Genomic DNA, 57,671 nt, shown 5'->3' with positions numbered 1-57,671 from the left:
GTCCGATGCCGTCTCCGGCTAAAAGGGCAATATTTAATTTCATTATAAATTATTTATTTAAAGATTGAATTATTTGAAGATGTAAAGATTGGCGTTTTAATTTTTCAATCTTTTCAATCATTTCATTTTTTAATTAGTAACTACATTCAACATTTTCTGCGTGGCAATGATAGCGGCAACAGTTTGGTCCGAATCTAATCCTCGTGTTTTAAATTCTTTTCCACTGATTGTCCAAGTGATGACTGTTTCGCACAAAGCATCTGAGCTACTGCCAGGAGGTATTCTTACGGCATAGTCGATGAGCTTAGGTAAAGTCATTTTTTTGCTTTTGTAAATCTTGTTGAGGGCATTCATAAAAGCATCAAATTGTCCGTCGCCTTGTGCATTTTCTTCTATAACTTCGCCATCAATTTTTAGGCAAAGTGTAGTAGAAGGACGCATTCCTTTGGCATGAACCAAAACATAAGATTGCACCACAACCCTTTCTTGATAGGACTGACTGTCTAAAACATCCGAAATGATATAAGGTAAATCTTCTTTGGTAACCGTTTCTTTTTTGTCACCCAACTCGATGATGCGTTGTGTGACGAGTTTTAGATCTTCGGGATTAAGTTGTAAACCTAATTCTTGAAGATTTTTTTCGATATTGGCTTTGCCTGATGTTTTTCCAAGCGCGTATTTTCGTTTTCTTCCAAATCGCTCAGGCAATAAATCGTTAAAATAAAGATTATTCTTGTTGTCTCCATCGGCATGAATACCAGCGGTTTGAGTAAAAACATTATCTCCAACTATGGGTTTGTTCGCCGGAATTCTATATCCAGTAAAAGTTTCTACAAGTTTGCTAACTGAGTATAGAGAAGTTTCTTTGATATTGATTTTTACTTGAGGTAAAAAATCATTGATAACGGCAACGGTACTCTCCAAAGGAGCATTTCCGGCGCGTTCTCCCATTCCATTTACAGTTACGTGTAAACCGCTGATTCCAGCTTTTATGGCTTCCATGACATTGGCAACACTAAGATCATAATCGTTATGTGCATGAAAATCAAAGTGAATGTCAGGGTATTTTTGTGTGATTTTAGAAACAAATTCAAAAGTATCCGAAGGAATTAATACGCCCAACGTATCAGGAAGTAAAATTCTCTTAACGGGCTGTTGTGTGATAAAGGCCAAGTATTGAAATACATACTCGGGAGAATTGCGCATACCGTTACTCCAATCTTCGAGGTAGACATTGGTAGCAATTCCGTTTTGATGTGCCAAAGCTATAGCTTGAGCAATTTCATCAAAATGCTGTTGGGGCGTTTTTTTTAACTGATGGGTCAGATGATTCAGGGAACCTTTGGTTAGCAAATTTTGAACTTTGGCGCCAGCTTTCTTCATCCATTCAATAGAAATTCCGCCATCAACAAATGATAAAACCTCTATTCGATTCGTATAGCCTTTCGTAGCGGCCCAATCCATAATGCCTTTTACGCCTTGAAACTCTCCTTCACTCACTCGAGCAGAAGCAATTTCGATGCGATCAATATGCAATTCTTCTAATAATAATTGAGCAATGGTTAGTTTTTCAGCAGCCGAAAACGATACGCCCGAAGTTTGTTCTCCATCGCGCAAGGTCGTGTCCATTATTTCAATTTTTCTTTTTTCCATATTGCTTTTTGTATTCCTTTTAAAAAGGGTATTATATGTTTTTACTATTCTACTTTAATTTCAAATAGACTTAATGTTATTCCTTCATAATGTTTGGGTAAACCCTCATAATCTGGAGTGATAATTCCAAGGAAATTAAACCCACATTTTTGATAATATTCAATTAAAGATTCATTATCGCCCCAAGTATCCATTCTCAAAAAATCCAAATTATTTTCTTTTGCAAATGGCAATCCCCAATCGATTATTTTTTCCACAAAATGTTGTCCTCTAAATTTAGGATGCGTTACTATTCGGTGAAAATAAACGGCTTTGTCACTATTTTTCTCTTTCCAAATGCTTTTGTCTTCAAATGTTATGGCAAAAACACAAGCAATTTCGTTGTCAATTCTAATTTTCCATTGGCGGTTTTCAGCTATTTCTTTTTCTACTAAGGTTCTGTCAAAACCTTGCCATTGTTTGTTGAATTTCGTTTTTTGATAGGCAATCGCCATATCGTAAAATTCAAAAATGCTATCTATGTCTTCAATCGTGCTGGGCTTGAAATTCATCTTGATAATTTTTATAGCTATTTAGCCCATTGCTGATTTTAAATTGCCTCCTGCTTTAGCTGGAGGTAAATGAATGAATGTCGTCGAATAGGCTTTAGCCAAAACAGCAAAACATTTTGGCTAAAGCCATTGAGCACTATTTCAATTTCATTCCTCCAGCTAAAGCTGGAGGCAATTCAATTTTTTGTGTAATTGTATCTAAGATTAGAATGCAGTAGTGCGACTTCTAAAATCATACTCCTTTATATATAATACACCTGACAGTTTTAGAAAAAGCCATCAGGTGTTATTTTAAATTGTACTGTATTTTTCAGTACTACTTTATTTATAAACAGATTTACTGAATACTAAATACTATAAATTGAGCACTCCCTAATAAGGCAGTTTATCTGCAAACCCTGTAATTTCTTCTTTAATGTTTTGCAAGTAGTCAATATCATCAAATCCGTTAATCATATTGTTCTTTTTGTACCCATTAATATCAAAAGACTCTTTTTGCCCCGTTACTTTAAGTGTAATGGTTTGCTCTGGCAAATTGATTTCCAATTCTGTCTTTGGATCGACTTCGATTGCTTTGAAAATAGTATCCGCAAATTCCGGGCTTACTTGAACTGGCAAAACACCAATATTCAAGCAATTTCCTTTGAAGATATCTGCAAAGAAACTAGAAACTACGGCACGGAATCCATAATCGTAAACTGCCCAAGCTGCGTGTTCTCTTGAAGAACCTGAACCAAAGTTTTTTCCGCCCACTAATATTTTTCCGCTGTATGTTGCGTCGTTTAAAACGAAATCTGCTTTTGGAGTATCGTCTCCATTGTATTTCCAGTCTCTGAAAAGGTTGTCTCCAAAAGCTTCACGTTTTGTGGCTTTCAAGAAACGAGCTGGAATGATTTGATCGGTATCCACGTTTTCTATCGGTAGTGGCACTGCACTACTGGTAAGGATGGTAAATTTATCGTATGCCATGGGAATTTTAGATTTTAGATTAACGATTTTAGATTGTTGATTTATGTGTAGAAATCAAATCTTGTCCGCTAATTTTGTATTAAATATATTGTAAAAAGTCATTGTGATGAAGAATTTAGTTTTCCAACGAAATCTGAAATTAAAAATCGTTAATCTACATTCTTAAATCATTAAATCTCTAGGATCTGTCAGTTTTCCAGTAACAGCAGCAGCAGCAGCCATAATTGGACTAGCCAATAACGTTCTTGAACCAGGACCTTGGCGACCTTCAAAGTTTCTGTTGGATGTACTTACTGCATATTTTCCGGCAGGAACTTTATCATCGTTCATTGCCAAACAAGCCGAACAACCCGGTTGACGCAATACAAAACCAGCTTCTGTAAGAATATCCAAAAGACCTTCTTCTTTAATCTGTGCTTCCACAACGTGAGAACCTGGAACTAGCCAAGCGGTAACATTATCTGCTTTTTGTCTTCCTTTAACAATTTCTGTAAAAGCTCTAAAATCTTCAATACGACCATTGGTACAGCTTCCTAAAAAAACGAAATCAATTGGTTTGCCAATCATCACGTCATTTTCTTGGAAACCCATATAGCCCAAAGATTTTTTATAAGTTTCGGCACCACCTTCCACTTGGTTGGCGTTTGGAATATTTTTGGTGATACCAATTCCCATTCCAGGATTGGTTCCGTAAGTAATCATTGGTTCAATATCCGCTGCGTCGATATTCAATTCAGCATCAAATATTGCATCAGCATCTGTTTTCAGAGTTTTCCAATACTCCACTGCTTTGGTCCAAGTTTCTCCTTTTGGAGCATACAAACGACCTTCCAAGAAATCGAATGTTTTTTGGTCAGGAGCAATCATACCACCACGAGCCCCCATTTCGATACTCAAATTACAAACCGTCATACGGCCTTCCATTGACATTTCTTCAAAAACATTTCCTGCATATTCAGCAAAATATCCTGTTCCGCCCGAAGTTGTCAATTTTGAAATAATATATAATGCTACGTCTTTTGGTCCCACACCTTTGCTCAAAGTTCCATTTACGTTGATACGCATTTTCTTTGGCTTAGGCTGCATAATACATTGCGTAGCCATAACCATTTCCACCTCCGAAGTTCCGATACCAAAAGCAATCGCTCCAAAAGCACCGTGAGTAGATGTATGAGAGTCACCACAAACGATAGTTGCGCCGGGTAAAGTAATTCCGTTTTCAGGACCTACAACGTGAACGATACCATTTTTTTGATGGCCCAATCCCCAGTGCGAAATGCCATATTCAGCGGCATTGTCTTCCAACGCTTTCAATTGATTAGCAGATAAAGCATCGGCAACCGGTAAGTGTTGGTTTATAGTTGGTGTATTGTGATCGGCAGTGGCAAAAGTGCGTTCAGGATACAATACCTTGATGCCTCTTTCTTTCAAACCTAAAAAAGCTACAGGACTAGTCACTTCGTGAATAAAATGACGGTCAATAAAAAACACATCTGGTCCATCTTCTATTTTACGCACCACGTGCGCATCCCATACTTTGTCGAATAATGTAGTACTCATTTTAACTATTTTTTTTAGTGTATTGGTCTTTTTTATTGGGTTACTACCCAAAAAGTATAACTTGGAAGACAAATGTAGCAAACGAATAAAAAGTGTCAATTTTGAAATTTCATTATATACGATACCCAAATTCTTTTTCTACGGCAGATTAGAATTAAAAACTTTCTTTTTTAAGGAAAAAGTTGGATTGGTTTTGCTATTGATTTGAAAAGAGGGAACATCTTTTTTTAAAATTAAAATCCTTTTTAGATATTGTATTTTTATTGTGTTATTTTTTAATTAAACCGTTTTTTCAATGATTTCACTGCGTTTTTTCTATCTAAATCTTGTTTTTTGATTAAAAATAGTCAACAAAGTGCTGTTTTTGTGCCTAGTGAAAGGGGTATTATTTAGAAGTAAAATTGATAAGATGAGTTCTTTAAAACACTTTTTTTTTAATTTAAAACTACGACATCCAAAAATGAGATTTTGTGTTTTTTTAATGAAAAGGATTAAAATTTCTTTGGCTTTGGTGCCGAAATTTTAAGCAAGATTTTGATTGGAATAAAAAAACAAATAGCCTCAAGTTTCTTTAAAAAAAAACTAAATTTGAACTTCCGCCATTTTGTATTTTGCTTTTTTTTATACTCTTTAAAATCAGTTTTTTAAGGAGTTTCAAAATTGGATTTTGGAATTTTTAATCTTTGTTATTTTAACCTATGTACTTAATATTCGATACCGAAACCACCGGATTACCCAAACGATGGGGAGCGCCCTTATCTGATACTGATAACTGGCCAAGATGTATACAAATCGCTTGGCAGTTGCACGATGATATGGGGAATTTGGTGGAGCATCAAGATTATTTGGTGCAGCCAGAAGGGTTCAATATTCCTTATGATGCCGAGCGAATCCACGGTATTTCTACCGAATTAGCGCAAGCAGAGGGAATTCCTTTGGCGGAAGTATTAGAGAAGTTCAATATAGCTTTAGGTAAAGCTAAATTTATTGTAGGTCAAAATGTAGGTTTTGATGTCAATATTATGGGTTGCGAGTTTTATCGTTTGGGTGTGGCTTCGCCTATGGGTGAAATGCTAATTCTTGACACGTGTACTGAGGTAACTGCTTCCTTATTGAAATTGCCTGGTGGTAGAGGAGGTAAGTTCAAATTGCCAACGCTTACTGAGTTGCATCAGTATTTATTTGACCAACCTTTTGCTGAAGCACACAACGCCACTGCCGACGTTGAGGCCACCACAAGATGTTTTCTGGAATTAATTAGAAAAGAAGTTTTTACCAAACAGGAGTTGGAAGTAGAACCTATTTACTTCAAGGAATTCCAAAGTAAAAATCCAGATCCTTTTCCGTTAATTGGATTAAAGCACATCAATCTTAAGAAGGCTTCTGATGCTATTCGGGAACAACTTAAAGCCTCAGGCGTTGTTACCGATGCACCAATTTTGACCGAAACAGAAAAGAAAGATTTTTCGGCAGCAGCTTTTGCTCATTTGCACAATCACACACAGTTTTCTGTTTTGCAATCCACCATTGCGATTGGTGGTTTGGTAGCGGCTACGGCCAAAAATAATTTTCCTGCAGTAGCCATGACGGATACTGGAAACATGATGGGGGCTTTTCATTTTGTGAGTGCCGTTATGAATCACAACAAATCGGCATCGGCTAAAAACAAAGCATTGGTAGAAAGTGGAGAAGAACCCACTGAAACCGAGATAAAACCTATTGTAGGTTGTGAGTTCAACATCTGTGATAATCATTTGGATAAAACCAAGAAAGACAATGGTTATCAAGTGGTTTTATTGGCAAAGAATAAAAAAGGCTATCACAATTTGGCCAAAATGGCTTCTATTGCTTACACAGCAGGCTTTTATTATGTGCCAAGAATTGATAGGACTATAGTCGAACAGTACAAAGAAGATATAATGGTTTTGTCTGGAAATTTATACGGAGAAATTCCGAGTAAAATTCTGAACGTAGGGGAAAATCAAGCTGAGGATGCTTTGCTTTGGTGGAAAGCACAATTTGGAGACGATTTGTATCTCGAAATTATGCGCCACAATCAAGAAGATGAAAATAGGGTGAATAAAACACTCATTGAATTTTCTCAGAAACATCAAGTCAAACTTATTGCCACCAACAATACCTATTACTTAAATAAAGAAGATGCCAATGCACACGATATCTTGTTGTGTGTAAAAGATGGCGAAAAACAAGCCACACCCATTGGTAGAGGTCGGGGCTATCGTTATGGATTGCCCAATCAGGAATATTATTATAAGTCGGGTGAGGAGATGAAAAAACTCTTTGCCGATTTGCCTGATGCGATTATTAACATTCAAGAAATTGTAGATAAAGTCGAAATTTACTCCTTGTACCGTGACGTACTGTTGCCTAAATACGACATTCCACAAGAATTTGTAGTACCAGAAGATGAAGCTGATGGTGGCGTTAGAGGAGAAAATGCCTATTTGCGACACCTTACAATGGAAGGAGCAAAGCGACGTTATGGTGAAATCACGGAGTCGATTCAAGAACGATTAGATTTTGAATTACTAACCATTTCCAATTCGGGTTATCCTGGTTATTTCTTGATTGTACAAGATTTTATCGCCGAAGCACGAAAAATGGACGTTTCTGTTGGGCCAGGTCGTGGCTCGGCAGCGGGTTCGGCGGTAGCGTATTGCTTGGGAATTACCAATATTGACCCTATTAAATACGATTTGCTTTTTGAGCGTTTCCTGAATCCGGATCGTGTGTCCATGCCCGATATTGATATCGATTTTGATGATGAGGGCCGAGGTCGAGTAATGGATTATGTAATCAATAAATATGGTGCCAATCAAGTAGCTCAAATTATTACCTATGGTAAAATGGCTACGAAATCGGCTATTCGAGATACGGCTCGTGTTTTGGATTTGCCTTTGTTTGAAGCGGATAGAATTGCGAAGTTAATTCCGGGTATGATGCCATCAAAATGGAATTTGGCGCGTTTTATTTCAGAAAAAGAAGACGACGTAAAAAAAGCGTTGCGTTCGGATGAGTTTGATAGTGTAAAAGAACTCATTGCTATTGCTAATGGTGGTGATTTGGCTGGAGAAACCATTCAGCAAGCCAAGATATTGGAGGGTTCGATGCGAAACACTGGGATCCATGCTTGTGGGGTGATTATTACGCCATCAGACATTACCAATTATGTTCCAGTAACTACGGCCAAAGATTCGGATTTGTATGTTACCCAGTTCGACAACTCGGTGGCTGAAAGTGCAGGATTGTTGAAAATGGACTTCTTGGGGTTGAAGACCCTTACGTTGATTAAAGACACTGTTAAATTAGTAAAATACCGAACGGGAATTCAGCTCGATCCCGATACGTTTCCTATTGATGATGTTAAAACCTATGAGCTGTTCCAAAGAGGAGAGACAGTAGGGATTTTCCAATACGAGTCACCTGGTATGCAAAAGTATATGAAGGACTTGAAGCCTACTGTTTTTGGGGATTTGATTGCGATGAATGCCTTGTATCGTCCAGGACCATTAGAGTATATTCCGTCTTTCGTTCGAAGAAAAAATGGCGAAGAAGAAATCAAATACGATTTAGATGCTTGTGCTGAATATTTGTCTGAAACCTACGGAATTACGGTATACCAAGAGCAGGTGATGCTTTTGTCTCAATCTTTGGCTGGTTTTACCAAAGGTGAGGCCGACGTTTTGCGTAAGGCAATGGGTAAAAAGCAAAAAGACGTTTTGGATAAAATGAAGCCGAAGTTTGTGGAGCAAGCAGCTGCCAAAGGTCATGATGCAACGGTTTTGGAGAAGATTTGGAAAGACTGGGAAGCATTTGCGAGTTATGCTTTTAATAAATCGCACTCTACTTGTTATGCTTGGATTGCCTATCAAACGGCTTATTTGAAAGCGCATCACCCTGCAGAGTACATGGCTGCGGTACTTTCGAATAACATGAATGATATCAAGCAAGTGTCGTTTTTTATGGAAGAATGTAAGCGTATGGGATTGCAAGTTTTGGGTCCTGACGTTAATGAGTCTTTCTATAAATTTACTGTAAATGAAGATTACGCCGTTCGTTTTGGAATGGGAGCCATCAAAGGTGTAGGTTCTGGAGCGGTGGCAACAATTGTTGAAAACAGAAAGGACAGCAAATACAAATCCATTTTTGATTTGGCCAAACGCATCGATTTGAGAGCTGCCAATAAAAAAGCTATCGAAAATTTAGCCTTGGCAGGAGGCTTCGATTCGTTTGAGGGAACCACTCGAGCACAATATTTTCATGATGATGGTGATGGGATTACGTTTTATGAAAAGGCTATTCGATATGGAGCAAAATTTCAAGAAAATGAAAACTCCTCCCAAGTAAGTTTGTTTGGAGAAAGTAGCGAGGTACAAATTGCTGAACCTGTGGTGCCGCCCTGCGAGGATTGGAGCACCATGGAAAAACTCGCCAAAGAAAAAGAAGTGGTGGGGATTTATATTTCGGGTCACCCTTTGGATGACTATAAATTCGAGATGAAGTATTTCTGTAATGCAAAGTTGGAAGCCCTAAAAAGCTTAGAACAACACGTTACCAAAACACTAACTTTTGCGGGCATCATTAATAATGTGCAACATCGTGTAGCCAAAAATGGTAAAGGATGGGGCATGTTTACGCTCGAAGGCTATGATGAAAATTTTGAGTTTCGAATTTTTGGAGAAGAGTACTTGAAATTTCGTCATTTCTTCATTCAAAATAATTTTACTTATATTAAGATATTGGTAAAAGAAGGTTGGGTCAATCAAGAAACAGGTAAACGAGCTGAGCCTAGAATACAATTTGTTGAGGTAAAGCAATTGCAAGATGTCTTAGAAGCCTATGCTAAAAAATTGATTTTGTTGTTGAATATTAAGGATATTGAAGCAGAATTTATTTATAAATTAAACGACTTGTTTCAGCAAAATAAAGGGGAACATACAGTCAATTTTGAGGTAATGGAGCTGGAACGCGTACGGCGAATGGTGGCTCACGAAGGAAATGACGATGAGGAGCAAGAATTTGAAACCAATGACGAAGTAGAAACCAATACCAATCCGATTGCGCCAAAAGTAGAAGAAATTGAAGAAATAAAAGTAGTCACCAAACTAGCCATGCCTAGTCGAAAACTAAAAGTTAAGATTTCGAATGAACTCCTTTTTGAGTTAGAAAAAATGCAAGTCAATTTTAAATTAAACTAAATTTTTAAGGTTAAAAAAATGAATAATTCTTGGTTAATTTTTATTTTGTTGGGAGAATTAAAAATTTGTTCTTAATTTTTTTGAATATAAAATAGTTGCGAATAGTATGCATGCATACTAAAATTTGTTCAATACTTTTTAATTCTATTTTTGTCGCAACAATTTAAAAAAATTATGAAAAAGAATTTAGCATTATTGAGTTTTGTGTTGATCTCAACTACATTATTCGCACAAACAAAAAACAAAGAAAGTTGGTATTTTAAACTTGGGGGTTCTTATTTTATGCAAACTGCGGCTACTGAATTTCCAGTGGTAAATGGACAAGCACCTAATAAGGATGTGTATGCCGCAAATGGAACTACTTTACTTTCGAGAGAAACTATTACGGGTTCTTTTGGAGAAGGTTTCCGTTTTGGAGGCAATGTAGGATATCGTTTTACTGCCCGTTTAGGAGTGGAAATGGGAATTAACTATTATAATAGTAAGGATAAAACAATGGTTGAAACTACAAACAGATTAGTGGCAGCGGGTCCTACTTTTGTTACCGGTACTGCTGTTGGTCAAATTAGTGCTTTAGACTTAGCGCCTGCATTAGTTTTGTTTTTAGGAGAAACAAAAGGTTTTGAGCCATATTCTAAAGTTGGAGTTATCGTTCCTGTTCACGGAGATTTGACTATTGAAACTAATCGTACTTATACAAACCCACTTGGAGTAACTAAAACCTATGCTAAAGATGTAGTGAAACCAAATCCAACAGTAGGTTTCATGGCAGCTATAGGAACTTCATACAAATTAGGAAAAAAATTATCAGCTTTTGCTGAAGTGGAGTACCGTAACTTTACAGTTCATGGTAAAACAAAAGAAACTACAGTATATAAAGAGAATGGTGTAGATAAATTGGATACACCAACAACCTTCAGAGCAGACGCTTCTTACGCTGCAAAACACTCAAATTATGTTGAAAAATTGACGTCAACTTCTAATAGTAAGGTGACTAATGCTGCCGGTTTTGATACTACAAAAGCAACAGAGGATATTAGTTCATACGTAGGAATTAGCGGGTTAGGTTTAACTTTAGGTTTGAAATATAGTTTATAGATAGATTTTAGATAAAGGTTAAAAAGAAGAGTTGTTATGTTTAGCAACTCTTCTTTTTTATTAATTCATTACGTGATCTTGATATGTAGACGCGTGAATGGGCATAAGGCATCCTAATAGGGATATAATCAAAACTAATTTGAAGATGTATTGGTTTTGGTTTTTAATTCCTAAATTTGGGCCTTATTAAAATAAATAGCAATCACTGCCTCGCTTTCAGGCTAGGTGGAATTAAACCAATAGAAAATGGCATTAGCAATTACAGATGCTACTTTTGAAGAAGTAGTTTTGAAATCAGACAAACCCGTAATGGTAGATTTTTGGGCAGCATGGTGTGGACCTTGTAGAATGGTAGGTCCAATCATTGATGAATTAAGCAATGAATACGAAGGAAAAGTAGTAGTAGGTAAAGTAGATGTTGATGCTAATCAAGAATTTGCTGCCAAATACGGAGTACGTAATATTCCAACGGTTTTGGTTTTCCATAACGGAGAAGTGGTTGGAAAACAAGTAGGTGTGGCTCCTAAGCAGACCTATGCTGATAGCTTAGACGCTTTATTGTAATCATTGTAGAAAATGAGTAAAAAAGAGGTTTGATGGATGTCAAGCCTCTTTTTTTTTGAAAAATATATTAGGATTTTTGATCCATTTGGTGGGAGTTTGTCCTTAGTTTAACCCAGAATCCGCATTAGACTTCGTAGCGAGACTGAATTATTCAATAAAAGCAAGAGCTCACGGACTATTTTTGAAGAAGGAAACAACGTTCAGTGAATACCTATAAAAAATATAAACCAATGAGCTAATACTTTTGTATTTTGAATTTAAAAATAGGAGTAAGTTCTTGGTTTTGAAGAAGAAATTCATTCACTGAACTCCGCTAAAAAATATAAAAATGGTGAAGTAATTTAGTCGTAGTAGATTTCTAATGCGTAATCTGGGTTTAAACGGAAGCGACAAGCTGTGGCGTTGAGGTAGCCGTAACAGCTTTAGTTGCTGGCTGGAGGATTGTTGTCTGAAAAGCATTTCTTTCTGCTTAAAAAAAAAGAATCTACTGTTGATTTTTGATATATTTGGAAGATGAAGGTAGCATCACAAATAGATAAAATAAGCCGGTTTCAGCAATTAGAATTAGTAGCAAATCAAATTGTTGAAGGTTTTATTTCGGGCATGCATAAGAGTCCGTTTCACGGTTTTTCGGCTGAGTTTTCAGAACATAAAGTGTACAACGCAGGAGAAAGTACTAGGCATATAGATTGGAAATTATATGCTAAAACGGATCGGTTGTATACCAAGAGATTTGAGGAAGAAACAAATCTACGCTGTCATCTTGTGATTGATAATTCCTCTTCTATGCAGTATCCAAAACTTACGGAAACGCAATTTTTTTATGAAAATAAAATAGGATTTTCGGTTTTAGCATCGGCTGTGTTGATGAATATTTTAAAAAAACAGCGCGATGCGGTAGGGCTAAGTGTTTTTTCGGATACTTATGAATATTATGCGCCGGAAAAAGGGAGTGATCGTCACCACAGAATGTTGTTGAATAAGCTTGAAAGTTTACTTGAAAATCAAGCTCCGAGGAAAACCACGAACACGGTGGATTATTTGCATCAAATTGCAGAGAAAATGCATCGCAGATCCATGATATTGTTGTTTTCCGATATGTTTCAGACAGATGGAGAAAATACCTCGGAAGAAAAGTTATTTGCGGCCTTGCAACATTTGAAGCATAATAAGCACAAAGTGGTGTTGTTTCATGTGATGGATTACAAAACAGAGTTTACTTTTGATTTTGATAACGCTCCTAAGCGTTTTGTAGACTTAGAATCCGGAGAAGAAATTGCTGTTTTTGCCGATAATGTAAAAGAGGCCTATGAAAGAGAAATGAAACAATACACCGAAAAAGTAGCAATGAGCTGCGCTCAGAATCGAATTGTATATGTTCCGGTGCGAGTAGATGAAAATTTCGAAAAAATTTTGACTACCTATTTGATTGAAAAACAAAACTTTGGATAAAAATGTGTATTTTTATTGTTTTTTTTTAAATAAAACGCTTGGAAATGTAGAAAGATGTTGTATCTTTGCACCGCAATAAGGCACAAGGTTTGGTAGTTCAGTTGGTTAGAATACATGCCTGTCACGCATGGGGTCGCGGGTTCGAGTCCCGTCCAGACCGCAATATTGGGAGAAGCACTTCAGAGATGAAGTGCTTTTTTGCCCACATACGGTATCTAAAATTAGTTGTGTTGTTTGCTACGAATTTGTAACTCGTAGCGCGGTTTAGTAGTTAGACCAATGAAAAGCTGTTCGCTTAGGCGAAGGGCTTTTTTGAATTTATAGCTCTACTATTTTGTGGCTACATTGGCAAAAATTTCACAACAAAAAATTAGTTTAAAACTTTTCTACTCAACAATTTCCGCCAAGAATAACGCCAATAGACAATTAATCTATAGCGTTTTTTATTCCACGAATTCTTAAAAATCTTTATAATTAGTGCCATTAAATTCTAAAATTTAGCACCAACTTTGTGCTATTAATGGCTAATTTTTTAAATGTGAATGCCTTGCTGAAATCTGAAAAACAAATATTGGTAATTTGGAATTCATTAGAAACAAAATAATCCCCAACTTTATACTCAAGATTACAGGCGAAATCCATCTCCAAAATACTTTGACAAGATGATTTACTGTGGCGAATGCGGAGGGGTGAGATTTTAAAAAAACTATTTGTTCAACCACCAAATACTTATATTTAGTACCGTAGCAAAACTCACCCAAGCCAAATAAGGCAACAATAAATAGCCAGCAATTTTATTGATTTTAGCAAACTGAAGATAGGTTTCATAAATCATCAACCAAAGTATAATAATTTCAATTCCTGCTAAAAAAGGATTATGCAATCCAAAAAACAAATACGACCACAAGGCATTTAAGGCCAATTGTATCGCAAAAAGTGTCAACGCTTTTTTGACAATCGGTCGATTCCATTCGATTTTATCCCAAACCAAACCCGCCGCAACACCCATCATGACAAACAACAAGCTCCAAACAGGCGCAAAAACCCAATTCGGTGGATTAAAAGAAGGTTTAACCAAAGTTGGATACCAATCTAAAATCGCTGTTTTGGTAACGGTACTTGAAAAATAACCTATAGCCAAGCAAGTGACTACTACGATGAGAATGCGAGAGAGTTTATTCATTTGAGAATTATAAAGATATTTTCTTCAAATGTATAAATTGTAAAATAAATAGCAGGCTATTACTTAAGAAAAAACCCTTAGCGAGTTCCCGTTTAATGTGGTTTTGTACTCAGTTAAGTTTCTGGTAGCCGGACCCGCTGTTACTGCACCGGTACTGCTAAATTGAGCACCATGATTAGGACAAACAAATTTATTCCCACTTGCGCTGTAGTTTACATTCGTCCCTTCGTGAGTACATGAAGCCGAAACAGCTAGAAAACTGCCTGTCAAAGTGCGGGCAATGACAATTCCTTGGGTAACCATAAATCCGCCATTAGTCGCTAAGGTGCCAGTACTCACATCAACCGAAAAATCAACTCCTGTTGGCGCAGGATTACCTCCACTCGAATTATCATTGGAGCAACTTGTAGCTACACCTGCTATACAAGCGGGTACTAATACAGCCGCAGCGCCAAAACCTACACGAGCAAAAAATTCTTTTCTATTCATACTGCTGATATTAAAAGTTAAAACTAAAAGAGACAAAGAGTAATAAATCAACAACGTAAATTACAAATAAATAGTATCTAATTAAATTTATAACCTACAAAATAAAAACAGCTTCAAAAAAGTTATAAAAAATAATTTTAAAGCACTATAAATCAAAAAAAGTATCTTTGCCAAAATTTTATCTTTCATGACTGATACGAATACTTTTATACCTACTCAAGCATACACCCAAAATATTGACAAAGGTTTTTTCGAGTGGAGTGCTCCAAGTAATATAGCCTTAGTAAAATACTGGGGAAAAAGAGACGATTTGGGTCATCAAATACCAGCCAATCCATCTATAAGTTTTACACTAAATAACTGTAAAACCATTACTGGTGTAGCTTTTGAAAAGAAAGACCTTTCGACTTCTATCAACGAAAACAATCCAAGCGATTGCTCTTTTGACTTGCTTTTTGAAGGTCAACCTAAAGAAGATTTTAAGCCAAAGATTCAGAAATTCTTGGAGCGAATGGCTCCGTTTATGCCTTTTTTGAAAGACTATCATTTTACTATCAATACCCAAAACACCTTTCCGCACAGTTCTGGAATTGCATCTTCGGCCTCGGGGATGGCGGCTTTGGCTATGAATTTTATGAGTATTGAAAAAACATTAAACCCTGAAATGACCGAAGATTATTTTTATCAAAAAGCTTCTTTTTTGGCTCGTTTAGGTTCCGGAAGTGCTTGCAGAAGTGTAAAAGGAAATCTGGTAGTTTGGGGAGACCAAGCCAATATTGAAGGAAGTTCAAACCTTTTTGGTGTACCTTTTTCAGGAAAAGTACATTCGGTTTTTGAGAATTATCAAGACACTATTTTATTGGTTGACAAAGGTGAAAAACAAGTGTCCAGTACGGTGGGGCATGATTTAATGCACGAGCATCCTTTTGCCGCACGTCGTTTTGAACAAGCGCATGAGAACATTGACCAGTTAATTCCAATATTCGAAACTGGTGATTTAGAAGCGTTCATCAAAATTGTAGAAAGCGAGGCGCTAACCTTGCACGCGATGATGATGACTTCTATGCCGTATTTCATTCTAATGAAACCAAACACGTTACAGATTATCAACGCCATTTGGAAGTACAGAAACGAAACCAAAACACCTGTTTGTTTTACCTTAGATGCAGGGGCGAATGTGCACGTTTTGTACCCTGAAAACGTAAAAGAAACTGTTTTACAATTTATTCAAAGTGAATTAGTTGGCTATTGTCAGAATGGTCAGTACCTTTGCGACCAAATTGGGTTTGGTGCTGCAACATTGTAAACTGTTTTTTGCTATCTTTGACACCTATCTCTAATGAAACGGTTATGGATATTGAATTAGAAAAACTGGAATTAATCAAATTATTGGAAGCAACCAACGATACGACTATTATTGCATCTATAAAAAAGATCTTCAATGCTTCGAAAAAAGATTTTTGGGAAGAATTGACACAGGAGCAAAGAGATCAAATTGAAGAATCGGAAAGAGAAATTGACCGAGGAGACTATTTTCTTTATGAAGAAGTAATGTCAAAATATCGAAAATGAGAAAAATAATTTTTTCTCGACGTTCTAAATTGCAATTGGAAGAATTAGTCGAATATCTAGAATATAGATTCTCTAAACCAACCAAAGAAAAATTCATTTCAAAACTTGATAGTTTTGTTGGTTTGATACAAAAAGACCCCAAAATTTTTCCAAAATCAGAGGCAAACAAAGATGTAAGAAAATGTGTGATTTCGAAACAAACCACACTTTATTATAACTTTAACAATCAAGAAATACGTCTTTTGTCCCTATTTGACACTAGGCAAGACCCAACAAAAATTAAGAAAATAATTTGATGACTAAATAAATTAGCAAATGGATATCGAATTAGAGAAACTGGAATTAATCAAATTATTGGAAGCAACACAAGATGTAACTATTGTTGCCGCCATTAAAAAGATTTTCAATGCTTCGAAAAAAGATTTTTGGGAAGAACTGACACAAGAGCAACAGTTTGAAATCAATGAGTCATTGAAACAATATGAAAATGGGGAATTCGTTTCGTTTGATGATTTTATCAAACCTTATTTGAAGTAATGAAAAGAACGGTTGTAATCACGCCAAAAGCGCAATCAGAAATGAAAACTATTTTTGATTACTTGCAATCAAAATGGAATGAAAACACGAAAATAAAATTTGCAAATAAAATAAATGATACCTTGCAGCTACTAGTTGATAATCCAGAATTATTTCCTATTTCGCATCTTAATAAAAAAATCCGAAAAGGAGTAATTACCAAACAAGCTAGTCTCTTTTATCATTTTAACCAAAAACATATCGTTGTCGTGGCTGTGTTTGACACTAGACAAGACCCAACAAAAATTAAAAAAATAAAATAATAGCACTATACACATGAAAGGACCTTTATTTTACTCAAAAATATTACTTTTCGGAGAGTACGGAATCATTCAAGACTCAAAAGGATTGTCAATTCCTTATAACTTTTACAATGGTGCCCTTAAAAAAGAGGACCATCCTTCGCAAGAGGCGATAGCTTCTAATGGTCATTTAAAACGATTTGTAACCTATTTGGAAACCCTACAAACAGAGCAACCAGATTTAGTGCAATTTGACATCACTACTTTACAAAAAGACGTGAACGAGGGTATGTTTTTTGACTCTAGCATTCCGCAAGGCTATGGCGTAGGAAGTAGTGGGGCTTTGGTAGCGGCTATTTATGACAAATACGCACAACATAAAATTACTGTTTTAGAAAACTTAACACGTGAGAAGTTATTAGCCTTAAAAACCATTTTCTCTCAAATGGAAAGTTTTTTCCATGGAAAAAGTTCTGGATTAGATCCATTGAATAGCTATTTAAGCATTCCGATTTTAATCAATTCTAAAGATAATATTGAAGCCACAGGCATTCCGACTCAAAGTTTTGACGGTAAAGGCGCTGTGTTTTTGCTAGATTCTGGGATTGTAGGAGAAACAGCACCTATGGTAAATATTTTTATGGAAAACCTAAAAGACCAAGGGTTCCGTAATATGTTGAAATCTCAATTTGTAAAACATACAGATGCTTGTGTAGAGAATTTCCTTGTTGGAGACATCAAAGCGTTGTTTAGCAATACAAAGAAATTGTCTAAGGTAGTTTTAAATCATTTCAAGCCAATGATTCCTGAACAATTTCACGGGGTATGGCAACAAGGAATTGACACGAACGACTACTACTTAAAACTTTGCGGTTCTGGAGGCGGCGGTTATATTCTAGGTTTCACACAAGACTTGGAACGTGCTAAAGCTGCTCTAAAAGACTACAAACTTGAAGTAGTATACCAATTCTAAAAAACTTTCAGAAGCCATTCATGATGCAACGAGAGCAAAAGCTATTGTTATCAAAAATCGTTAGTTTGTTCTCTGTTATTCGAGGGTACAACATTCCAATCATAATTATTGCACAATATTTGTCGGCTATTTTTATTATGGCTCCAGAACAACGTGCACTAAGTATTTTATTGGACTTTAATATTTTTATTTTAGTATTTGCTTCGGCGATTGCTATAGCCTCGGGTTACATTATCAATAACTTTTATGACAGTCAAAAGGATTTAATCAACCGTCCGAACAAATCGATGTTGGACCGACTGGTGAGTCAAAAAACGAAACTTCAGGTATATTTTACTTTGAATTTCATTGTTGCCTTGATGGCTTGGTTTATTTCTTGGCGAGCCTTACTGTTTTTTTCATTCTATATTTTTCTGATTTGGTTCTATTCACATAAATTGAAAAAAATCGTTTTTATTGGAAATTTATCAGCGGCATTGCTGGCCGTTTGGCCTTTTTTCGCCATTCTTTTGTATTACTATCAACCCACTTCGATTGAAGAATTGGAACGCCACAAAGACCATTTTGCTGTAATCATCGCCCACGCTTCTTTTTTGTTTTTATTGATTTTGATTCGGGAATTGATAAAAGATTTGGAAAATTTAAAAGGCGATTTGGCTAATAATTATCACACTATTCCTGTTTTTTATGGAGAAAATTGGTCCAAGAGAATCAGTACGGGATTAACAGTTCTAACGTTGGTTCCCGTATATATTTTGATTGAGTTGTATGATGTGGGTTATATGGATATTTACTTTTATAGTTCATTGATTGTACTGCTATTTTTTCTGCTTTTATTATGGCAATCCAACAACAAAACGCACTACATTAGATTGCACAACATCTTGAAATTTTTGATTGTAGCGGGAGTTTTTTGCATTGTTTTGATTAACCCAAGTGTCCTTTGGCACGGTAAAAATTGGTTATTCAAACAGTAATTTCTTTTAAGCAAAACGTTCTCTAGTGCAGGATTCCCTAGCCCTGATGGGAACGGCATCCTTTACTGCCGGGGTTCGGCAGTAAAGATATAGTGGACAGCAGGAAACAGCTCCTAAAGCAAATCGACTTACTAAAAAACCCTACTTAACTACTAATAAATTAGTTAGTTATCGTTTTCTAATTATCGAAAATCGTTTCACAAGGATATAAATAGTATCTTTGCACCAAATTAGAGATTATTATGAATAATAAGGAAGGCAACAACAAACGAGGCGGAGCAAGGCCAGCAGGTTCAAGACCCAATTCGAATAAGCCAAAACCTGCGATGCAAAAAAGGGCACAAGGGCCTAAAAAAGCAAAACCAACTGCTAAAATTGAAGAAGCAGACAAAGTGGTTAAAAAACCCAATCAAGTAGCCAAAAGACTTAAAGAGAAAGACGAAATTCGTTTGAATAAATACATTTCGAACTCGGGCGTTTGTTCGAGACGTGATGCAGATATTTACATTCAATCTGGTAATGTAAAGGTAAATGGTGTTCCCGTAACCGAAATGGGATACTTAGTAAAACCAACAGATGTAGTGAACTTTGATGGAAAAGTTTTGACTCCAGAGAAGAAAGTGTACATCTTGCTGAACAAACCTAAAAACTTTACCACAGCCCTTGATGAAGGTCAAGAATACCGCAATGTATTGGAATTGGTAAAAGGTTCTACTACCTCCAAAATCGCACCGATTGGTAGAATGGACAAAAACACTACAGGTTTGTTATTGTTTACCAATGACACCGATATGATTCGTAAATTCACTTTACCTAATCAGAAATCATCCAAAATATACCAAGTTTCTTTGGACAAAAACTTGAAATTTGAAGATTTAGAAAAAATCAGCAAAGGTGTCATAATTGATGGACATCGCGTTTTTGTTGAAGAGGTGAGTTATATTGAAAATGAACCCAAAAGCGAAGTGGGCTTAAAATTACGCTCGGCTAATGTAAAAGTGGTGCGTTCTATTTTTGAACAATTCAGTTATGATGTGTTACGCATCGATCGTGTTTCGTTTGCTGGCCTGACCAAGAAGAATTTACCAAGAGGCAATTGGCGATTACTTACGGATCAAGAAATTATCAATTTGAAAAACGTTTAAAACAGACAATCCCATTCCAATCTAATTGCAATGGGATTTTTTAATTATAAAAATTTATGACTCCAGAAAAACTAAACTCTATAGCCTACAAATGGTTCGACTGTTTTAACAATAAAGAGCTAGAAAAATTACTTTCACTTTATGACGATGAAGCGGTTCATTTTAGTCCAAAACTCAAAGTACGTCAACCCGAAACCCAAGGTCTAATCTCAGGAAAAGAAGCTTTAAGAACTTGGTGGCAGGACGCCTTTGAACGTTTACCAAGTTTGCAGTATAAAGTAACTTCCCTAACTGCTAATGGTGATCGAGTATTTATGGAGTATGTCCGAATGGTAACCAATGAAAACGACTTATTAGTAGCCGAAGTGCTAGAAGTTAAAAATGAAAAAATTATTGCCTCGAGAGTATATCACGGCTAGAATTTACCAAAAAATACAGTAGTTTTACGGAACAACTAAATTGAATCCCATGAGAAAAAAAATATTTGGACTAGCCATAGCGCTTTCCATATCATTGATAAGCTGCAAAAAAGAAGCGAACTCCACTGACTTTACCACACTAACCAAGAATTATTTTGACGACAAAAATGTCTTAAATCCTCTTGGCGCTACTCAAAACGGTCAAAACGAATACAACGACCAGTTGCAATTTGAAATGACCGATTCGTATAGAAAAGAGCAAGAAGTTTTTTATGAAAAATACGAAACGACATTAAGCACGATCGATACAGCAACTCTTTCCGAAGAAGAGCGCAACAGCTATGAAATCATGAAATGGGAAATAGCCATAGGCAAGGAAATGTTGCAATATCCTACTAATTTAATGCCCATTAGCCAGTTTGAAGGCACACATTTGACTATTGGACAAATGGCTGGCGGCACTGGAGCGCAACCTTTCAAAACCGAAAAAGATTACACCAATTTCCTAAAGAGAATGGAATTGTATAGCCAATGGATCGATTCGGCAATGGTTTACATGAAAAAAGGCATCAAAGAAGGGGTGGTTTTACCAAAAGCTTTGACCTTAAAAATGATTCCACAATTTGAAGAAATGCCCACTGCGAAAGTAGAGGATAATCTGTTTTATTCCGCCGTAAAACTTACCCCGTCTAGTTTTTCAGCTGCTACAAAACAAGATATTGCCAACAAATATAGCACGGTGATTACCACAAAACTGATTCCACAGTATCAAAAAATGGCTGCTTTTTTAAAAACCGAATACCTCCCCGCTTCAAGAAGCACAAGCGGCATAGGAAGTCTTGCCATTGGCAAGAAATTGTATAGCAGTTATGCCAAACAATGGACTACCACGATAACCACACCAGAAACCATTCATGAATTGGGACTGAAAGAAGTAGCCCGAATCCGAGGAGAAATGGAAAAAGTAAAAGCACAAGTAGGCTTTAAAGGAAGCTTATTAACTTTTTTTGATCATGTTAGGAATAAAAAAGAATTGATGCCTTTTACTAAGCCAGAGCAAGTAATTGCTAATTTCAATCGCATTCATACCGTCATCGAACCTAAAGTAAATCAATTGTTTTCATTACAACCCAAAACCAAATTTGAGGTAAGAAGAACTGAATTATTTAGAGAAAAAACCGCTAGTGCAGAGTACAATCAAGGTACGGTTGATGGGAGTCGCCCGGGTATTTTCTATGTTCCGATTCCGGATGTTAAAAGCTACAATGTGTATGGAGACGAAGATTTATTTTTGCATGAAGCCATTCCTGGACACCATTTTCAAATTTCTTTGCAGCAAGAAAATGCAAATTTGCCTGATTTTAGAAAGTACAATTGGTTTGGTGCTTATGGAGAAGGCTGGGCTTTGTATACCGAAAGTTTAGGTAAAGAATTGGGATTGTATCAAGACCCTTATCAATATTTTGGAATGTTGGGCAACGAAATGCATCGCGCCATCCGTTTGGTGGTAGATACTGGATTGCACAGCAAAGGCTGGACTAGAGAGCAAGCGATCCAATATTCCTCAGAAAACGAAGCGGAGAGCGAAGCTAGTATCATTGCTGAAATAGAACGCTATATGGCTATTCCAGGTCAGGCACTTTCCTATAAAATGGGCCAACTCAAGATTATGGAACTCCGAGAGAAAGCAAAAATCAAGTTGGGTAGTGGTTTTGATATTAAAAAATATCATGAAAAAGTATTAGAATCCGGTTGTTTGCCCTTGGCTTTATTAGAAACTAAAATCAATCATTGGATTGCTAAAAAGTAATTTCAAACAAAAAGGGATGTTGAGCACTTCAATATCCCTTTTGTTTTATTCATCTTACTGTTTCTTATTTTACTTTCTAAAACTAAAAAAAGAAAAAGTAGCTACTTCTTGTGTTTTGTTTTCCGAGTAATCATATGCCCTCTCAGCATTTGGAATTCCTAATAATAACCGAACACCTCTGGGCAAACTGCCATACAATAAAGACGCTTCTTTGTCTAGTATCGAAAATAAATTTTTAGGAACTTCCTTCTTTAGATTTGTCAACACTAAAAGTGTGATTAAATTGAAAACTAGTCTTGCAGATTCACTTTTAATGCAAATCTCATTTGAAATCATCTCAGACAAGCGCTCTTTTTTATTGGGAAATAAGCGATTAAGATACATAAATGCCTCAGAAAATAAGTTGTCACAAGTATGAAAGCTATCTAATTGTTTTTCAAAAGAAACTTCTATTTCATCAACAGCTTTTAATAAAACATCCAAGTCTTTGCAATTCTTAATTCCTACTAAGATGGTGCAAATACAAACTTCGTAGGTTTTTCTTAATTGATTTTCCCGTTCATTGCATAGAGAAGCTAATTTTACTGTAAGATCATTAGAAACTAAATCTTTGAAGGGATGTAGAAAGGTTGTCATTATGTTTTTGAAAAATTTTAAATTAGCAACAAAAAGTGATATCTAGCAATGAGGCTCTAAATGTACTATTTTATTTGTTATTTAAAGATTAAAAAAATAATATTGCTCCAAAAAAAAAGCTTCTCTAAATGAGAAGCTCTTTTGTGCGGATAATAGGACTCGAACCTACACGCCTTGCGGCACCAGATCCTAAGTCTGGCACGTCTACCAATTTCGCCATATCCGCGCGTTATTGTGGGTGCAAATATAAGCATAAGTTCTAATTTTCAAAGGAATTTTAAAAAAAAATAATAATCATTTTTTTGTACATTTGAAATGATAAAATTAAACCTCCAAAATGGAAAATAGAATACGTTACGTTCAGGAAAATAAAGAACGCTTTATCAACGAGTTAATAGAATTATTGAAAATTCCTTCCGTTAGTGCGGACACTGCTTTCTCTCAAGATGTACTAGATACTGCAGAAGCCGTTAAGATAAGTTTAGAAAAAGCAGGCTGCGATGAAGTAGAAATTTGTGAAACCGCAGGCTATCCGATTGTTTATGGTGAAAAAATCATCGATCCTAATTTACCAACCGTTTTAGTATACGGGCACTATGACGTACAACCCGCAGACCCAATAGAACTTTGGACGTCTCCGCCTTTTGAGCCCGTAATTAAGCCTACAGCGATTCATCCTGAAGGTGCTATTTTTGCTCGTGGTGCTTGCGATGACAAAGGTCAAATGTACATGCACGTAAAGGCTTTTGAGTACATGATTCAAAGCAATACGTTACCTTGTAATGTAAAATTCATGATTGAGGGTGAAGAAGAAGTTGGCAGTGTCAACTTGAAAACCTTTGTTGAAAATAATACCGAGAAATTAAAAAACGATGTGATTTTAATTTCGGATACGGGAATGATTTCTAATCAGCAACCCTCCATCACTACAGGATTACGGGGATTGAGTTATGTAGAAGTGGAAGTGACTGGCCCTAACCGTGATTTACATTCTGGTTTATACGGTGGAGCTGTAGCCAACCCAATCAACATCTTATCCAAAATGATTGCTTCGCTTCACGACGAGAACAATCACATTACCATTCCAGGTTTCTATGACAATGTAGAAGAATTATCTCTGGAAGAAAGAGCCGAAATGGGCAAAGCACCTTTTAGCTTGGAAAACTACAAAAAAGCATTAGACATCAATGATGTATATGGCGAAACAGGCTACACCACGAATGAGCGTAATTCTATCCGTCCAACACTCGATGTGAATGGAATCTGGGGAGGCTATACAGGAGAGGGAGCCAAAACGGTCATTGCTAGCAAAGCTTATGCAAAAATTTCGATGCGTTTAGTACCTAATCAAGATTGGGAAGTGATTACCGATTTGTTCACCAAACACTTTATAAGTATTGCTCCAGCTGGCGTGAGTGTTGTAGTAAAACCGCATCACGGTGGCCAAGGTTATGTTACTCCAATCGACAGCATTGGTTACCAAGCCGCTAACAAAGCCTATACAGAAACCTTTGGCGTTCCAGCCATTCCAGTTCGCTCCGGTGGAAGCATTCCTATCGTTGCATTATTCGAAAAAGAATTGAAAAGCAAAACCATCTTGATGGGATTTGGTTTAGACTCCGATGCGATTCATTCACCAAACGAACATTTCGGAATTTTCAATTACCTCAAAGGAATCGAAACCATTCCACTTTTCTATAAATATTTTGTAGAGTTAAGCAAATAAACACTTTTTTTACATAAACATCCGCTCGTTCTCCAGAATGAGCGGATTTTTTTTTTGGGCGTAACCCGCAGAAAAAGCGGATGACCCCTTACGCAAAACCGTTTCTAAACCACACATTTAAAAAAAGTTACTCATTTTGTTGCACGTATTATTTTTTACTCTACATTTGTAGAACAATGTATTATTCTGTAGAGCAATGACAAAACCAATCTTACTATTTGTACTGTTTCTTTTATGTAGTTGCCAAGTACAACACATCAATCAAAAGAAAGATAAAAAAATGCACGGCAAATGGATTGAAGAATATACTTTGGACACCATTCGATACAAATCTATTGGTAGCTACAAAGAAGGAGAGCCAGTCAAAAAATGGAAATATTATGCCAATGGCAAAATCATCAAAAAAGAAACCTATAAAAAAAAGTATTGCAAAGTACGTTTTTACCACCCCAATGGAGCGCTTCAAGCCAAAGGAATTACACAGTTAATTGAAAAAGGGAAAGACATTCATTGGTTTTATTCCGGCCAATGGGAATATTTTGACACCAATAAAGATTTAATCCTCACCCGATTGTACGACAAGGGAGAACTTATCTCAGAAAAAGAAATAAAAAACACAAAACAATAAACTATGCAACAACTCACCAACGCCGAAGAACAAGTGATGCAGCATTTGTGGCAACTCGAAAAAGCCTTTATGAAAGACCTACTCGAAGCCTACCCTAAACCAAAACCTGCTACAACAACCATTGCAACCTTATTAAAAAGGATGATTGACAAAAAATTCGTTGCTTACAATGAATTTGGAAACTCACGGGAATATTATCCATTGATCAAAAAAACGGATTACTTCTCTAAACACGTCAATGGACTAATTAGTAATTTCTTTAATAATTCTGCTTCTCAATTTGCTTCGTTTTTTACCAAAGAAACAAACCTAACCGCCAAAGAACTAGAGGAACTAAAAAAAATCATCGATAACGAAATCCAAAAAAAGAAATCATGATACAGTACTTGCTAACTTCGACTATTACTGCCACTATCTTATTGGTAGTATATCAGCTTTTTCTAGAAAAGGAAAAAATGCATCATTTCAATCGCTTTTACTTGTTGCTTAGCTTGATTTTTTCACTTCTAATTCCTTTTATTTCAATTGAAATAATAGAAGAAATTACTACTCCTGTGAACACTCCAATTCCAATGGGTTTTTCGGGAAGAACTATGGTAGTTGCAGAAGAAACCAATTATCTGGAACAAACACTATGGGGTATTTATGTTTTAGTAACTGCAATTTTACTATTTAGATTTACTCGAAATATCATCACTTTTTATCAATTAAAAAAGCATAACACAACACTTTCGTTTCAAAACGCAACTTTAGTTTTATTACAAGAATCCGTGTTACCGCATACTTTTATGAATTCTATTTTCATCAATGAAACGGAATACCAAGAACGCAAAATTGAAAAAGAATTGTTTGCACACGAATTGACCCATGTCAATCAAAAGCACACGCTAGATGTTCTATTTGTAGAATTGATAAAAACGATCTTTTGGTTCAATCCTTTGTTTTTGTTGTACAAAAAAGCCATACAACTCAATCATGAATTCCTAGCCGATGAAAAAGTAATAGCTACTTATAATAATGTTTCCTTTTATCAAAATTTACTTCTTACAAAAGCTAACAGCTATACTACATATCATTTAGCAAGTAATTTAAACTATTTTTTAACAAAAAAACGCCTCATTATGATGACAAAAACCACCTCACGAACCAAAGCAATTTTAAAAAAAATCGCTATCATTCCATTTATTTGTGGATTAGTATACTTTTTTTGCTTTGAAACTGTTGCCCAAGAAAATAACGTGTCAGATAAAGTTCAAACTGATAAAAAAGAAAACTCAACAAAAAATAGAAAAGATGAATATTATGCTGGAGTACGAATTATTTTCAAGGATTGCAGTAAAAAAACTATCATTGATAAACAATACGAAGAACTAACTTCAGAGGAAAAAGACAAATATGTTCCCGATTATGTTCCAACCCCATTTATAGAGAAATCCCCTACTGAAAAAGAGTTTACTGATTTTAAAAACAAGTCAAAATATGCGATATGGATTGATGGGAAACATTTTCCAAATATGCAATTAAATCAATATGTTGCTACTGACTTTGTATATTTTACAGGCAGTTCAGTTAAGAAAAACGCAAGAAACACTAAATTTCCACAGCCATTTCAATATAACTTCTATACAAAAGATTATTTTGAAAAAAATTTAAAAGATTCATGGAAAAAATTTGGGGGAAAAGAAATAATAGGTACTCGGAATTGTGAAGATAAATGGGATAAAACTAACAATTTCAAAGAGTCTGCAGCAGCTTTTGATGATGATAAAAAAGCCAAAACGCAAATTTCAGGTATTGAAAAGTATTTTGAAAAAACCATTTTTGTAATTAAAGATGAAAATGGAACTCTAATTGGAAAGAAAAAATTTAATGAACTTTCAAAAAAAGAGATGATACATCTCCCACCGCCTCCGCCACCTGCCTCTAAAAGAGACAATCAAACTGCTCAAAAATTTGAAGATGGACAAAATACAAAAGGACCAAAATCCGTTGAAATAATTTTGGTACAAGGAAAGTAAAATAATAGTTCAGATAAAAACGGATTTTCTTCATTGAAAATCCGTTTAATTCTTTTAAATCTGCAGTATATAAAATTTACTTATCAGGATTGTAGCCCATATAAGGCATGGCTTGTTCATGAAAAACAACGCCGTATGACTCTAATTCTTTCAGGATGGGTTCGTAAACTTCTTTTTGAATAGGAAGTTGTACACCACTAGTTTGTATTTTACCATTTAAAATTAACAATGCTGCCATTGCAACGGGAAGTCCAACTGTTTTTGCCATCGCTGTATACATTTGGTCATCGCCAATACATACCATTTTAGAATCGATTTGAGAAGTTACGCCATTCAATTCGTAACCAAATTTATGATACATGACAATCATATCTTTATCCTCAGGTTGTAAAGTCCAACTATCAGAAAGTATCTTTTCTAAAATTTGAGCGGGTGTCGCATCTTTCAAACCTACTTTCTTGATACGGCTGAACAAATCCAACTCGACTAATTTATCCCACATAATATCATCTTGGTCAATTTTGAGAATATGTCGCATTTTTAGCTCTACTGAATCCGTGGGGTGATATGGCAAAAAGGAATTCACAAACTGTCGATAGGTCATTGCTTCGGAGCCTTCCATGATATAACTATCATCGGTCATTCCTAATTGTACAAACATATTCCATGCCTTAGAGAATCCTACTCTGCGAATAGTACCTCTATATAAAGTAAGCACATCATCTAAGCCGTAAACCGATCTGTATTTTAAAGAATCACGATTAGAATAAGCTTCGAATCTACCGTAACCTTCCACTTCTAAAAATTCGGTTCTGCGAAACAAATTGCAATAGGGTATGTATTTGTAGGCGCCTTCTTGAATGAATTTGGCCGCACCACCTTGACCTGCTAACACCACATTTCTTGGTGCCCATGTAAATTTATAATTCCAAATATTGGTATCTGATTCTGGAGCGACTAATCCACCACAAAAGGATTCGAATAAAAGTATTTTTCCTCCTTTTTCTTTGATGTCATCAATAACTTTCATAGCACTCATGTGATCGATTCCAGGATCCAAACCAATTTCGTTCATAAAAATGAGTCCTTTGGCTTTGGCTTCTTCATCCAAAGATTGCATCGCTTCACTGATATAAGAAGCCGTAACCATATGTTTATTGAACAAAATACAATCTTTCGCCACCTCAATATGCAAATGGGCGGGCAACATTGAGATAACGACAGAAGCTTTTTGAATCGCATCTTGTCTTTGTTGCATATTAAATATATCTAAAACTATTGGAGTCGCATTAGGATGATTGTTGGTTTTTCTCTGAGCCAATTCAAGCGATAAATCCCCAATAATGAGATGCAATTCTTCTTTTTCTGATTTGGAAAGTAAGTATTGAATCAACGACGAAGCCGATCTTCCTGCACCAATAATGAGTATAGTTCTCATAAAATTATAGTTATTTAACACAAACATACAATTTTGTTGTATTTATAACAAGTAGATAGTGTTAAAACCTAAAATTTATAAAAATAAAACAGAAATAACTGTTTTTGTTTCAAATGTAATAAATACTTTTGCAGTAGATTCTAAATAGGAACTATGAGTAAAAAAGTAATTACGACTGCAGCCCTTTTAGGAATGATAGCCATCATTTTAGGAGCATTTGGCGCACACGCCTTAAAAAAAGTTCTTACAACTGAAGAACTTGTTACCTTCGAAACTGGTGTTCGTTATCAAATGTACCATGCTTTATTCCTTTTATTCATTGGTCTAAGTACTAGTTTGTCTGAAAAATCCCGAAAAATAATTTATTACCTTACTATAACTGGAGTACTTTTGTTTTCAGGTTCCATCTATTTTTTAGCCACAAACGCATTAACTTCGTTCGATTTCAAAAAAATTGGCTTCGTAACTCCTATTGGAGGACTACTTCTCATTTCAGCTTGGGTCGTTTTACTATTTGACTTTTTAAAAAACAATAAAAAGAAAATATAAAACAAAAAAGCTATTTAAATATTAATTTATACTTTTACATCGAAACAAATAAAAACTAACTACAATTTTATGGACACTAACACCCTTTTTACGAAATCGATTTCGTTAGAAAAATTAGGAATTGAGAATGCCAAAATTCAGTATCAATTAACTCCAGAGGAATTACATAATTTAACTCTTACTTCTGGTCAAGGAAAAGAAAACTCGACTGGAGCTCTAGCCATAAACACAGGAACATTTACAGGCCGTTCTCCTCAAGACCGATTTATAGTAAAAGATAGCATAACCGAAGACAAAGTATGGTGGGGAAAAGTGAACATTCCATTCACCCCAGCAGCATTTGATGCATTGTACAAAAAAGTTACTGCACATTTATCCAATAAAGAAGTTTTTGTCAGAGACGCTTATGTTTGTGCCGATGCTAATTACAAATTGAACATCCGTGTAGTAACCGAAACACCTTGGGCAAACTTATTTTGCTACAATATGTTTTTGCGTCCAACTGAACAAGAATTAGAAAACTATACTCCAGAATGGACTGTGGTTTGTGCACCAAGTTTTGAAGCAGATCCAGCAGTTGACGGAACACGTCAGAGCAATTTTGCTATTTTAGATTTTACCAAAAAAATTGCCCTTATCGGAGGCACTGGGTATACTGGAGAAATGAAAAAAGGTATTTTTTCGGCATTAAACTTCATTTTACCAGTTGACAAAAACACACTACCTATGCACTGTAGTGCCAATGTAGGAAAAGATGGAGATACCGCGATTTTCTTTGGGCTTTCAGGAACTGGAAAAACAACCTTATCTGCTGATCCAGAGAGAAAATTAATTGGCGATGATGAACACGGTTGGACAAATGAGAACACTGTTTTCAATTTTGAAGGAGGTTGTTATGCGAAAGTAATTAACCTTACCGAGGAAAACGAACCAGACATTTTTAGAGCCATTAAAAAAGGAGCAATATTAGAAAATGTAGTATTTAAAGCAGGAAGTAACGAAGTAGATTTTGAAGATGTTTCCATCACACAAAACACCCGTGTGAGTTATCCTATTACACATATTGACAACATTCAGCCGGATTCTATTGGTAAGAACCCAAAAAACATCTTCTTTTTAACAGCGGATTCTTTTGGTATTATTCCTCCTATTTCAAGATTAACTCCAGGGCAAGCGGCCTATCATTTTATCTCGGGGTATACCGCAAAAGTAGCAGGAACTGAAGCTGGGGTAACAGAACCTCAACCCAATTTCTCGGCATGTTTTGGCGCACCATTTATGCCCTTACACCCTACAAAATATGCTGAAATGTTAAGTCAAAAAATGAAAGACGCCGATGTAAAAGTATGGCTCATCAATACTGGCTGGACAGGTGGTCCTTATGGTATTGGAAGCCGAATGAAACTAAAATACACGCGCGCTATGATTACCGCTGCATTAAACGGGGAATTAGACCATGTAGAGTATGTGGATCATGTGGTGTTTGGTATTGCTAAACCTCAAACGTGTCCAAATGTACCGAGCGATTTCTTAAATCCAAGAAATACTTGGGAAGACAAAGCGCTTTACGATGTAAAAGCCTTAGAGTTGGCTCAAAAATTCAAAGCTAACTTTGCAAAATTTGAAGAATTTGCCAATGAAGAGATACTGGCTGGTGGACCAAGAATATAATTGAACATTACAACAAACCAAAATAAATCAACCAAAATCCCAAGAAGAGCTGTTCCGTATAGAACAGCTCTTTTTTTATTAAAAACAAAGCACGTTATTTTTTATTTTTATCAATAGCTTCTTGTATAATTTTCCAATCATAAAAATGAAACGTTTTACCGTTGCTCATCGCCATAAACATTCCTTTATCAAAAGGCATTCCTAGATTAATTGCCGTTGCATCAGCACCATCACACTCGATGGTAGATGTAGGAACTTCGGCCAATAATTTATGATCATTGGGATTTCCGTTATTGCCCTCTCTTGCATAAACCATAAACGAATTGGCCTGTTGGTTAGAGACCAAAATATATCCCGTAGTGGCTGAAGCTTTATAAATGGCAATTCCCTCATGATCTGCCTTAAAATCATGCTGGCCAAAAAGGGCTATTTCTTGGTTCTCATTTAAAGAAGGATCGGCTTTGTATTTTCGGATACCAAATTGTTCATCACTATAATAAACTGCTCCCATCTCATTATCTACTGCAATGGCTTCAATTTCTTTTTTGCCACTGTAGGCGCCAAATTTACGCACCAATGTAGCTTCAACTTTGGTATGGTCAGTCCCTTTCAATTCATATTGCCATAAATAAGAACCTGAAGGTCCAGATTTTCTACCTACAATAGCAAAAACAGCTTTATCTGATGGACGTGTATAGATCGCAATTCCCATCGGATCTCTTTCCAATTCCCCTTCAAAAACAGGAATACCACCGTTATCGAGAGGCTTCAAGTCAGGTAGGCTAAAAATTCGAATTTTATTCGTTTCGCGTTCAGTTGTAACCGCCACATCAGTTGCTACTCCATCAATTGTTAAACCATAGGCAATATCCACATTATTAGGCCTCTTGATGGCTTCTGATTTTTTTATGATTTTGCCTTGCAAATTAAACACATACAATCCGCCATCGGTGTCTTTATCTGTACCAATAACCAGACTTTTTTTTGGATCTGTTGGATGAATCCAAATGGCTGGATCATCGGTATCATGCAAAACGGTTTCAGTTACAACAGTTGGTTTTACTCCATCTTTGCGCAAAGGAGCTAACGAAGTGGAACAAGACGTTACAAACGCAGTAACGATTAGTAAACTACAATATTTATTCATTTTATTACATTTTTTTATCAATACTAGTTTTAAAAATCACATTACCTTCAGCATCTACCACTTGTGCTAGTAGTTGCTCTTTGGTTAATGAAAAAGTCATGAAACCTGCTTTTTCGGCCCAAAACAAGGTTCCTTCACGACTGCCAGAAGGTCGCACTTCACAGGCGGCACCGGACAAAAATTGAGTAGTATAACGATTTTTGGGCTTGATAATTTGCAGATCATGTTCATGTCCACAGAAATAAGCATCCACTTTGTAGGTTTCAAATATGTTCGCAAATTTACTCTCAAAATTTTTGGTTTCTGGGCTGTCTTTTCGTTTTCCACCACTATACAACGGATGATGCCCTACAACTATTTTCCATTTTACGGAAGGATCTTGAGTAGCTAGCTCTTTGATCAGCCATTCCTTTTGGGCTAAAGTATCTTGCGCCACAATATTATCGTACATTTCTGTTCCTTTTTCATGATACTTATCTATAAAAGGTGAGGTATCCATCACCAAAAGCAACACTTTGTTTCCATCTTCTAAATCAATCATCTTTTTGTAATAAGTTGAAGGCAAATGCCAACGTCTACTAATAGATGAATAATCCAGTTGAGCTTTTATGTTGCCTCTGTAATCATGATTTCCTAAGGTTACATACCAATCGTTTTGCAAACTATAATGGGTATAAACCGTTTCAAAGGAGGCCAACCATGAATAATCCTGCGTACTTCGAACACCGTTGGGATAAAAATTATCTCCTACAGTGATCACAAATTTAGCATCGAGCGTGGCAGCAGCTTTTCCCATTTGGGTGGCTACTTCTTTTTGATAAAACTGACCATAGCGTCCAAAGTCGCCCATTACTAAAAAATCCAAACTCTTACTGGTTTTTTGCAATTGCGGTAAATACCCTTCTGCATAACCTGAAAGATCTCTTTTGGCTGGGTTTTGTGCACTAAGCAGTTGTGCTACAAAAAAAAATATAAACAAATTCTTCATGGGATAAAATTAAAAAAAACAAACAGGAAATACATCCTGTTTGTTTCATTAACAAAACAGACAACAATTACAAGTCGAACTTCAAACCAAAATTATATCTAGCTTGATAGTATTCCATTTGCATTGTACGGGAAGCTATACCTTGGTAATAGCGTAAAGGTTGATTGGTTAAGTTATTTGCCTCGGCAAAAATTCTTAATTTATTAGTTATTTTATAAGAAGCATTAGCATCCAAAAACATTTGCTTGTCATAGTATCTGTCCTCAAATTCGTCAGCACCCAACTCGTCTAAATAATCTGCGGTATAATTCAATGAAATACGTGCAGAAAATCTTTTATTTTCCCATGATAAAGAACCGTTAAACATATGAGGAGCGGTTCCAGGCAAGCTTACATTTGTTCTTTCTTCACCACTGGCATTTGTAACACCTTTGGCATCAGATTCTGTAAAGGTGTAATTCAAATAAACTCCTAAACCTTTAAAGAATTTCCCTGGGATGAAGTCCAATTGTCTTTGTATTGCTACTTCAAATCCATAAATACTCACATTATCACCATTTCTTTGTTGCGTTAATCCCCAATTTCCAGCATTAGTTGCAGGAATTGGATTGGGTTGTCCTGGGAAATCAGCCGTAAAATCAGCATTAGTATATTGGCTATTTCTATAGGTATAAATAAAATTATTCAAGTTTTTATAAAAAGCCCCTCCTGACAATAAACCTACAGATTTATAATATTTTTCGGCCATCAAATCAAAATTATAAGCGTAAGTAGCTTTTAAGTTTGGATTTCCTGCTACGATTTCAGAATCGTCATCTGGAATAACGCTAATAAATGGAGATAAATCATAATAATTAGGTCTAGCTAAAGAAGTAGTAAATGCTGCACGATACACCCAATCCTTTTTACCATTGTATTTAAAAGCTAAGCTTGGCAATACATTTGTATAGGAATTGGTGTTATTGATTTCTTTAAGCTTTTTCTCTTCATCTTCTACATAATTTGCTGTATAGTCAATAGCTGTATTTTCAACACGTAATCCAGCAATCATATATAAATTGGAAGTAAAATCCTGATCCCAACGAATGTAACCAGCATAGATATTTTCTTTAGCTTTATAATTCAACGCCAAATATTCAGAAGGAATATCCTTTTTATTAAACAACAATGGATTATTCAAATCTAAAGCTCCTAAGAATGAATTACTGGCAAATGTTCCTGGAACATATTTTGAACCCGGTTGGAAATTTTCACCATCGTAAGAACTAGATGAAATTACATTTAGGTTCCCAAGTGCGGTAATTGGTGCATTTTCGAAAAACGTGTTTTCTCTTTTTTTGTCTTTAATTCTAGCTCTAGCACCAAATCGAAGTCTTCCTTTTTGATCTTCAATTACTGAGAATGGTACTCTGAAATTTAATTTTGCTCCAAATTCAGATTCTTCAGTATAATTATCGTTTTCAGAAAGCGTTCTGAATTTGAACTTATCTGTTGCATTAGCTCCAAGAGATGAAAGTAATGGAAATCTTGTATCCACTAAATCTTGATTAATATCTAATTTAGTATTTTGATATTCAACATAACGCTCTCCTGGTCTGTCCTCACTAGCTTGTGCATAATTAACAGCCCAATCCATGTCAAGTTTTGAACTTAAAAGATGCTCCCCTCCCATGGCGTAATTTTGTACAATTTGTCGTTCTAAACGTGCGTTTTTGTTATCTTCAATTCCACCTTTTGTTTGTCTTCTCACATCACCTTTATAACCAATTATGTTATCATTTGCGTCATAAGTTGGTTTAATTCCTCGGAATCTAGTACGGTAACGATTTTCAAAATCATCTCTGAAATTATACATCGCATTAACATAAATAGAATTATTTTCGTTAAACTTATAATCCGTTGCTAATGAAAATGAGTTTCGAATACGTTGAACATCATATTTTCTAACATCATATTCTTCCATATAAACTTGGTCTTTTTTCCCTTTCACCCAAACACCTTCAACATTGTCAGAACCAAAATTATTATTGTTATACGAGGCACTTAAAACTGCACCTAATTTTTTATCTAAAAAACGATTCCCTAGTACCAAACCTGCTGTATAATTACCGTTTTCTCTAATTGGGCTATAACCACCTGCAAGCGTAGCCGATACTCTAGGGCCATTTGGAGTCGCACGAGTGATTAAGTTAACCGAACCTCCAATGGCATCGGCATCCATATCAGAAGTAAGCGTTTTGTTCACTTCAATAGTGGATATCATATCAGAAGGAATCAAGTCCATTTGTACATTTCTATTATCGCCTTCCGCAGACGGAATTCTGTCTCCATTCAATGTTACCGAGTTTAAAGAAGGTGCTAAACCTCTAATAATAATATTTCTGGCTTCACCTTGATCATTTTGCATAGTAATACCTGGAACTCTTTTTAAAGCATCTCCCACGTTGGCATCTGGAAAACGACCCACTTGATCTGAAGAGATGATGTTGGTAATATTTTGATTGGTTTTTTGTTTGTTTAAAGCCTTAGATTGCCCTTTTAATCGATCGCCTACCACTACTTCATCTAACTCGGTACCCGTAGCTTTTAAGTTAAAAGTAACACTCACGTTTTTACCACTTTCTACCTCAACCTCCATAGTTTTCATGGCGTACCCCATGTACTTTATTTGTAAGATATACTTCCCTACATTAAGGTTCAAAAACTCATAATTTCCGGTATAATCTGTAACGGCATATTTATTGAATCCTTCTATTTGGATCAAGGCTCCAGGAAGCGGCAATTGATCATCAGCGTCTAATACTTTCCCCGAGACAACCCCTTTTTGAGCATGTCCAACTAGGGAAATTAAGAAAAACAGTACTACTAATTTTGCTTTCATTTTTTTAGTTAAATAGTTATTTGGCAAAAGTAGCACATCAAATTTCATAGTATTTTACCTTACTTTTAACAAAGGATTAACAAACTCAAAAAAAGAAGTATTGCCTAACCATATAACAACTCACGAGAAACAATAAATTAACCTAGTCATAAAAAACAAATCCTAAACAAAATAGAATCAATATTTTATAATGCAAATCAATTTTTGGCGTTAAATTTGTAATCATCAATCAAAAATCAATCAATCATGTTACAATCTTTCTTTATTTTATGTTCCGGAGCGGATAAAAACCTGCTAGAAGGTTGCTCCCAAGGCGAAAAAACCAAATTTGTAGGTATTGGAGCCACCGTATTTTTTACAGCTGTTATGGCTTTTTTGGCGAGTGCCTATGCCTTATTTACTGTTTTCGATAGTGTATATCCAGCCATCGCTTTTGGGTTAGTTTGGAGTTTACTTATTTTTAACTTGGATCGGTTTATTGTCTCAACCATTAGAAAGAGAGCTAATTTTAGTGCTGAATTCCTGCAAGCTACTCCTCGTATTGTATTAGCAATTATCATTGCAATCGTAATTTCAAAACCATTAGAAATTAAAATCTTCGAGAAAGAAATCAACACCGTTCTTTTGAAAGAGAAGAATGCAATGGCTTTGAAAAATAAAAAAGAAGTTACTGCCTATTTTAAAACCGATTTGGATAAAAACAAAGCCGAGATTACCAATTTGAAAACCGAAATCAGTAAAAAAGAGAAAGAAGTCAATACACTTTATGAAACCTATATTGCTGAAGCCGAGGGAACGGCGGGTACCAAAAAACTAGGTAAAGGCCCGGTGTTTAAAGAAAAAATTGCCAAACACGATTTGTCTAAAAAAGAATTGGATACCTTACAAAAAAACAATTTGGCTAAAGTTGCGATGCTGGAAAAAGAAAACAAAAAACTAGAAGCCGATTTGGATAAAAAGGTCACACAAACCCAACCAATTATTGATGGTTTTGATGGGCTAATGGCTAGAATCAATGCTTTGAATAGTTTGCCTTGGCTGCCTTCATTTTTTATTATGCTCCTGTTTTTAGCTATAGAAACTTCGCCTATTATTGCCAAATTATTATCTCCCAAAGGCGAATACGATTATAAGCTAGAAGACCTCGAAACAGCTTTAAAAGCAACCATAGAACAAGACAAATACCAACGAACACTTTTGGTACAAACCAGCGCCGGCATGCACGACAAAGTATATGCGGATATTGCAGAAGATAAAAAATTGTATGACTTACAACGAAAAAACGCAGTTGATTTACTGGAATTACAATCGAATACTTTTGTAGCAAAACAAAAAAGCACTTTATAATGTAATTAATTTTCATAAAAAAAACGTCCTATTTGGACGTTTTTTTATGAAAATAGCAAACCTTTAATTACATCTGACTCAAGATTTCTCTCTTAAAAGCATCGTATTCGCCTTGTAGAATCAAGCCGTTATCCAATAGCTTTTTATAGTTTTGTAATTTGGCAAATAATTCTTCTTGGTTTAGTCCTACATGGCTAGCTGCTGGTTCGGTCTCATTACTAAAACTCGCTTCGTGCGTAGTAATTGCAGGCATTATTTCAGCAAAATTGGTTACTTCTTCTGTTGCTACTTCTTCCACAATTTCAGCTTCTGGAACGGATTCCATCGCGATTGCAGCAGTTGCATTGCTGTTTTTCAGAAGATCCAATTGTTCTTTAGCATAGGTATAAATTTTGCGCGCTTGAATTTTTGGAATATAATCAATCGTTACTTGCAATTCTGTTTTGGTAGCAAAAGTAAACTCTGAACCTAAAATATTTTCTTTTACAAAAGCGCCATCTACCTCATCCCAAGTATAATCAATAAAATGCATCGAAAGTCCAAGATTTTTAGGTTGGCAAATGATAATTCTTTTATTGGTCAAAACGATACTATCAGGCAAAACAGTCAAAGCTGGTTTTTTTTGTACGGCTATATAGCCTACCTCTTCGTTTTTCATTAAAATATCGTTGAGCTTGGCTGTAATTTTCTCTATTGCCTTTGGGTCTTGCTCTTCGTTTAAAAACTTTTTGATTTGTTCTTTCATTGTGCGTTATAAAATAGTTAGGAGTTAGGTCAAAATAAAATTTAAATCTAGTAATTATTCTTTTAACAAAAGTGATGCCTAAATCAAAATCGCAAATAAATGGTGCCATACCAGCCTACTCTGGAGGAAACAGCAGTAAACTAATTGTGTTATTTTTCTTAAGTTGTTATGTTTGTGGAGAAATTAAACCCTTAAAAAAGAGTGTAATAGCTTAATTTTTATTAATTTAGATAGAAATTAGCCTCAAATTTTATGGGAAATTTAAAAATTTTCATTGTTGAAGACGATCCGTTTTTTGGAGAGAGTTTAAAATACCATTTAAAGTTAAATCCTGATTTTACCGTAACTTTAATGGCATCTGGGCAGGAATGTCTTACGCTTTTACATCAAAAACCGGATGTTATTTGCTTAGATTTCGGGTTGCCTGATATTTCTGGAGATGTCTTACTACGCCGCATCAAAGAAATCAACAACAGCATTCCTATCATCATTATTAGTGGGCAAGAAGATATTGAAGTGGCTGTTGATTTTCTAAAATCGGGAGCTTCTGATTATTTGGTGAAAAATAATCATACCAAAGATTTGCTTTGGAACGCCATGCTGAAAATAAGCGAAAATCGAAGTTTAGTGCAAGAAGTGGCCACTCTAAAAGAAAAGTTAGAACAAAAGTTTAGTTTCGAACAAACAATTATTGGTCAAAGTACTGCCATCAAAAATGTATTTATCAAGATTAACAAAGCCTTAAACAACAACATTAACGTATCAATAACTGGAGAAACAGGAACTGGAAAAGAGGTTGTAGCTAATGCGATTCACTATAATTCTGAAAGAAAAAACAAACCTTTTATTGCCGTAAATATGGCGGCTATTCCGAAAGAATTAGTCGAAAGTGAATTTTTTGGTCATGAAAAAGGAGCCTTTACAGGAGCCAATGAAAGGAAGATTGGTAAATTTGAACAAGCCGATGGAGGTACAATTTTCCTAGACGAAATTGCAGAATTAGATTTGAACCTTCAAAGTAAACTTTTACGCGTCTTACAAGAAAGAGAAGTGGTCCGTTTAGGAGGTACTACCAAAATAAAATTTAATGCAAGACTTATAAGTGCGACCCACAAAGATTTAGCTCAAGAAGTAAAAAACGGCCATTTCAGAGAAGATCTTTATTACAGAATTATGGGACTACCTATAGTTTTACCTCCACTTAGAGAGCGAGAAAAAGACACCTTATTATTAGCCAAACATTTTGTGGCACTTTTTGTAAAAGAAAACAAAATGCCTCCGCTTACTTTGACGCAAAGTGCCAAAGACACCCTGTTGAAATATCCCTTCCCTGGAAATATAAGAGAGTTAAAATCGGTAATAGATTTGGCCTGCGTCATGTGTAATGGCTCTGAAATTTGTGCTGAAGATTTGAATTTTAATAGTCTACATACTACTGACTTTTTTCTTTCGCAAGAGAAAACTTTAAAGCAATATACAGATGAGATTATTCTTCATTTTTTGAAAAATAACAACAACGACGTCCTGAAAACATCCAAAAAACTTGATATAGGAAAATCTACCATTTATAATCTTTTACAAACCTTTGAATTAAAAAAATAATCGACATGAAAGTAGCCTCATTTTTATTCGAAAATCAAGATTTTATAAAAGAAATCAATACCGATCAACTACAAGCTGAAAAAGCTACGGTAGTACTAGGATTTGGATCGAGTCAATTGGTCTCGGATGCCAATAACTATAAAATAATTAGAGAAAAGTTTCCCAATGCTCAATTGACAATGGCTTCATCCGCAGGAGAAATCTTCGACAAAGAAGTTTTTGATAACACTATTTCATTAATAGCCATTGAATTTGAGAACAGCAAAATAATGACTTCCGAAGTCAATATTGAAGCCTATACCGATAGCTTTTCGGCAGGAAAAGCACTCGTGGAGCCTTTTGCGAAAGAGGATTTAAAGTTAATTTTCATTCTCTCGGATGGCAGTAATGTAAATGGAAGCGAATTAGTAAAAGGAATCAATGAGGCCACAGGAAGCAAAGTCTTAGTCACAGGAGGATTAGCAGGCGACGGAGCAAAATTTGAAAAAACCTATGTTGGATTAAACGAATTACCTACTTCTGGAAACATTGTCGCTATAGGGTTTTATGGCGAAAAGTTAGAAATATCTCATGGCTCTATTGGGGGATGGGAAAGTTTTGGACTAGAGCGTGTCGTGACGAAATCTGAAAACAATATCTTATATGAAATTGATGGCAAAAGTGTTCTAGACTTGTACAAAACCTACCTTGGTAAATATGCCCAAGATTTGCCAGGTTCAGCTTTATTATTCCCGCTTTCTATCAAAATAAACGAAAAAGAAGATCTAGTGGTGCGCACCATTTTGTCAATCGATGAAGAAAAACATGCCATGACTTTTGCAGGCGACATTCCTAATGGAAGCAAGGTTCGTTTCATGAAGGCAAATTTTGATAAAATCATAGATGCTGCCAGTGATGCTGCCAATCATTGCTTAAAAATGAATGACTCAATGCCCAAATTAGCCCTACTTATTAGTTGTGTGGGAAGAAAAGTCATTCTAAACAACCGAATTGACGAAGAAGTAGAAGCTGTTTCTGATATTTTTAATGACACTACGTTATTGACAGGCTTTTATTCTTATGGGGAAATTTCGCCTCTTCGACCATTTTCTGGCTGTGAATTACACAACCAAACCATGACTATTACTTGTTTTAATGAGCTTTAACCTATGGCTGATTTTCATAAATTACTCCAAAAACAAATCCAAAAATATCTTCCTTCAGGTTGGAGCGAAACTCCTGAGGCGAACACATTTTTGAATGCTGTAAATGATTCTTATGCTTCTTTTGAGAGGGATAAAGAATTGATGAATCACTCCTTTAATGAAAGCGAAAAAGAGTACCATGAAATACATGAAAATTTAAAAAAGGAATACACACTCAAGCAGCAGTCTATCGCCAGCTTGTATGATGGACTTGAAGCTTTAGAAGACGATTACAAAAAATCAAAAGTAAATGATGATGCAGAAGATGATATCCTTTTCATTTCGAAGTATTTAAACCAACAGATAGAAAAACGGAAAAAAACAGAAAAAAACCTGTTACACACCGTTGAGCTATTAAAAACGCTCGTAGCAAATCTTCGCTCAGGGATTTTGGTAGAAGATGAAAACCGAAAAATTCTTTTTACCAATCAACTGTTTTGTACAATGTTTTCTGTACCATTATCTCCTGATGAAATGATAGGAAAAGATTGCGCCGCCTCACAAGAGGAGTCCAAACAGCTGTTCAAAAACCCGAGTGAGTTTAGCCAAGGGATCAACCATATTTTATCGCATAAAAACGCCAAAACCAATGAACTGATAGAAACCGCAGCAGGGCGTTTTTTAGAAAGAGATTATATTCCGATTTATATTGGTAACGAGTACAAAGGGCATCTTTGGAAATACACTGATGTCACAGAACGAATTGAAAACCAGCGATTACTGCAACAAAGTGAAGAACGCAGCAGAATCGTCATGAATTCCACTTTAAATGCTATAATCACCGTAGATGATTCCGGTAAAATCACCTTTTGGAACCATCAAGCAGAAGCCACTTTTGGCTATACACAAGAGGAGGTGCTTGGCAAAATTTTTACTGAATTCATGATTCCTGAGCGAAATAAATCGCAATGGGAAGCCTCTATTCAGGAATTTTTAACAGAAGGTAAAAACGAATTTTTGAACAAACATGTAGAGCTTATCGGAGTTAAAAAATCAGGTCAAGAATTCTTAGCCGAAATCTCTATACTTCCAATCACTCAAAATGGAGAAACTTTTTTCTGTGCCTTTTTACAAGATATTTCCAAACGAAAAGAGGCTGAAAACCAACTTTCAGAAAACGTGGTGCTGCTTCAAACATTACTTGAAAATCTTCAAGCAGGCATTTTAGTGGAAGATATGGATCGCAAAATTTTATTTACCAATCAGCTTTTTTGTGACATGAGGGAAATCAAAATTCCTCCTAAAGAAATGATTGGCCACGAATGTAGAGCATTAATCGCAAAAACTAAATTGCTTTTTAAAGACCAAAAAAAGTTTGTAAATCGTGTCAACCAAATTCTTGAAGAGAAGAAAATTGTGGTTAGAGAACTGATTGAAACGAAAGATCGTCACTTTTATGAGAGAGATTACATTCCCATTATAATTAATGAAGAATACAAAGGTCATCTATGGAAGTACACTGATGTCACCTTGCGAATTCAAAATCAAAATTTACTCGAGCAAAGTGAGGAGCGCAACCGTAACATCATGAATGCTTCTCTAAACGCCATTATCACCATTGATAAAAAAGGGAAAATTACGTTTTGGAATAGACAAGCCGAAGTTATTTTTGGATGGAAAAAAGAGGAAGTTATAGGGAAATCATTGACAGAAACGATCATTCCAAAACAGCATCATCAAGGCCATGACAATGGCATGAAACATTATCTAGCGACAGGTGAGGGCCCCGTATTGAATAAAAATATAGAGCTTCCTGCGGTTAATCGAAAAGGAGAAGAGTTTCCTGTTGAAATAGCCATCATCCCTTTAAAAGAGAAAGGAGGACAATTTTTCTGTTCTTTCATACAAGACATTTCCGAGAGAAAAAAAGCAGAAAACAAACTCAAATATCAAGAAGAAAAATATCGAAATATTATCTCCAACATGAATTTGGGACTCATTGAAGTGGACAATCATGAGGTCATACAATTTACAAATCAGACTTTTCTCAATATGTCAGGCTATGAAATGGAGGAATTGATAGGTAAAAATCCCTCGGATATTTTTGTTTTTGGTGAGAATTTCGAAACCATGCAACGTAAAAGAGAGCTCCGAAAAAATGGAGTTTCAGATGTCTATCAAATTCCAATAAAAGACAAAAGAGGGGATTTGAAATGGTGGGCGATCAGTGGGGCACCCAATTATGACGATAAAGGTAATTTAGTAGGATCTGTAGGAATCCATCTCGATATTACCGATCAAAAAAAATTAGAATTAGAACTCAACCAACAAAAACAAAAAGCGGAAGAAGCCTCTAAAGCTAAAGAAGTATTCCTTGCGAATATGAGTCACGAAATTAGAACGCCTCTCAACGCCATTATCGGTTTTCTCAGAGAATTAGGCAAACAAGAACTCACCGATTTACAAAAGAAATATATCGACAATAGTACGGTAGCTTCTCGTCATCTGTTGGCCATTTTGAATAATATTCTAGACATTTCTAAAATCGAAGCAGGGGAAATGGAACTTGAAAAAGAAGATTTTCTCTTTTCAGAATCCATTGATAAAGTGATTAAAGTATTGCAGCCTTTGGCCAAACAAAAAGGGCTACGACTACAAGCAAGCATTGACCCAAAAATTAATAAGGTATTCAAAGCAGATTCCTTACGCATAGAACAAATTTTATTTAATCTCGTTGGGAACTCCTTAAAATTCACTAGTAAGGGTAGAATTGATTTGATCTGTGAAGTCCTGTCGGATCGAACAAGCACTCAAAAAATCCAAATTAAAGTGATGGATACCGGAATAGGAATGGATCAAAGTTACATTGAAACTATATTTAAAAAATTCTCACAAGAAGACAAAGCGGTCACTCGAAAATTTGGTGGTACAGGACTGGGAATGGCCATCACCAAAGAATTGCTAATGCTGATGCAGGGCGAAATAAAAATTGAAAGCGAAAAAGGAAAAGGCACCACCTTTTTTATAAGCCTTCCGTTAGAGAAAGGAAATCCGGAAAAAATCAAACAAAACAACCAAGAGCTCAATGTTAATATATCTGGTGTGTCCATTTTACTAGTAGAAGACAATAAAATGAACAGAATGGTCATTCAAAATTCTATGCAATATTTTAATTGTTTGGTGACCGAAGCCGAAAATGGCATAGAAGCCTTGGAAATTTTGAAACGACAAACCTTTGATATTATTTTGATGGATATTCAAATGCCCGAAATGGACGGTATTGAAGCTACAAAAATTATCCGCAACGAATTCAAACTGAAAATTCCAATTATTGCCCTCACTGCCAATGCCTTCAAAACAGAAATTGAAAACTGTAAGAATGCCGGGATGGATGATTATGTAACAAAACCCTTCGATGAATTTGTGTTGATAGAGACAATCGCCAGACTTACCGCAGACCGAGTGCAGAACGACACCGTTTCGAAAGAGGAACCCAAAAAAGAGGTAATGGTGTATAATTTGTCTGTCTTGAGAAATTTAAGTAGAGGTAATACAGATTTTGTGCAAAAAATGATAACCATCTTTATCGATCAAACCACTCAAACACTACTCGATTTGGAGCAAGCCTTTCAAGATAACCATTTTGAAGAAGTCGGCCGATTGATACATAAAATAAAACCAAGTGTAGACAGCTTGGGCATTGCTGAAGTGATACCAAACATGAATGCTTTAGAAAAAGCAGCAAAAACGGCCACACATAAAGAAGATATTGCGGCTTTACTTCACGCTATTCAACCCATTTTAGCCCTTGCCGTATCACAATTAAAGCAAAACGAACAGACTATCTAAAATTTAAAAACTCTTTTTTTTGGACTAATTTTCCAAAATTTGGAAAAATGTACTATGGCATACTCTCAAAAACCCTTTATTTACAAGGGTTTTTGTTTTTGGCACAAGATTGGCATTACTCATGGAAAATTAAAGCACCATGGAAAATCTACCCCAATTCAAATTTTTTGTTGTTGATGATGATATTTTTTGTTCTAATATGTTTGAGCAATATTTATCCCAACTTAACCACACTGACATTTCTTGTTTTAGTAATGGAAATGATTGTTTAAACAATTTAGATCAAAATCCGGATATAATCTTTCTTGATTATAATATGGATGATTTGACGGGATTTGAAGTTTTAAAAAAAATAAAACGTACCAATCCAAACATTTATGTAGTGATGGTCTCTGGTCAAGAAAGCCTCAAGACAGTAGGTGACACACTAAAATATGGCGCATTTGATTACATCGCTAAAGACGCTACTGTTTGTCATAAAATGAAAGAAGTCATAGACCAAATCATCCAAGTTAAAAGTGAACTTCGTAAAGCGAATCCCTCTCTTTTTAGTAGAATGTTGAGTCTTTTTTAGCCTAAGTCTAGAGTTTTCTATGACCTACAATTTTGGGTTTAATTCTGAAAATTCAAACCAATTGAAAGGCGCTCAAAGTACAGTGCTCCCTAAAGTGGATGATTGCTAAACTCGTGCAGTTAGATCCCAAAAAGCGCTATCTTTTTTAAGATAGCACGAACGCACCAATTGATTTAGCGGCCCTGCGGCTTACTTCAATTATTCCTCAAAAAAAACAGTTTTTCCAGATTTTGGAAAAAATGATGTAAAAAAGTATTTAAAAACCCAGCAAAATCGGGGGTTTTAAGTTTTGGCATCATTTTTCAATACTTATTGGTATAAAATAGTAATCCATGAAAACGGCCCTCAAATTAACCGGACATCATTTTTCTTTGCAGCAAACTCTGGACAAACAGGCTTGCATTACCCTTGCCAGTATTTCCAAGCGAGAGGTGGAGGCTAATTATTTTTGGAATGCAAATACTAGTGAACCTTTATTTTTGAAATTCTACAAAATTGCAAGTAAAAGGGATTGGCTTTTTACAAAAGGAATGCAACTCGTTTTTTTCTTGCATTTGCAACGTTTTTTTTTCAAACAAAAAAAATGGTTCTATACTTTGGATGCTCCAACGCTTTTTGATTGCAATGGTGATTGGACTTTGTGTACAAGCACGGTTGGACTTTACCTGAAAAATATCTTGTATGCTCACAAAACGTGCTACAAAATAGCTTCTTCAGCGTATGCAGAAAGTCTGATTCAAAACGAGTATCAAATATTGAAGAAAATTCAAGAGACTCGAAATGAATTTATAACTCCCCTCGTTCATCGGATTAATTCAACTGTTATTCAACTCTCAGATATTACAGAAAAACGGGCACGAACAAACCGATTTACTGATGCTCACTGGGCGGTCCTCAAGGAAATGACTTTGCTGCAAAAACAACATTCCCTTATAGGAAATTGGTCTTGGTTTAAAACATTAGAATGGGAATTTCTAGAGATTCATGAGGACCGGATTCCAAAAAACTTGATTCGGAAAATTACCATGATTTTGGAAGGAATATCTAATTATGAAAAGATAAGCTTGAGTCTCTCTCACGGCGCGTTTACCTCTGCTAACTTGTTTCAAGCGGGAAACACATTAGCTTTACATAATTGGGAAAATGCCAGTTTTGATCGGCCTTATGCTTTTGATTATTTCCATTTTGTATTTTATCAAGGTGGTATCATCGATAGAAAAAATTGGTCCGAAATATACAACGATCTCAAAGAACAATGTGTCAATAGTCAAGGACAATGCCTCTTTGAAAATGAATTTACTGTGTTCAAAACACAATTGAAATGGTATTTATTAACCCATGTCATGGATCAGCTCAAGATGTATTCTGAACTTCCGGAATGGTCTAGCGAAATGCTAAGATGGCTTGAGTTATGGAATGAAGCCTTAGATGATTTAGTAATGCCTTATTATTCCATAAGAGACCTGGTTGTCATGGATTTTTTTGACAGTATTCAAAATGCAGAGTACGGAGCCTTGCAATTGTTGGATGGACCTCCTGAAAAATGGCATGAAAAAGAAGTTTTAAAAATAGTGACCAGAAAATATGAGGCTTCAAAAATGTTGCATTTCCTCTCTAATCACCATTTGGTAAAAACGATTTATGTTCAGAAAAAATCTCATGAATATAAGATAGAAGCGGTACTTACTGATGATTCTTGTTTGTCGTTCCTACTGATATGGCAGTTGAAAGTGAAAACACTTGAAATCATGAACGCTCACGAAGTATTTCAAAATAATTTTGTTTCTCCTTTTGGTATTAAACATGCTAGAAACATTGACTCGGCGCGATTTGTTGTTTTGACTTCTCAATTATTAAAGGTCACAGTACCTAGCCATTTTAGAGCTTCTCTAGAAGTGCTGAAAAAATCGCAACATGTGTTTGATCTTGAAATTTTAGCATGTTGCAAAGAGGACTTCAGTCAGCAGAATAAATTATATCAAATCATAAAAAACAAACCAAAAAACCAATCTTTTAACTATTTAAAAAATGTGATTTTATATGGTTGGGATACTGTAAAAACACACATAAATAAAGGTGAATTTTCATCAAGACCGATTCAGAAAAAACTACAGATGCTACCACTATAAGCAATAGTATAGGAACTAGGAATCCAATTTTTTTAAATAAATATTAAGGTATAATTGGTGGTTATCTGCCAAACTAAAACAATAGAAATCATGATGCACAAAACAATTTTAGCTACCTGCTATGCGGTCAATCCCTATAAAGGTAACGAAGAAAAAATGGGTTGGAATTTTATCCTTCAAATTGCCCGTTATCAAAAAGTAATTGCTATCACGCGACAAAGTAACCAACTCGCTATTGAAAAATATATAGCAGACAATCCCAATACAGATTTCAAGAACATTTCCTTCTTGTATTTTGATTTGCCTTATTGTATGCATATTTCAACAAAGGGAGCTTTCTTGTACTATTGCATGTGGCAACGATATGTTATTCGGTTTATTAAAAAACAAAAAATAAATTATGATATTGTGCATGATGTGAATTTTCATAATGATTGGATGCCTAGTTACTTGTGGAAATTGAACAAGCCTATGGTTTGGGGGCCTATCGGTCATCATCCTAGTATATCAAAAGAATATTTGAAACGCTATTCTCAAAAGCAACAGTGGCTAAATCAATTGACTTGGATAACCCAAAAAACTTTTTGGAAACACTCGCCTTCTTTGAAAAAAACCATTAAAAAAACAGCTCATATTTGGTGCATGAATCCAATTATTCCAACCACTCTTGGACTGAAAGACGAGAAATTTTCAATTTATCCCTCTGTCCCGGCAGAAGATTTTTATGTTGGAAAAAAGAAAGAAAACAATCAATTTCATGTTTTGAGTGTGGGGCGATTCGTATCTTTAAATGCATTTGAGTTGACGCTTCATTCCTTTATCGGATTTACGAAATCTCTCCCCGACGCTGAACAACAATTATGCAAACTAACGCTAGTTGATACAGGACGTAAAAAAGAATTGTATCAAAAAATTATCAAAAAAAATCAAGCAGAAGATTTGGTAATCATAAAAGAATCCTTGGATCACGAGTCATTGAAAGCTGAATATCAAGAAGCAACTGTTTTTCTTTTTCATACGAACGAAGTCAAAGATACCGTCATTGCTGAAGCACTTTCGTTTGGCTTGCCTATTATTTGTATAGAAAATCATGACTTAAATCCATTTATTGACGAGTCCTCAAGTATTTGTATCCCAAAACAAAACTACACCGCTACGATAATCAGTTTAAAACATGCGCTTTTAAAGCTATACAAAATTCCGCATCTCACGGATAGAATGAGCCAACAAGCTCGAAAACAATTCGAAAATAAATTTAGTTGGGAAAGTAGAGGTGTCTATTTGCAAAATATTTACAACACACTAATCACATAATCGATGCGCGAAAGAAGTGCATGCTATAATTTTCAGAAATGAAGCAGTAAGAAATCGTTTGAGGCTGAAATTTTGTAATCAAAAATATGCATCCAAATGCCTCTTAATGCCTTGTAAATACTGGGTTTTTTAGATTTAAAACCTAAAAATCAGCAAATTTTATACCTGAAAAATGAACATTAAATAGCCAATTGTTTACAAAAAAAAATAAATCCCTTCTTTATTTCTTGACAATGAGAATTTTATTTAGCTATATTTGCTGTAAATCAATCTAAACCACATATGATTCGATTATATCCAAACGAACAAATTAAAGAATTCGACGTACACGAATCCTTACAATTGCGTTATGCAATTACTAGCAGAGGAAGACTCATTAGCTTTAAAGACCGCATTGAAGAAGGTCGTGAATTGAAAGGAAGCATGATTGATGGCTACCGAATTTTTCGCTACAAAGTGAATAATGGTGAAAAACCATCCAATCGACACTTGTTTTTTTACAAACTCATAGCGGAGCATTTTATCCCCAAACATTCAGATGATCAAGTACATGTGCTACATTTAGATTATGTTCGCGATAATGATTCGCTCCGTAATCTAAAATGGGCTACAAGAGAAGAATTTTTGGAACACAATCGAAAAAGTCCTCATGTAATTCAGGCCAGAAAAAATTTACTTGCTCACAACATTAAAGCCGACGGAAGAAAACTCACTTCAACGAATGTGATTCGGATTAAAAAAATGCTGCAAAATCCCAACAGAAAAACCAGGATTAAAATGATTGCCAAGCAATTTGGTGTCAGCGAAATGCAAATTTTCCGTATTAAATCTGGGGAAAATTGGGGGCATATTGTTGTCTAATCAATAGGTAAAGTAGCAATTTCGGCCTGTATTTTTTTCGTAAGACTTTTAAAAACCAAGTCATACGAATGGTCGATTAATTCCTTGAGCATAGCATCTGGAACATCTTGATTAATTGCAACGGTGTTCCAATGTATTTTGCTCATATGATATCCTTCGTTGATGGCATCGTAATTGGCACGTAATTCCAAGGCGTGTTCGGGATCACACTTGAGATTCACCGAGGGCTCTTGTTTTTCCCATTGTTGTAATGAGGATAACGCAAACATTTTGCCACCTACTTTAAAAACTAAAGTATCTTCATCAAACGGAAAATGCTCTGTTACTGCTTTTTTTGATAAGCAGTATTCATAAAAAGTTTCTAAGTTCATAATGTCTCGATTTGGTATAAAATAGGTTTACTCGGACTGGCATCATTTTCAAATGAAGCGATTTGTAAATTCAACACATAAGCACCATCTAGTACTTCATCGGACACGTAAATCATTTCGGTAATGGTACAATTCAGTCTCGCATCTGCATTCAGATTTTGCACATTTTTTACATTCCAAAACGCTTTGTGCGCCAATAATTTTCCCTCATCTTTCTCTTTGTCTACACTGGGCAAATCGATTAGCAAATGTTGAATACCATTTTCACGAATAAAATGTGCCGCTTCTTCCGAAAGATATGGTGGATTGGTATTCGAATAGTTTAAGTGTTTTTTACGTTTAAAATTGGGCAAAGTCCTAATTACTACCGCTTCAAAAGAAATACCCGATTGTAATGTCACCTCGAGCGCAGTCGAGAGGCTTTTTAATGTAATGACTAAATCTTCTCCCTGCACTTCTGGAACGACAGAAATCAATTCGGCACGAAAGAAAAACTGTTGCAAACATTGATTCACACTGTAAAATTCACGTGTAATATGTCCCAAACATTCGGTATGCGTCCCGTGCCCGTGCGGATTGAAAAAGATGTTATTAAAATTGGTCGAGGAACTTCCTTCCGATACTTTCCCTACCCAATCCCCAAAAACTACGGGTTCAATGATAGGTTTTTCGATATACCAAGCAATAGGATTTTCATCGGTATTGGTCAAAGGAATCGAAATATCAATAGGTTTTGATAGGTTGATTATGACAGTTTGGTCATTCAGTTCGATTGTGGTTTTCATTGTTTAAACACTAAGTTCACTAAGAAGTCACAAAGAACACAAAGCTTAGTGAAACTTTGCGTATTTTTTTGTGCCCTTTGATGGTTAATAAAACACTAAGTTAATAAAGAAGGCACTAAGTTCACTAAGCTTAGCGAACTTAGTGGTTAATTAAAATACTAAGCTCATTAAGAAGACCACATTGAACACAAAGCGTAGTGAACTTAGTGCCTTCTTAGTGCCCTTTGTGGGTAAACTCATTCCGAATTTATATAAAACAGATCACTCGCAATGCCATCTGTCAAGAATTTTCCTTTAGAAGTTGGTTTCAGAATATTATTCTCAATAGCGAGCAACTCATCCTTTATAAATTTCTCTGACTGTTTGATAAGATAATCTAAATAAAGTTCCCCAAATTCCCTTTCAATGCTGTCCAATGAAACGCCCCAAATCGTTCGTAATCCTGTCATAATGTATTCATTATAACGGTCGGTTGTAGATAGGATTTCTTTTTCGTTGGGCAATTGATCTTGTTGCATGGCTTTTAAATACAAGGCATTATTCGCCACATTCCAACTTCTCGAAATCCCATCGTAACTGTGCGCCGAAGGACCGATTCCAATGTATTTTTTGCCCAACCAATACGCAGAATTGTTTTTCGAGAAATAATTTTCTTTTCCAAAATTGGACAACTCATAATGAATAAAACCATTTTTATCGAGGGTTTCGACTAATATTTGGAAATGGGCTTCGGCTACTTCGTCTTTAGGCGCATCAATTTTGCCCTTTTGAATGAGTGTATTTAAAGCAGTTTTAGGTTCTACCGTCAAGGCATAACTCGAAATATGAGGCACACCAAAACGCAATGCTGTTTCGATATTTTGCTGCCATTGTTCATCACTCATCCCAGGAATACCATAAATCAAATCGATCGAAATATTATCGAAATATTGGGTGGCAAGCTCCAAACATTTTTGGGCTTCAGCCGAATTATGCGCGCGATTCATCATCGCCAAATCGGCTTCAAAAAACGACTGAATTCCGATGCTGAGTCTATTGATTGAACTTTTGGATAATTCTACAATTCGCTCACTGGTCAAATCATCGGGATTCGCTTCAAGGGTAATTTCTGGATTTTCAACAACATTGTAATGATGGTAAACTTCCGCAATCAAGAATTCAATTTCCTCCGTAGTCAGTACCGAAGGCGTTCCTCCTCCAAAATAAATGGTTTCCACTTCCGAGAATTCAGCATCATTTTTGTCACTTCGAGCGCAGTCGAGAAGCTCACTTTTACGCATTTGCAATTCTTTGGCCAAAGCCAAAACCATCTCCTCTTTTTTCTTCATCGAAGTAGAAAAATGAAAATCGCAATAGTGACACGCTTGTTTGCAGAATGGGATGTGAATATAAATACCTGCCATTTTAATTAGATAATTTGTCAATTAGATAATGAGGTAATTTGTCAATTGGATAATTTTTCTCATTGTCTATAAATTATCTAATTTTCAAATTTTCTCATTGACTCATTTTTTTACCCGCTCCTCATTCTGTTTCACGAAAGCATCCCAACCTGAATAGTTTTTTTCACCGATTGTTTTACCGGAATTAAAGAAGTGGCAAACTGCCGCAGCCAAACCATCAGTAGAGTCGAGGTTTTTGGGTAGTTCTTTTAATCCTAAGAGTTGTTGCAGCATTTTGGCCACTTGTTCTTTGCTGGCGTTTCCGTTGCCGGTGATGGCCATTTTTATCTTTTTGGGTTCGTATTCGGTAATAGGAATATCTCTGGAAAGTCCCGCAGCCATCGCCACACCTTGTGCACGGCCCAATTTCAACATCGATTGTACGTTTTTGCCAAAGAAAGGCGCTTCAATCGCGATTTCGTCGGGATGGTGCGTTTCGATCAACTCAATGGTGCGCTCGAAAATGACTTTTAGCTTTTGGTAATGGTTGTCGTATTTGGACAATATTAACTCATTGAGCTGAATGAATTCCATTTTCTTGTTGATAACCCGAATCAACCCAAACCCCATAATGGTAGTTCCTGGATCGATGCCTAATATGATACGTTCGTTTGACAATTTTTTAGTTTAATTGTTACGCTAAGTTGCTCCAAGCTAACACGAAAATTCACAAAGCTTTCTTTATTGGATAAAATTCAAGATTCTTTGTGAAACTCTGTGTCTCTTTGCGTTTCTTTGCGCAATAGTTTCTACGGTATGATTTCAATTCCACACAAAACTAAACAATTCCTTGTACTTCTAGTCAAACTTTTGATTGTAGGGGGAGCGTTTTATTTTATCTACAACCAACTCGCCAATAATGACCAACTCGATTGGGAGAAGTTTATCGTGTTGTTTCGCAAGAATCAATCGGTGGGAGGCATTCTTTTCATTCTCTCGTTTAGTGTCTTGAATCGGTATTTTGAAATCTTGAAATGGCAAAACTTAGTGGGCTTTCTGCATCCCATTTCTATAGGCGAATCCACCAAACAAGTGTTGGCTGCTTTAACCGCAGGTTTGTTTACCCCAAACGGCGTGGGTGAATACGCTGGGAAAGCCTTGTATTTTGATAAAAAATCAACCCAAAAAATCATCTTTTTGAACCTGATTTGCAACGGAATTCAAATGATTTTGAGTGTCATTTTTGGCATTTTTGGTTTGTTATATTTCAATGCAATTTTCGCTATTATCAAACCCAAAACCGTGCTTTTACTCTTTGGAGGGCTTTTGTTGATTGTGCTGATTGTATTTTTTTCAAAGAAAATCAACATCAAAGGCTATTCTATTGAAAAACTACTGCATAAAATCAATGAGATTCCAAAAGCGATTCATCAAAAAAACATCCTATTAGGTACGTGTCGCTACTTGGTATTCTCGCATCAATACTATTTTTTGTTTTTGGCATTTGATGTGGATTTACCCTATTTGAAGATGATGGCGGCAATTGCTTCGGTCTATTTTCTGGCGTCGTCTTTGCCTACTTTTCAGTTTTTGGATTTTGCGGTAAAAGGAAGTGTAGCGGTATTTTTCTTTGGAATATTGGGCGTTAACGAGTGGATTGTGGTTTTCATTTCGACTTTAATGTGGTTTTTGAACGTAGTATTACCAGTGGCCATTGGAAGTTATTTTGTTTTGAAATTTAAAAGCCCCTTAGCCTCCGATGGTGGAAACATTAATCTCAAAGAAAAACAATGATTTTTGTTTTACTAGGCATAGTAATCGTTTATGTGCTGATTATAAGTTGGCTCATCTATGGTTGCACCCAAGTGCCGTTGTATTCTAAAAAAGAGGTAACTCCAAAAACCACGTTCTCTATTTTGGTTCCTTTTCGTAATGAAGCCGAAAATTTACCGATTTTATTAGAAAGTATTGCAAAACTTAAGTATCCGTCGGATTTATTTGAAGTGATTTTGATAGATGATGCATCGGAAGAAAAGTTCTCAGTTCTCAGTTCTCAGTTCTCAGTAAGAATTATCAACACCATTCGACAATCGAATTCTCCTAAAAAAGATGCCATAACCACGGGGATTCCTTTGGCCAACAACGAGTGGATAGTGACCACAGATGCCGATTGTATTGTCCCTGAAAATTGGTTGCTCACGATGGATGATTATATCCAAAATCATGCTGTTGAAATGATTGCTGGGGCGGTAACTTATGACTGCAACCCTTCTTTTTTACATCATTTTCAGCTGCAGGATTTAATGAGTTTACAAGGCGCTACCATTGGAAGCTTTGGGATTAACAAAGGCTTTATGTGCAATGGTGCTAATTTTGCTTATACTCAATCTCTTTTTCAAAAGTTGAACGGTTTTGAAGGCAATGACAAAATAGCCAGCGGCGATGATGTTTTCTTGTTGCAAAAAGCCATTGGACAATGTCCGGAAAAAGTACATTATTTAAAATCGAAAGATACAATTGTTCAAACGCAAGCAGTAGCGACTTGGAGGTTGTTGTTTCACCAACGTGTAAGATGGGCTTCAAAAACAAGTGCTTACCAAAGTTTATTTGGAAAAATGTTGGGACTCCTTGTTTTCATTACGAATTTTGTTTGGGTATGTTGTTTTGTAGTAGCCATTTTTGGAAAGATTCCACTTCCTTTTCTTGGATTGTATTTCCTTATCAAATTTGGAATTGATTCCGTAATTATTTTACAAACTCATTGCGTTTTAAGCAAAAGCAAAATGCGCTATTGGATTTTAAGCAGTTTGTGGTATCCCTTTTTTAGTACTGCAGTAGCTTTATATTCATTATTCGGAAAATATGAGTGGAAGGGGAGACGCTTTTAACTGGCTTTTAACCGAGAGTTAAAAACAATTCCCATCACTGTCATACTTATAAAAACCGAAGAAATGACACCCACAAGGATGTCACCAATAGTGTTTCTGTTCGTTACTAAAACAAATCGTAATACGATGCATATACCCGAGACCAATCCAATGCCACGCCAATAAAAAGAAGAAATTGGAAGTATTGTGAGCGGCACTTTAGTTTGTTGTATGAAATAACGTGAAATAAAAAAAAGGCCTAACAAAGAACTGAGATATTGCAAAATGTCATAGCAGGCAACATGGGATATCTTTTGATTCAAAAATGCGCTTCTAAGGACTAAATAGCCATCCCAATGGGTCATAGAATCCCAAATCAAATGGGTGAACACGCCAACAAAAAAAGAAAAAAATACAGTGGTTTTGTTTTTATTAAAATAGGACAACCAATCAGAATGTTTCAAGGTTTCTAATCTTTGTTGAAAAAAAAGGGGCAAGTTAGTGAGTAATGGTTTTTTTATAATTTGATGAAAAAGTAAAACGACCAAGATACTCAAAGGCAAATCTATCAAAAAAACACCAGGTAACTTATGACTAATTTCACTTTGCATTCGCATTCTAAAAAAGAATTCTAAATCTGGCGCAAATGTTCCAATGAGTAATCCGGTTGCGGACACTCTTTTGTTTTTCAAAAAAGGGAGGGCTATGGCTGCGTGTGAAAAAGTAAACGGCATTATTTATTTACTTTGATAATTACAGGTAAAATAAATTGGGTTTTTACTGGAATACCCCGTTTTATGGCTGGATTTATTTTTGGAAAACCAATCAAACGCGCTTGAAGGATACTGTCAATTTTTATGGTATCGTAGGCTACAGAATCTTTAGGGAATTGGGGTTCAAATCGTAAGGTTGCGTTTGGGAACACAGTTACTTTTACTTCAATAGTGTCTAATTCAGGATACAAAACCGCTAACGTGTCTACATTTAATTTTTCTTGAATGAGCTGGGTTAGCCGCTCAAAAAAACACTGTTGTTGTTCTTGCTTGTCAATGATTTTATCACAGGCAGCTAGGCTAGGGTATTGGTCAACTTGTTTCCAATTGATGGCTTTTAATTCCTTTTGAAGCAACTCTTTTTCAGAAGGGACTTGCTTCTCAAAATAGCTACAGGAAGTAAAAAGGAATAAAAAAAAGTAAAAGAAATACGGTTTCAACGCTTGTTTTTTTGATTGGATAATAATTATAAAAATACAACTATTTTTCCCCATATTAGTAAAGGATAAAATATTGGATTATGAAGTCCAAAATTACTAAAAAAAAACAGTATGGATCTTTTCTTTTTAATAATCGGGTTTGTTTGTGTAATAGCGGGTCTTTTTGGAAGTTTTTTGCCCATATTACCGGGGCCAAGTTGCAGTTGGGTCGGCGTATTTTTACTCTTTTGTACCAAAGCAATTCCTATGAATTTTTGGGTTTTGGGGATTTCGTTACTCCTCACGATAGCTATCACTGTATTGGATTACCTGCTTCCCGCGAAAGGAGCCAAGAAATTTGGAGGCAGTACTTATGGTATTTGGGGAACGAATATTGGTTTGCTTGTAGGGATTTTTGCTCCGATACCGTTTGGATTTATTTTGGGACCATTTGTGGGAGCCTTTATCGGAGAACTGCTAACTAAACAATCTAATCCTCAGCGTGCTTTACAAGCAGCAACAGGCTCATTTATTGGTTTTGTCACCTCTTCTTTTATAAAATTTGTAGTTTGTATGATGTATTTGGGGTATTATATTTGGATGGTTTGGCAATATAAAGCGGTGCTATTCTAATTCAAAAATAACCCGTTGGGTGAAATTATTTTTTTACGACACTTCGATTCCTCAGAGCAGGCTAAAATTTAGAGATGTCTTTCATAGATAGCTAGTGCATTCGCCACAATAAACCCACTCGTCCAAGCATTTTGAAAATTGAATCCGCCTGTGATGGCGTCGATATTGACAATTTCGTCTGCAAAATATTTTGAGAAAAAGAATATGCTTTTGTAACATTAAGAATAATGCCCTAGCGCTGAAACTACAAAGACTGTTACAATATCGTCATGAACCTCATATATTAAACGGTCTTTTTTGTTGATTCTTCTTGACCAATATCCGCTTAATTCAAATTTTAACGGTTCAGGGTTACCACTACCAACCAGTGTAGGGATGGTCTTTCAACTCATTGAGTATTTTTATAATTTTTTTTATGCAAGCAAGATCGCCTGATTTTTTATGTTTTGAGAGATCTTTTTCAGCAGTTGCTTTAATGATTACTTGATACTTTCCCATAAATCTTCAGCACTTTCCATTAGCCGTCCTTTCTCGGTACTTGCTTTTTTTATTTTTTTTACAAATTCTGGATCGTAAGGGCTTTTGACATCTTCTTCAATCAAAACAATTTCTTTTGAATTTTCAGAAAACACACGAGCCATTTCTAAAAAAGCTTTTCCTTTTTTTGACTTTTCATTTATTTTTAAGGTTATTGTTGTCATCGCTTATTTTTTTCAAATTTACAAAAAGTTTTGTGGCTTGAGATGTCTTGTGTTTTGATTT

The 57,671-nt window shown here is 35.6% G+C and carries 52 protein-coding genes and 2 tRNA genes (1 of these 54 running past the window's edge); 32 read left to right on the top strand and 22 right to left on the bottom strand.

From position 1 onward, the window contains the following. From leuB to leuC, 5 genes are all read right to left on the bottom strand, one after another. Positions 1-43, bottom strand: partial view of a 3-isopropylmalate dehydrogenase gene (leuB, locus tag ACSVH7_RS01285; RefSeq protein ID WP_438064887.1) — the start only. Its footprint begins 1,019 nt before the window's first position; only the first 43 of its 1,062 coding nucleotides appear in the window; it begins with the start codon at positions 41-43; its stop codon lies off the left edge, out of view. A gap of 86 nt (positions 44-129) precedes the next feature. Then, entirely contained in the window at positions 130-1,653 is a 1,524-nt protein-coding gene (locus ACSVH7_RS01280; protein WP_438064886.1) for an alpha-isopropylmalate synthase regulatory domain-containing protein, read from the bottom strand. A gap of 44 nt (positions 1,654-1,697) precedes the next feature. Continuing rightward, positions 1,698-2,204, bottom strand: a complete 507-nt coding sequence (locus ACSVH7_RS01275; RefSeq protein WP_438064885.1) for a GNAT family N-acetyltransferase — start codon at positions 2,202-2,204, stop codon at positions 1,698-1,700. A 372-nt stretch (positions 2,205-2,576) separates the two neighbouring features. Beyond that, positions 2,577-3,173, bottom strand: a complete 597-nt coding sequence (gene leuD / locus ACSVH7_RS01270; protein WP_438064884.1) for a 3-isopropylmalate dehydratase small subunit — start codon at positions 3,171-3,173, stop codon at positions 2,577-2,579. Between the two features lie 162 nt (positions 3,174-3,335). Beyond that, positions 3,336-4,733 carry a 3-isopropylmalate dehydratase large subunit gene (gene leuC / locus ACSVH7_RS01265; protein ID WP_438064883.1) on the bottom strand — a complete coding sequence of 466 codons (1,398 nt, stop codon included), beginning with the start codon at positions 4,731-4,733 and terminating at the stop codon, positions 3,336-3,338. Between the two features lie 698 nt (positions 4,734-5,431). Between leuC and dnaE the strand changes: the two genes are divergently transcribed. The 5 genes from dnaE to ACSVH7_RS01240 all read left to right on the top strand — a co-directional run bounded on the left by dnaE (position 5,432) and on the right by ACSVH7_RS01240 (position 13,226). Beyond that, positions 5,432-9,952 (top strand): DNA polymerase III subunit alpha, encoded by a 4,521-nt coding sequence (gene dnaE / locus ACSVH7_RS01260; RefSeq protein ID WP_438064882.1) that lies wholly within the window; start codon positions 5,432-5,434, stop codon positions 9,950-9,952. A gap of 174 nt (positions 9,953-10,126) precedes the next feature. Next, the gene (locus ACSVH7_RS01255) at positions 10,127-11,050 is read left to right on the top strand and encodes an outer membrane beta-barrel protein (RefSeq protein ID WP_438064881.1); all 924 of its coding nucleotides are present in this window, start codon (positions 10,127-10,129) and stop codon (positions 11,048-11,050) included. A gap of 246 nt (positions 11,051-11,296) precedes the next feature. Continuing rightward, positions 11,297-11,614, top strand: a complete 318-nt coding sequence (gene trxA, locus ACSVH7_RS01250) for a thioredoxin (RefSeq protein ID WP_024980008.1) — start codon at positions 11,297-11,299, stop codon at positions 11,612-11,614. A gap of 513 nt (positions 11,615-12,127) precedes the next feature. After that, positions 12,128-13,066, top strand: coding sequence for a DUF58 domain-containing protein (locus ACSVH7_RS01245; protein WP_438064880.1), 939 nt, complete (start codon positions 12,128-12,130; stop codon positions 13,064-13,066). 86 nt (positions 13,067-13,152) lie between these two features. Then, positions 13,153-13,226: transfer RNA gene (locus tag ACSVH7_RS01240), tRNA-Asp, on the top strand. Positions 13,227-13,772: 546 nt separating this feature from the next. On the opposite strand, the gene ACSVH7_RS01235 is transcribed toward ACSVH7_RS01240, so the two are convergent. Next, positions 13,773-14,249 carry a TspO/MBR family protein gene (locus ACSVH7_RS01235; RefSeq protein WP_438064879.1) on the bottom strand — a complete coding sequence of 159 codons (477 nt, stop codon included), beginning with the start codon at positions 14,247-14,249 and terminating at the stop codon, positions 13,773-13,775. Positions 14,250-14,312: 63 nt separating this feature from the next. Further along, complete coding sequence (locus ACSVH7_RS01230; protein ID WP_438064878.1) at positions 14,313-14,738, bottom strand: ubiquinol-cytochrome c reductase iron-sulfur subunit; 426 nt, start codon at positions 14,736-14,738, stop codon at positions 14,313-14,315. Positions 14,739-14,925: 187 nt separating this feature from the next. On the opposite strand from ACSVH7_RS01230, the gene ACSVH7_RS01225 reads away from it, so the two are divergent. From ACSVH7_RS01225 to ACSVH7_RS01180, 10 genes are all read left to right on the top strand, one after another. After that, a complete protein-coding gene (locus ACSVH7_RS01225; RefSeq protein ID WP_438064877.1) occupies positions 14,926-16,044 on the top strand; it encodes a diphosphomevalonate/mevalonate 3,5-bisphosphate decarboxylase family protein in 1,119 nt (372 codons plus the stop codon). A gap of 17 nt (positions 16,045-16,061) precedes the next feature. Next, complete coding sequence (locus ACSVH7_RS01220) at positions 16,062-16,310, top strand: hypothetical protein (protein WP_438064876.1); 249 nt, start codon at positions 16,062-16,064, stop codon at positions 16,308-16,310. Continuing rightward, on the top strand, positions 16,307-16,606 hold the full coding sequence (locus tag ACSVH7_RS01215; protein ID WP_438064875.1) for a type II toxin-antitoxin system RelE/ParE family toxin: 300 nt from the start codon (positions 16,307-16,309) through the stop codon (positions 16,604-16,606). The genes ACSVH7_RS01220 and ACSVH7_RS01215 overlap by 4 nt, the downstream gene beginning before the upstream one ends. A 19-nt stretch (positions 16,607-16,625) precedes the next feature. Beyond that, positions 16,626-16,847 carry a hypothetical protein gene (locus tag ACSVH7_RS01210; RefSeq protein WP_438064874.1) on the top strand — a complete coding sequence of 74 codons (222 nt, stop codon included), beginning with the start codon at positions 16,626-16,628 and terminating at the stop codon, positions 16,845-16,847. Next, complete coding sequence (locus tag ACSVH7_RS01205) at positions 16,847-17,149, top strand: type II toxin-antitoxin system RelE/ParE family toxin (protein WP_438064873.1); 303 nt, start codon at positions 16,847-16,849, stop codon at positions 17,147-17,149. The genes ACSVH7_RS01210 and ACSVH7_RS01205 overlap by 1 nt, the downstream gene beginning before the upstream one ends. 13 nt (positions 17,150-17,162) lie before the next feature. Continuing rightward, entirely contained in the window at positions 17,163-18,101 is a 939-nt protein-coding gene (locus ACSVH7_RS01200; RefSeq protein ID WP_438064872.1) for a mevalonate kinase family protein, read from the top strand. 20 nt (positions 18,102-18,121) lie between these two features. Next, on the top strand, positions 18,122-19,078 hold the full coding sequence (locus ACSVH7_RS01195) for a geranylgeranylglycerol-phosphate geranylgeranyltransferase (protein ID WP_438064871.1): 957 nt from the start codon (positions 18,122-18,124) through the stop codon (positions 19,076-19,078). Positions 19,079-19,320: 242 nt separating this feature from the next. Continuing rightward, positions 19,321-20,223 (top strand): pseudouridine synthase, encoded by a 903-nt coding sequence (locus tag ACSVH7_RS01190; RefSeq protein ID WP_438064870.1) that lies wholly within the window; start codon positions 19,321-19,323, stop codon positions 20,221-20,223. Between the two features lie 56 nt (positions 20,224-20,279). Continuing rightward, complete coding sequence (locus ACSVH7_RS01185; RefSeq protein ID WP_438064869.1) at positions 20,280-20,642, top strand: nuclear transport factor 2 family protein; 363 nt, start codon at positions 20,280-20,282, stop codon at positions 20,640-20,642. 49 nt (positions 20,643-20,691) lie between these two features. Further along, complete coding sequence (locus ACSVH7_RS01180; protein WP_438064868.1) at positions 20,692-22,452, top strand: DUF885 domain-containing protein; 1,761 nt, start codon at positions 20,692-20,694, stop codon at positions 22,450-22,452. Positions 22,453-22,521: 69 nt separating this feature from the next. Here the strand turns inward: ACSVH7_RS01180 and ACSVH7_RS01175 are convergent, their stop codons facing one another. Both ACSVH7_RS01175 and ACSVH7_RS01170 read right to left on the bottom strand, forming a co-directional pair. Then, positions 22,522-23,088, bottom strand: coding sequence for a hypothetical protein (locus ACSVH7_RS01175; RefSeq protein ID WP_438064867.1), 567 nt, complete (start codon positions 23,086-23,088; stop codon positions 22,522-22,524). 144 nt (positions 23,089-23,232) lie between these two features. Then, a tRNA-Leu gene (locus tag ACSVH7_RS01170) sits at positions 23,233-23,314 on the bottom strand. 111 nt (positions 23,315-23,425) lie between these two features. On the opposite strand from ACSVH7_RS01170, the gene ACSVH7_RS01165 reads away from it, so the two are divergent. From ACSVH7_RS01165 to ACSVH7_RS01150, 4 genes are all read left to right on the top strand, one after another. After that, positions 23,426-24,814 (top strand): dipeptidase, encoded by a 1,389-nt coding sequence (locus ACSVH7_RS01165; protein ID WP_438064866.1) that lies wholly within the window; start codon positions 23,426-23,428, stop codon positions 24,812-24,814. Between the two features lie 196 nt (positions 24,815-25,010). After that, a complete protein-coding gene (locus ACSVH7_RS01160) occupies positions 25,011-25,442 on the top strand; it encodes a hypothetical protein (RefSeq protein ID WP_438064865.1) in 432 nt (143 codons plus the stop codon). A 3-nt stretch (positions 25,443-25,445) separates the two neighbouring features. After that, positions 25,446-25,820, top strand: coding sequence for a BlaI/MecI/CopY family transcriptional regulator (locus tag ACSVH7_RS01155; protein ID WP_438064864.1), 375 nt, complete (start codon positions 25,446-25,448; stop codon positions 25,818-25,820). Continuing rightward, on the top strand, positions 25,817-27,460 hold the full coding sequence (locus ACSVH7_RS01150; protein WP_438064863.1) for a M56 family metallopeptidase: 1,644 nt from the start codon (positions 25,817-25,819) through the stop codon (positions 27,458-27,460). The genes ACSVH7_RS01155 and ACSVH7_RS01150 overlap by 4 nt, the downstream gene beginning before the upstream one ends. A 76-nt stretch (positions 27,461-27,536) precedes the next feature. Here ACSVH7_RS01150 and ACSVH7_RS01145 read toward each other — a convergent pair whose 3' ends face one another. Next, positions 27,537-28,898: a saccharopine dehydrogenase family protein gene (locus ACSVH7_RS01145; RefSeq protein WP_438064862.1), complete on the bottom strand. Its 1,362-nt coding sequence runs from the start codon at positions 28,896-28,898 to the stop codon at positions 27,537-27,539. A gap of 153 nt (positions 28,899-29,051) precedes the next feature. On the opposite strand from ACSVH7_RS01145, the gene ACSVH7_RS01140 reads away from it, so the two are divergent. Both ACSVH7_RS01140 and pckA read left to right on the top strand, forming a co-directional pair. After that, positions 29,052-29,447: a DUF423 domain-containing protein gene (locus ACSVH7_RS01140; RefSeq protein WP_438064861.1), complete on the top strand. Its 396-nt coding sequence runs from the start codon at positions 29,052-29,054 to the stop codon at positions 29,445-29,447. A gap of 69 nt (positions 29,448-29,516) precedes the next feature. Continuing rightward, positions 29,517-31,118, top strand: coding sequence for a phosphoenolpyruvate carboxykinase (ATP) (gene pckA, locus ACSVH7_RS01135; protein ID WP_438064860.1), 1,602 nt, complete (start codon positions 29,517-29,519; stop codon positions 31,116-31,118). 94 nt (positions 31,119-31,212) lie between these two features. Here pckA and ACSVH7_RS01130 read toward each other — a convergent pair whose 3' ends face one another. From ACSVH7_RS01130 to ACSVH7_RS01120, 3 genes are all read right to left on the bottom strand, one after another. Further along, positions 31,213-32,265, bottom strand: coding sequence for a phytase (locus ACSVH7_RS01130; protein WP_438064859.1), 1,053 nt, complete (start codon positions 32,263-32,265; stop codon positions 31,213-31,215). A 4-nt stretch (positions 32,266-32,269) separates the two neighbouring features. After that, positions 32,270-33,253 (bottom strand): metallophosphoesterase, encoded by a 984-nt coding sequence (locus ACSVH7_RS01125; protein ID WP_438064858.1) that lies wholly within the window; start codon positions 33,251-33,253, stop codon positions 32,270-32,272. Between the two features lie 67 nt (positions 33,254-33,320). Then, positions 33,321-36,134: a TonB-dependent receptor gene (locus ACSVH7_RS01120; RefSeq protein WP_438064857.1), complete on the bottom strand. Its 2,814-nt coding sequence runs from the start codon at positions 36,132-36,134 to the stop codon at positions 33,321-33,323. 246 nt (positions 36,135-36,380) lie between these two features. Here ACSVH7_RS01120 and ACSVH7_RS01115 point away from each other — a divergent pair, with 246 nt between their 5' ends. Then, entirely contained in the window at positions 36,381-37,481 is a 1,101-nt protein-coding gene (locus tag ACSVH7_RS01115; RefSeq protein ID WP_438064856.1) for a DUF4407 domain-containing protein, read from the top strand. A 67-nt stretch (positions 37,482-37,548) separates the two neighbouring features. Here ACSVH7_RS01115 and ACSVH7_RS01110 read toward each other — a convergent pair whose 3' ends face one another. After that, on the bottom strand, positions 37,549-38,226 hold the full coding sequence (locus tag ACSVH7_RS01110; RefSeq protein ID WP_438064855.1) for a PH domain-containing protein: 678 nt from the start codon (positions 38,224-38,226) through the stop codon (positions 37,549-37,551). 252 nt (positions 38,227-38,478) lie between these two features. Here ACSVH7_RS01110 and ACSVH7_RS01105 point away from each other — a divergent pair, with 252 nt between their 5' ends. The 7 genes from ACSVH7_RS01105 to ACSVH7_RS01075 all read left to right on the top strand — a co-directional run bounded on the left by ACSVH7_RS01105 (position 38,479) and on the right by ACSVH7_RS01075 (position 49,679). Beyond that, the gene (locus tag ACSVH7_RS01105; RefSeq protein WP_438064854.1) at positions 38,479-39,828 is read left to right on the top strand and encodes a sigma-54-dependent transcriptional regulator; all 1,350 of its coding nucleotides are present in this window, start codon (positions 38,479-38,481) and stop codon (positions 39,826-39,828) included. A 5-nt stretch (positions 39,829-39,833) separates the two neighbouring features. Then, positions 39,834-40,973, top strand: a complete 1,140-nt coding sequence (locus ACSVH7_RS01100; RefSeq protein WP_438064853.1) for an FIST signal transduction protein — start codon at positions 39,834-39,836, stop codon at positions 40,971-40,973. Between the two features lie 3 nt (positions 40,974-40,976). Beyond that, positions 40,977-44,801: a PAS domain S-box protein gene (locus ACSVH7_RS01095; RefSeq protein WP_438064852.1), complete on the top strand. Its 3,825-nt coding sequence runs from the start codon at positions 40,977-40,979 to the stop codon at positions 44,799-44,801. A 139-nt stretch (positions 44,802-44,940) separates the two neighbouring features. Next, on the top strand, positions 44,941-45,375 hold the full coding sequence (locus ACSVH7_RS01090) for a response regulator (RefSeq protein WP_438064851.1): 435 nt from the start codon (positions 44,941-44,943) through the stop codon (positions 45,373-45,375). Positions 45,376-45,707: 332 nt separating this feature from the next. Beyond that, entirely contained in the window at positions 45,708-47,504 is a 1,797-nt protein-coding gene (locus ACSVH7_RS01085; RefSeq protein WP_438064850.1) for a hypothetical protein, read from the top strand. A gap of 90 nt (positions 47,505-47,594) precedes the next feature. Then, a complete protein-coding gene (locus ACSVH7_RS01080; RefSeq protein WP_438064849.1) occupies positions 47,595-48,818 on the top strand; it encodes a glycosyltransferase in 1,224 nt (407 codons plus the stop codon). Between the two features lie 282 nt (positions 48,819-49,100). Continuing rightward, a complete protein-coding gene (locus ACSVH7_RS01075) occupies positions 49,101-49,679 on the top strand; it encodes an NUMOD4 domain-containing protein (protein WP_438064848.1) in 579 nt (192 codons plus the stop codon). Here the strand turns inward: ACSVH7_RS01075 and ACSVH7_RS01070 are convergent. The 4 genes from ACSVH7_RS01070 to ruvC all read right to left on the bottom strand — a co-directional run bounded on the left by ACSVH7_RS01070 (position 49,676) and on the right by ruvC (position 52,895). After that, complete coding sequence (locus tag ACSVH7_RS01070) at positions 49,676-50,050, bottom strand: MmcQ/YjbR family DNA-binding protein (protein ID WP_438064847.1); 375 nt, start codon at positions 50,048-50,050, stop codon at positions 49,676-49,678. The two genes, ACSVH7_RS01075 and ACSVH7_RS01070, sit on opposite strands and share 4 nt — an antisense overlap. Next, complete coding sequence (locus ACSVH7_RS01065) at positions 50,047-50,835, bottom strand: cyclase family protein (protein WP_438064846.1); 789 nt, start codon at positions 50,833-50,835, stop codon at positions 50,047-50,049. The genes ACSVH7_RS01070 and ACSVH7_RS01065 overlap by 4 nt, the downstream gene beginning before the upstream one ends. Positions 50,836-51,071: 236 nt before the next feature. Continuing rightward, entirely contained in the window at positions 51,072-52,238 is a 1,167-nt protein-coding gene (hemW, locus tag ACSVH7_RS01060) for a radical SAM family heme chaperone HemW (protein ID WP_438064845.1), read from the bottom strand. A gap of 102 nt (positions 52,239-52,340) precedes the next feature. Continuing rightward, positions 52,341-52,895 (bottom strand): crossover junction endodeoxyribonuclease RuvC, encoded by a 555-nt coding sequence (ruvC, locus tag ACSVH7_RS01055; protein WP_438064844.1) that lies wholly within the window; start codon positions 52,893-52,895, stop codon positions 52,341-52,343. Between the two features lie 138 nt (positions 52,896-53,033). Here ruvC and ACSVH7_RS01050 point away from each other — a divergent pair, with 138 nt between their 5' ends. Then, the gene (locus ACSVH7_RS01050; protein WP_438064843.1) at positions 53,034-54,011 is read left to right on the top strand and encodes a hypothetical protein; all 978 of its coding nucleotides are present in this window, start codon (positions 53,034-53,036) and stop codon (positions 54,009-54,011) included. Continuing rightward, the gene (locus tag ACSVH7_RS01045; protein ID WP_438064842.1) at positions 54,008-55,105 is read left to right on the top strand and encodes a glycosyltransferase family 2 protein; all 1,098 of its coding nucleotides are present in this window, start codon (positions 54,008-54,010) and stop codon (positions 55,103-55,105) included. Before ACSVH7_RS01050 ends, ACSVH7_RS01045 begins: the two co-directional genes overlap by 4 nt. Here ACSVH7_RS01045 and ACSVH7_RS01040 read toward each other — a convergent pair. Next, positions 55,102-55,818, bottom strand: coding sequence for a DUF4184 family protein (locus ACSVH7_RS01040; protein WP_438064841.1), 717 nt, complete (start codon positions 55,816-55,818; stop codon positions 55,102-55,104). The two genes, ACSVH7_RS01045 and ACSVH7_RS01040, sit on opposite strands and share 4 nt — an antisense overlap. Further along, complete coding sequence (locus tag ACSVH7_RS01035) at positions 55,818-56,297, bottom strand: hypothetical protein (RefSeq protein WP_438064840.1); 480 nt, start codon at positions 56,295-56,297, stop codon at positions 55,818-55,820. The genes ACSVH7_RS01040 and ACSVH7_RS01035 overlap by 1 nt, the downstream gene beginning before the upstream one ends. A 111-nt stretch (positions 56,298-56,408) precedes the next feature. On the opposite strand from ACSVH7_RS01035, the gene ACSVH7_RS01030 reads away from it, so the two are divergent. Next, the gene (locus ACSVH7_RS01030; RefSeq protein ID WP_438064839.1) at positions 56,409-56,909 is read left to right on the top strand and encodes a DUF456 domain-containing protein; all 501 of its coding nucleotides are present in this window, start codon (positions 56,409-56,411) and stop codon (positions 56,907-56,909) included. Between the two features lie 218 nt (positions 56,910-57,127). Here ACSVH7_RS01030 and ACSVH7_RS01025 read toward each other — a convergent pair whose 3' ends face one another. Both ACSVH7_RS01025 and ACSVH7_RS01020 read right to left on the bottom strand, forming a co-directional pair. Further along, on the bottom strand, positions 57,128-57,277 hold the full coding sequence (locus tag ACSVH7_RS01025; RefSeq protein WP_438065428.1) for a Txe/YoeB family addiction module toxin: 150 nt from the start codon (positions 57,275-57,277) through the stop codon (positions 57,128-57,130). 111 nt (positions 57,278-57,388) lie between these two features. Further along, positions 57,389-57,610, bottom strand: coding sequence for a DUF2683 family protein (locus ACSVH7_RS01020; RefSeq protein WP_438064838.1), 222 nt, complete (start codon positions 57,608-57,610; stop codon positions 57,389-57,391). Between the last annotated feature and the right edge of the window lie 61 nt (positions 57,611-57,671).

The sequence above is a fragment of the Flavobacterium sp. TSSA_36 genome (genome assembly GCF_051547165.1).
GTDB lineage: Bacteria > Bacteroidota > Bacteroidia > Flavobacteriales > Flavobacteriaceae > Flavobacterium.
Note: the sequence above shows the minus strand (reverse complement) of the source record. Positions and strands in the feature narration are given on the sequence as shown.

Excerpts from the sequence above, each read along its gene's own strand:
- ACSVH7_RS01280 (WP_438064886.1), bottom strand. The coding sequence starts at position 1,653 with ATGGAAAAAAGAAAAATTGAAATAATGGACACGACCTTGCGCGATGGA.
- ACSVH7_RS01275 (WP_438064885.1), bottom strand. The coding sequence starts at position 2,204 with ATGAATTTCAAGCCCAGCACGATTGAAGACATAGATAGCATTTTTGAA.
- leuD (WP_438064884.1), bottom strand. The coding sequence starts at position 3,173 with ATGGCATACGATAAATTTACCATCCTTACCAGTAGTGCAGTGCCACTA.
- leuC (WP_438064883.1), bottom strand. The coding sequence starts at position 4,733 with ATGAGTACTACATTATTCGACAAAGTATGGGATGCGCACGTGGTGCGT.
- dnaE (WP_438064882.1), top strand. The coding sequence starts at position 5,432 with ATGTACTTAATATTCGATACCGAAACCACCGGATTACCCAAACGATGG.
- ACSVH7_RS01255 (WP_438064881.1), top strand. The coding sequence starts at position 10,127 with ATGAAAAAGAATTTAGCATTATTGAGTTTTGTGTTGATCTCAACTACA.
- trxA (WP_024980008.1), top strand. The coding sequence starts at position 11,297 with ATGGCATTAGCAATTACAGATGCTACTTTTGAAGAAGTAGTTTTGAAA.
- ACSVH7_RS01245 (WP_438064880.1), top strand. The coding sequence starts at position 12,128 with ATGAAGGTAGCATCACAAATAGATAAAATAAGCCGGTTTCAGCAATTA.
- ACSVH7_RS01235 (WP_438064879.1), bottom strand. The coding sequence starts at position 14,249 with ATGAATAAACTCTCTCGCATTCTCATCGTAGTAGTCACTTGCTTGGCT.
- ACSVH7_RS01230 (WP_438064878.1), bottom strand. The coding sequence starts at position 14,738 with ATGAATAGAAAAGAATTTTTTGCTCGTGTAGGTTTTGGCGCTGCGGCT.
- ACSVH7_RS01225 (WP_438064877.1), top strand. The coding sequence starts at position 14,926 with ATGACTGATACGAATACTTTTATACCTACTCAAGCATACACCCAAAAT.
- ACSVH7_RS01215 (WP_438064875.1), top strand. The coding sequence starts at position 16,307 with ATGAGAAAAATAATTTTTTCTCGACGTTCTAAATTGCAATTGGAAGAA.
- ACSVH7_RS01210 (WP_438064874.1), top strand. The coding sequence starts at position 16,626 with ATGGATATCGAATTAGAGAAACTGGAATTAATCAAATTATTGGAAGCA.
- ACSVH7_RS01205 (WP_438064873.1), top strand. The coding sequence starts at position 16,847 with ATGAAAAGAACGGTTGTAATCACGCCAAAAGCGCAATCAGAAATGAAA.
- ACSVH7_RS01200 (WP_438064872.1), top strand. The coding sequence starts at position 17,163 with ATGAAAGGACCTTTATTTTACTCAAAAATATTACTTTTCGGAGAGTAC.
- ACSVH7_RS01195 (WP_438064871.1), top strand. The coding sequence starts at position 18,122 with ATGATGCAACGAGAGCAAAAGCTATTGTTATCAAAAATCGTTAGTTTG.
- ACSVH7_RS01190 (WP_438064870.1), top strand. The coding sequence starts at position 19,321 with ATGAATAATAAGGAAGGCAACAACAAACGAGGCGGAGCAAGGCCAGCA.
- ACSVH7_RS01185 (WP_438064869.1), top strand. The coding sequence starts at position 20,280 with ATGACTCCAGAAAAACTAAACTCTATAGCCTACAAATGGTTCGACTGT.
- ACSVH7_RS01180 (WP_438064868.1), top strand. The coding sequence starts at position 20,692 with ATGAGAAAAAAAATATTTGGACTAGCCATAGCGCTTTCCATATCATTG.
- ACSVH7_RS01175 (WP_438064867.1), bottom strand. The coding sequence starts at position 23,088 with ATGACAACCTTTCTACATCCCTTCAAAGATTTAGTTTCTAATGATCTT.
- ACSVH7_RS01165 (WP_438064866.1), top strand. The coding sequence starts at position 23,426 with ATGGAAAATAGAATACGTTACGTTCAGGAAAATAAAGAACGCTTTATC.
- ACSVH7_RS01160 (WP_438064865.1), top strand. The coding sequence starts at position 25,011 with ATGACAAAACCAATCTTACTATTTGTACTGTTTCTTTTATGTAGTTGC.
- ACSVH7_RS01155 (WP_438064864.1), top strand. The coding sequence starts at position 25,446 with ATGCAACAACTCACCAACGCCGAAGAACAAGTGATGCAGCATTTGTGG.
- ACSVH7_RS01150 (WP_438064863.1), top strand. The coding sequence starts at position 25,817 with ATGATACAGTACTTGCTAACTTCGACTATTACTGCCACTATCTTATTG.
- ACSVH7_RS01145 (WP_438064862.1), bottom strand. The coding sequence starts at position 28,898 with ATGAGAACTATACTCATTATTGGTGCAGGAAGATCGGCTTCGTCGTTG.
- ACSVH7_RS01140 (WP_438064861.1), top strand. The coding sequence starts at position 29,052 with ATGAGTAAAAAAGTAATTACGACTGCAGCCCTTTTAGGAATGATAGCC.
- pckA (WP_438064860.1), top strand. The coding sequence starts at position 29,517 with ATGGACACTAACACCCTTTTTACGAAATCGATTTCGTTAGAAAAATTA.
- ACSVH7_RS01130 (WP_438064859.1), bottom strand. The coding sequence starts at position 32,265 with ATGAATAAATATTGTAGTTTACTAATCGTTACTGCGTTTGTAACGTCT.
- ACSVH7_RS01125 (WP_438064858.1), bottom strand. The coding sequence starts at position 33,253 with ATGAAGAATTTGTTTATATTTTTTTTTGTAGCACAACTGCTTAGTGCA.
- ACSVH7_RS01120 (WP_438064857.1), bottom strand. The coding sequence starts at position 36,134 with ATGAAAGCAAAATTAGTAGTACTGTTTTTCTTAATTTCCCTAGTTGGA.
- ACSVH7_RS01115 (WP_438064856.1), top strand. The coding sequence starts at position 36,381 with ATGTTACAATCTTTCTTTATTTTATGTTCCGGAGCGGATAAAAACCTG.
- ACSVH7_RS01110 (WP_438064855.1), bottom strand. The coding sequence starts at position 38,226 with ATGAAAGAACAAATCAAAAAGTTTTTAAACGAAGAGCAAGACCCAAAG.
- ACSVH7_RS01105 (WP_438064854.1), top strand. The coding sequence starts at position 38,479 with ATGGGAAATTTAAAAATTTTCATTGTTGAAGACGATCCGTTTTTTGGA.
- ACSVH7_RS01100 (WP_438064853.1), top strand. The coding sequence starts at position 39,834 with ATGAAAGTAGCCTCATTTTTATTCGAAAATCAAGATTTTATAAAAGAA.
- ACSVH7_RS01095 (WP_438064852.1), top strand. The coding sequence starts at position 40,977 with ATGGCTGATTTTCATAAATTACTCCAAAAACAAATCCAAAAATATCTT.
- ACSVH7_RS01090 (WP_438064851.1), top strand. The coding sequence starts at position 44,941 with ATGGAAAATCTACCCCAATTCAAATTTTTTGTTGTTGATGATGATATT.
- ACSVH7_RS01085 (WP_438064850.1), top strand. The coding sequence starts at position 45,708 with ATGAAAACGGCCCTCAAATTAACCGGACATCATTTTTCTTTGCAGCAA.
- ACSVH7_RS01080 (WP_438064849.1), top strand. The coding sequence starts at position 47,595 with ATGATGCACAAAACAATTTTAGCTACCTGCTATGCGGTCAATCCCTAT.
- ACSVH7_RS01075 (WP_438064848.1), top strand. The coding sequence starts at position 49,101 with ATGATTCGATTATATCCAAACGAACAAATTAAAGAATTCGACGTACAC.
- ACSVH7_RS01070 (WP_438064847.1), bottom strand. The coding sequence starts at position 50,050 with ATGAACTTAGAAACTTTTTATGAATACTGCTTATCAAAAAAAGCAGTA.
- ACSVH7_RS01065 (WP_438064846.1), bottom strand. The coding sequence starts at position 50,835 with ATGAAAACCACAATCGAACTGAATGACCAAACTGTCATAATCAACCTA.
- hemW (WP_438064845.1), bottom strand. The coding sequence starts at position 52,238 with ATGGCAGGTATTTATATTCACATCCCATTCTGCAAACAAGCGTGTCAC.
- ACSVH7_RS01050 (WP_438064843.1), top strand. The coding sequence starts at position 53,034 with ATGATTTCAATTCCACACAAAACTAAACAATTCCTTGTACTTCTAGTC.
- ACSVH7_RS01045 (WP_438064842.1), top strand. The coding sequence starts at position 54,008 with ATGATTTTTGTTTTACTAGGCATAGTAATCGTTTATGTGCTGATTATA.
- ACSVH7_RS01040 (WP_438064841.1), bottom strand. The coding sequence starts at position 55,818 with ATGCCGTTTACTTTTTCACACGCAGCCATAGCCCTCCCTTTTTTGAAA.
- ACSVH7_RS01030 (WP_438064839.1), top strand. The coding sequence starts at position 56,409 with ATGGATCTTTTCTTTTTAATAATCGGGTTTGTTTGTGTAATAGCGGGT.
- ACSVH7_RS01020 (WP_438064838.1), bottom strand. The coding sequence starts at position 57,610 with ATGACAACAATAACCTTAAAAATAAATGAAAAGTCAAAAAAAGGAAAA.